Annotated in this window: 45 protein-coding genes (1 of these 45 running past the window's edge); 6 read left to right on the forward strand and 39 right to left on the reverse strand. The window is 41.9% G+C overall.

Annotated features, from left to right (window positions below):
• Positions 1-103: 103 nt before the first annotated feature.
• The gene (locus AB5217_RS10615) at positions 104-1,813 is read right to left on the reverse strand and encodes a DUF4270 domain-containing protein (RefSeq protein ID WP_032854787.1); all 1,710 of its coding nucleotides are present in this window, start codon (positions 1,811-1,813) and stop codon (positions 104-106) included.
• A 22-nt stretch (positions 1,814-1,835) separates the two neighbouring features.
• Entirely contained in the window at positions 1,836-2,669 is an 834-nt protein-coding gene (locus AB5217_RS10620) for a glycogen/starch synthase (protein ID WP_004304593.1), read from the reverse strand.
• Between the two features lie 142 nt (positions 2,670-2,811).
• On the opposite strand from AB5217_RS10620, the gene panC reads away from it, so the two are divergent.
• Complete coding sequence (gene panC / locus AB5217_RS10625) at positions 2,812-3,657, forward strand: pantoate--beta-alanine ligase (RefSeq protein WP_004301788.1); 846 nt, start codon at positions 2,812-2,814, stop codon at positions 3,655-3,657.
• Positions 3,658-3,675: 18 nt separating this feature from the next.
• Positions 3,676-4,029, forward strand: a complete 354-nt coding sequence (panD, locus tag AB5217_RS10630) for an aspartate 1-decarboxylase (RefSeq protein WP_004301789.1) — start codon at positions 3,676-3,678, stop codon at positions 4,027-4,029.
• A 146-nt stretch (positions 4,030-4,175) separates the two neighbouring features.
• Here panD and AB5217_RS10635 read toward each other — a convergent pair whose 3' ends face one another.
• The 23 genes from AB5217_RS10635 to AB5217_RS10745 form a co-directional block, all read right to left on the reverse strand.
• Positions 4,176-6,476 (reverse strand): bifunctional dihydroorotate dehydrogenase B NAD binding subunit/NADPH-dependent glutamate synthase, encoded by a 2,301-nt coding sequence (locus AB5217_RS10635; protein ID WP_032846183.1) that lies wholly within the window; start codon positions 6,474-6,476, stop codon positions 4,176-4,178.
• 158 nt (positions 6,477-6,634) lie between these two features.
• On the reverse strand, positions 6,635-7,909 hold the full coding sequence (gene serS, locus AB5217_RS10640) for a serine--tRNA ligase (protein WP_032846181.1): 1,275 nt from the start codon (positions 7,907-7,909) through the stop codon (positions 6,635-6,637).
• 269 nt (positions 7,910-8,178) lie between these two features.
• Complete coding sequence (rpmA, locus tag AB5217_RS10645; protein ID WP_004301792.1) at positions 8,179-8,442, reverse strand: 50S ribosomal protein L27; 264 nt, start codon at positions 8,440-8,442, stop codon at positions 8,179-8,181.
• Positions 8,443-8,463: 21 nt separating this feature from the next.
• Positions 8,464-8,781: a 50S ribosomal protein L21 gene (gene rplU, locus AB5217_RS10650; RefSeq protein WP_004316691.1), complete on the reverse strand. Its 318-nt coding sequence runs from the start codon at positions 8,779-8,781 to the stop codon at positions 8,464-8,466.
• 194 nt (positions 8,782-8,975) lie between these two features.
• Entirely contained in the window at positions 8,976-9,614 is a 639-nt protein-coding gene (locus tag AB5217_RS10655; RefSeq protein ID WP_004309869.1) for an HAD-IA family hydrolase, read from the reverse strand.
• Between the two features lie 38 nt (positions 9,615-9,652).
• The gene (locus AB5217_RS10660) at positions 9,653-10,537 is read right to left on the reverse strand and encodes a TraB/GumN family protein (RefSeq protein WP_004304599.1); all 885 of its coding nucleotides are present in this window, start codon (positions 10,535-10,537) and stop codon (positions 9,653-9,655) included.
• Positions 10,538-10,563: 26 nt separating this feature from the next.
• Entirely contained in the window at positions 10,564-11,136 is a 573-nt protein-coding gene (locus tag AB5217_RS10665) for a C40 family peptidase (RefSeq protein WP_004304600.1), read from the reverse strand.
• 31 nt (positions 11,137-11,167) lie between these two features.
• Positions 11,168-11,875, reverse strand: a complete 708-nt coding sequence (locus AB5217_RS10670) for an ABC transporter ATP-binding protein (RefSeq protein ID WP_032843113.1) — start codon at positions 11,873-11,875, stop codon at positions 11,168-11,170.
• Between the two features lie 38 nt (positions 11,876-11,913).
• A complete protein-coding gene (locus AB5217_RS10675) occupies positions 11,914-13,407 on the reverse strand; it encodes a DUF5687 family protein (RefSeq protein ID WP_004304601.1) in 1,494 nt (497 codons plus the stop codon).
• Positions 13,408-13,430: 23 nt separating this feature from the next.
• Positions 13,431-16,268 carry a M16 family metallopeptidase gene (locus tag AB5217_RS10680; RefSeq protein ID WP_004309865.1) on the reverse strand — a complete coding sequence of 946 codons (2,838 nt, stop codon included), beginning with the start codon at positions 16,266-16,268 and terminating at the stop codon, positions 13,431-13,433.
• 81 nt (positions 16,269-16,349) lie between these two features.
• Complete coding sequence (gene kdsA, locus AB5217_RS10685) at positions 16,350-17,150, reverse strand: 3-deoxy-8-phosphooctulonate synthase (RefSeq protein ID WP_008650894.1); 801 nt, start codon at positions 17,148-17,150, stop codon at positions 16,350-16,352.
• 75 nt (positions 17,151-17,225) lie between these two features.
• Positions 17,226-18,152 carry a diacylglycerol/lipid kinase family protein gene (locus tag AB5217_RS10690; protein WP_004301802.1) on the reverse strand — a complete coding sequence of 309 codons (927 nt, stop codon included), beginning with the start codon at positions 18,150-18,152 and terminating at the stop codon, positions 17,226-17,228.
• Positions 18,153-18,210: 58 nt separating this feature from the next.
• Positions 18,211-19,131 (reverse strand): tRNA (adenosine(37)-N6)-dimethylallyltransferase MiaA, encoded by a 921-nt coding sequence (gene miaA / locus AB5217_RS10695; protein ID WP_004309863.1) that lies wholly within the window; start codon positions 19,129-19,131, stop codon positions 18,211-18,213.
• A gap of 789 nt (positions 19,132-19,920) precedes the next feature.
• A complete protein-coding gene (locus AB5217_RS10700) occupies positions 19,921-22,572 on the reverse strand; it encodes a TonB-dependent receptor plug domain-containing protein (protein WP_004309862.1) in 2,652 nt (883 codons plus the stop codon).
• 23 nt (positions 22,573-22,595) lie between these two features.
• Positions 22,596-23,801 (reverse strand): hypothetical protein, encoded by a 1,206-nt coding sequence (locus tag AB5217_RS10705; protein ID WP_004309861.1) that lies wholly within the window; start codon positions 23,799-23,801, stop codon positions 22,596-22,598.
• A gap of 94 nt (positions 23,802-23,895) precedes the next feature.
• Positions 23,896-24,540, reverse strand: coding sequence for an ATP-binding cassette domain-containing protein (locus AB5217_RS10710; protein WP_004304608.1), 645 nt, complete (start codon positions 24,538-24,540; stop codon positions 23,896-23,898).
• 20 nt (positions 24,541-24,560) lie between these two features.
• Positions 24,561-26,108: a DUF4836 family protein gene (locus tag AB5217_RS10715; protein ID WP_032843168.1), complete on the reverse strand. Its 1,548-nt coding sequence runs from the start codon at positions 26,106-26,108 to the stop codon at positions 24,561-24,563.
• Positions 26,109-26,159: 51 nt separating this feature from the next.
• Complete coding sequence (locus AB5217_RS10720) at positions 26,160-26,858, reverse strand: 16S rRNA (uracil(1498)-N(3))-methyltransferase (protein ID WP_004309858.1); 699 nt, start codon at positions 26,856-26,858, stop codon at positions 26,160-26,162.
• 8 nt (positions 26,859-26,866) lie between these two features.
• Complete coding sequence (locus AB5217_RS10725; protein WP_004301811.1) at positions 26,867-27,460, reverse strand: bifunctional nuclease family protein; 594 nt, start codon at positions 27,458-27,460, stop codon at positions 26,867-26,869.
• Positions 27,461-27,473: 13 nt separating this feature from the next.
• Positions 27,474-28,724, reverse strand: coding sequence for a nucleoside permease (locus AB5217_RS10730; RefSeq protein WP_004301812.1), 1,251 nt, complete (start codon positions 28,722-28,724; stop codon positions 27,474-27,476).
• A gap of 408 nt (positions 28,725-29,132) precedes the next feature.
• Positions 29,133-30,311, reverse strand: a complete 1,179-nt coding sequence (locus AB5217_RS10735) for a class I SAM-dependent rRNA methyltransferase (protein WP_004304613.1) — start codon at positions 30,309-30,311, stop codon at positions 29,133-29,135.
• A 63-nt stretch (positions 30,312-30,374) separates the two neighbouring features.
• Positions 30,375-31,034, reverse strand: a complete 660-nt coding sequence (locus AB5217_RS10740) for a 3'-5' exonuclease (RefSeq protein WP_004301815.1) — start codon at positions 31,032-31,034, stop codon at positions 30,375-30,377.
• 2 nt (positions 31,035-31,036) lie between these two features.
• The gene (locus AB5217_RS10745; protein ID WP_004304614.1) at positions 31,037-31,702 is read right to left on the reverse strand and encodes a DUF5063 domain-containing protein; all 666 of its coding nucleotides are present in this window, start codon (positions 31,700-31,702) and stop codon (positions 31,037-31,039) included.
• 125 nt (positions 31,703-31,827) lie between these two features.
• Here AB5217_RS10745 and AB5217_RS10750 point away from each other — a divergent pair, with 125 nt between their 5' ends.
• The 3 genes from AB5217_RS10750 to trxB are packed head-to-tail and all read left to right on the forward strand — an operon-like array spanning position 31,828 to position 35,974.
• Positions 31,828-34,320 carry a DNA translocase FtsK gene (locus AB5217_RS10750; protein WP_004309853.1) on the forward strand — a complete coding sequence of 831 codons (2,493 nt, stop codon included), beginning with the start codon at positions 31,828-31,830 and terminating at the stop codon, positions 34,318-34,320.
• Between the two features lie 19 nt (positions 34,321-34,339).
• Positions 34,340-34,987: a LolA-like putative outer membrane lipoprotein chaperone gene (locus AB5217_RS10755; protein ID WP_004309851.1), complete on the forward strand. Its 648-nt coding sequence runs from the start codon at positions 34,340-34,342 to the stop codon at positions 34,985-34,987.
• 36 nt (positions 34,988-35,023) lie between these two features.
• Entirely contained in the window at positions 35,024-35,974 is a 951-nt protein-coding gene (gene trxB, locus AB5217_RS10760) for a thioredoxin-disulfide reductase (RefSeq protein WP_004309849.1), read from the forward strand.
• Between the two features lie 169 nt (positions 35,975-36,143).
• Here trxB and AB5217_RS10765 read toward each other — a convergent pair whose 3' ends face one another.
• The 14 genes from AB5217_RS10765 to AB5217_RS10830 all read right to left on the reverse strand — a co-directional run bounded on the left by AB5217_RS10765 (position 36,144) and on the right by AB5217_RS10830 (position 56,952).
• Positions 36,144-38,573 (reverse strand): beta-N-acetylhexosaminidase, encoded by a 2,430-nt coding sequence (locus AB5217_RS10765; protein ID WP_022199639.1) that lies wholly within the window; start codon positions 38,571-38,573, stop codon positions 36,144-36,146.
• A gap of 158 nt (positions 38,574-38,731) precedes the next feature.
• The gene (locus AB5217_RS10770) at positions 38,732-40,021 is read right to left on the reverse strand and encodes a thioredoxin domain-containing protein (RefSeq protein WP_008775498.1); all 1,290 of its coding nucleotides are present in this window, start codon (positions 40,019-40,021) and stop codon (positions 38,732-38,734) included.
• Positions 40,022-40,041: 20 nt separating this feature from the next.
• A complete protein-coding gene (locus AB5217_RS10775; RefSeq protein ID WP_008775499.1) occupies positions 40,042-41,217 on the reverse strand; it encodes a pepsin/retropepsin-like aspartic protease family protein in 1,176 nt (391 codons plus the stop codon).
• Entirely contained in the window at positions 41,204-42,346 is a 1,143-nt protein-coding gene (locus AB5217_RS10780; RefSeq protein WP_004309842.1) for an aspartyl protease family protein, read from the reverse strand. Before AB5217_RS10780 ends, AB5217_RS10775 begins: the two co-directional genes overlap by 14 nt.
• Positions 42,347-42,355: 9 nt before the next feature.
• On the reverse strand, positions 42,356-44,062 hold the full coding sequence (locus AB5217_RS10785; protein ID WP_004309840.1) for a S8 family serine peptidase: 1,707 nt from the start codon (positions 44,060-44,062) through the stop codon (positions 42,356-42,358).
• Positions 44,063-44,093: 31 nt separating this feature from the next.
• Positions 44,094-45,098, reverse strand: coding sequence for a TlpA family protein disulfide reductase (locus AB5217_RS10790; RefSeq protein ID WP_004309838.1), 1,005 nt, complete (start codon positions 45,096-45,098; stop codon positions 44,094-44,096).
• 101 nt (positions 45,099-45,199) lie between these two features.
• Entirely contained in the window at positions 45,200-46,273 is a 1,074-nt protein-coding gene (locus AB5217_RS10795; RefSeq protein ID WP_004309837.1) for a hypothetical protein, read from the reverse strand.
• 48 nt (positions 46,274-46,321) lie between these two features.
• A complete protein-coding gene (locus AB5217_RS10800; protein ID WP_004309836.1) occupies positions 46,322-47,890 on the reverse strand; it encodes a RagB/SusD family nutrient uptake outer membrane protein in 1,569 nt (522 codons plus the stop codon).
• Positions 47,891-47,909: 19 nt separating this feature from the next.
• Complete coding sequence (locus AB5217_RS10805) at positions 47,910-51,488, reverse strand: SusC/RagA family TonB-linked outer membrane protein (RefSeq protein ID WP_070782602.1); 3,579 nt, start codon at positions 51,486-51,488, stop codon at positions 47,910-47,912.
• A 25-nt stretch (positions 51,489-51,513) separates the two neighbouring features.
• Entirely contained in the window at positions 51,514-52,674 is a 1,161-nt protein-coding gene (locus AB5217_RS10810) for a FecR family protein (RefSeq protein WP_008775503.1), read from the reverse strand.
• Between the two features lie 67 nt (positions 52,675-52,741).
• On the reverse strand, positions 52,742-53,296 hold the full coding sequence (locus AB5217_RS10815; protein ID WP_004301831.1) for an RNA polymerase sigma factor: 555 nt from the start codon (positions 53,294-53,296) through the stop codon (positions 52,742-52,744).
• Positions 53,297-53,330: 34 nt separating this feature from the next.
• On the reverse strand, positions 53,331-54,032 hold the full coding sequence (locus tag AB5217_RS10820; protein ID WP_004301832.1) for a Crp/Fnr family transcriptional regulator: 702 nt from the start codon (positions 54,030-54,032) through the stop codon (positions 53,331-53,333).
• 116 nt (positions 54,033-54,148) lie between these two features.
• A complete protein-coding gene (locus tag AB5217_RS10825) occupies positions 54,149-56,338 on the reverse strand; it encodes a glutamine synthetase III (protein ID WP_004301833.1) in 2,190 nt (729 codons plus the stop codon).
• A gap of 140 nt (positions 56,339-56,478) precedes the next feature.
• A complete protein-coding gene (locus AB5217_RS10830) occupies positions 56,479-56,952 on the reverse strand; it encodes a hypothetical protein (RefSeq protein WP_004304628.1) in 474 nt (157 codons plus the stop codon).
• Positions 56,953-57,617: 665 nt separating this feature from the next.
• Between AB5217_RS10830 and AB5217_RS10835 the strand changes: the two genes are divergently transcribed.
• A protein-coding gene (locus AB5217_RS10835) for a DUF5686 family protein (RefSeq protein ID WP_032843129.1) crosses the window boundary here: on the forward strand, positions 57,618-57,671 show its start. The gene runs 2,154 nt beyond the window's last position; only the first 54 of its 2,208 coding nucleotides appear in the window; it begins with the start codon at positions 57,618-57,620; its stop codon lies beyond the right edge, outside the window.

Genomic DNA, 57,671 nt, shown 5'->3' on the forward strand with positions numbered 1-57,671 from the left:
TAACAAAGCCCGGGCTTGAGAAAGTCTGGGCTTTGCGCATAAAAAAGGCTGTGTCAGCGTTTTGACACAACCTCATTATTTTATAGATTATCTTACTTGTCTTTTATTTCGATTTTGTTCCGAAGTTTGTAGAGACAACTTCAAGTTTGAGTAAATACTCTGGATATAAAGGGTTGCCTTGAGCATCTTGTATGCTTCCTTTGCTACCCCCTTTCAAACGTGCATAGCCAGGTTTCAGGTCATGTTGTATGCTAATAACATTGCTCGAAGAACCATAATAGCTATTACTTGAGGAAGCATCTGTGGTTACAAGTACTGGAATAAGTATGAATTTGTTCCAATCACTATATTTTTCCCATTCTTCAATATTATGAACCTCTTTAGATTCTGTTTTGCCTTCGGAGTTAGTTATTTGGAGAGTTATCGTACCATTCTTGAGTTTCTTTTCTGCTTCTTCTCTTTCTCCATCCTCTAAACAATTATTTATCATTTGAGTGATATTGTTGAATGTATATTGGGTAAAGTTAGTTGTAGTAGGATTAAATAGAGATGAAGTTATACCATCGCTAAGTTGATTACCTTTGAAGAAACTATCTTTATATTTTTTACGTATTAATAAAACGTTATTAGGAGTAGACATGCCAAACTTCTTATCACTGGTTTCATTATAGATAGGAATCCCTAATTTTACCGCATTCAAAGTATCTCCTTGAAGCTTTTCTGCTATTTGACTAACAGGGAGAGTTAACTGAGTAAAGATTCCAGCTGGACTTTTTAAATAAGTCCATTCAGATTTATTGATGCAATTTTGAATAGCTACTTTATCATTCTCTAACTGGTTTGCTTGAATAACTTCACGAGTGGTAGCAAAGGTACGATATCCATAGTAAGTAGAGTCTTTATACTCTCCATTTTCTTCTGCTACTTTCTTTTGCAATTTAAGACCAGTAATTGTATCGACAGCATAGCATTTATACACTACGTTCATTTGAGCTTGATTTATGTAAAGTACCGTACCATCACCGTAATCACTTTTCACATAAATTCCCTTAAAAATCTTCCTAAACTCTTTATTGTCAAGATTGACACCTAACTCATTGGCTTTTTTTATAATCTCTTTACCAATTTCCTTGGCAGCTTCGTCTCTGAAAGAAACATGAACACTAGGGACATACGTACTAAGATTACGAATAGAGTCTTTTACTGAAAGATCGACTGCTGTATAAGCTTTCGTGCCTAATAAGCTATTAGGATCTGCGTGATCGTAGTAGTTTTCCGGATTAATATTTGTATAGTAGGCATGTTCAGTATCTAAGTTCTCGCTCAATTCATAGACACTCAAACGACAAGCTGTTAATGAATCTCCAAAGTAACTGCTATACCATAAATAAAGTTCGATAGTGTGGATGTTACCAATGATTTTATTGTTGTCATCACGTATGAATGTGACATCTTTATTATCTTCATTATCATCCCCTACCATTACGCGGGTAGCTTTCTTCTCTTCGTCCAAAGCAGTACCATCATATACTCCAGGGAATGTCATTCCTGACGGACAGTTGAGTTCTGCCAAGAAGCCTGCCTGATAAGTTCCAAATATTTCATCAGTGAACTTACCTACATACCCTATATTAGTCATTGCATAAATCTCACCGGCATGAACGGATTCGGTAGTTACATCAAATGTAGATAGCTTTCCATTGATATTTTGGTCGCTTCCCGGAAACATTCCCAATCCCAGTCCGGCAGTGTTGTCATCACAACCCCAAAAGGTGATTGCCAGTAAAACTATTAAGGCGTATTTTGTTTTCATGATCGTCGTATCTTGATTTTTTTTATTCTTCTTCGTTTGCAGTCGCATCCCATACCTGATCGTAGAACTCGTTGCAGGCATCTGCATAGTTTTCCGGGTTCTGGTAGTCAAGCACCAGTTTGCCAGATTGGCGGGCGTATTCAATAATAGACTCGTCTACTTTTTCGCTGTTTTGTATGACTCCATCCGAATAATCAACGGCGAGTTTGCACAGAGCAGCATAGTCTACCGGCTCTTTCAAATCACCTAAATCTTTTTTGGAAATACCTTTCAGCATCAATTTGGCTGCGAAATCGTCGCTAAGTGTACTCTTGAAATCATCTTCATAAACAGAGAATACCACTTTAGCGTCGCGAAAAGAAGGTTCGTCTTTATAGGCTTTCTTAATATAAAGAGGAGCTAAAGCTGTCATCCAGCCATGACAGTGAATGACATCAGGACACCAGCGAAGTTTTTTCACTGTTTCCAATACACCGCGTGCATAGAAAACGGCACGGCTATCGTTATCATCATATTCTATACCATTTTCATCCGTTGTCTGCATACGATTCTGGAAATAATCATCGTTATCGATGAAATATACCTGCATACGTGCGGATTGGATAGAAGCAACTTTTATAATCAAGGGGTGGTCAGTATCGTCGATAATCAGGTTCATACCAGAGAGGCGGATCACTTCGTGCAGTTGATTTCTGCGCTCATTGATATTTCCCCATTTAGGCATAAAGGTTCTGATTTCACGGCCTTTTTCTTGTATCGCCTGTGGAAGGTTTCTACCTATATTGGCCATTTCGGATTCTGAAACGTAAGGTGTAATCTCTTGAGTAATAAATAAAACTTTATTCGCCTTTGTCATAATAACAATAGTTCACTATAATATTCTGCAAAGATACGAAAAAAAAGACACATTAAATAAGATATTCTTTCTTTATGTGGCAAATATTAGTTTATTTTGCAGAGTTTTTGCAAACGAGTAAAACATAAACCAATTGACGAAAATGAAAGTAGTGCACACTATCAAGGACTTACAGGCAGAATTGACTGCCCTAAGAGCCCAAGGTAAAAAGGTGGGACTGGTTCCTACAATGGGTGCTTTACATGCGGGACATGCATCTCTGGTAAAGCGCAGCGTAAGTGAGAATGGTGTAACTGTTGTGAGTGTTTTTGTGAATCCCACACAGTTTAACGATAAAAATGACTTGGAGAAATATCCGCGTACATTGGATGCAGATTGCCGTTTGTTGGAAGAATGCGGGGCGGATTTCGCTTTTTCTCCTTCAGTTAGCGAAATGTATCCGGAACCGGATACCCGTCAATTTAGCTATGCACCATTGGATACGGTGATGGAAGGAGCTTTCCGTCCGGGACATTTTAACGGTGTTTGCCAAATTGTCAGCAAGCTGTTTGATGCTGTACAGCCGGATCGTGCATATTTCGGAGAGAAAGACTTCCAGCAGTTAGCGATTATTCGTGAGATGGTTCGACAATTGAAATATAACCTTGAAATTGTAGGTTGTTCAATTGTACGTGAGGAAGATGGACTGGCATTGAGTAGCCGGAACAAACGTTTATCTGCAGAAGAACGTGAAAATGCTTTAAATATTTCTCGCACCTTATTTAAAAGTCGTAACTTTGCAGCCACTCATACAGTGAGCGAGACGCAAAAGATGGTTGAAGATGCGATTGAAGCCGCTCCGGGTTTGCGTATGGAGTATTTTGAGATCGTAGACGGAAACACATTGCAGAAAATTAGCAATTGGGAAGATACTTCCTACGCAGTAGGATGCATCACAGTGTTCTGTGGAGAGGTCCGGCTGATCGATAACATTAAATATAAAGAATAACTAAAAAGACGAAACCTTATGATGATTGAAGTGTTGAAGTCGAAAATTCATTGTGCACGTGTCACGGAGGCAAATCTGAACTACATGGGTAGTATCACGATTGATGAAGACCTGTTGGATGCTGCAAACATGATTCCGGGAGAGAAAGTGTATATCGCTGATAATAACAACGGTGAACGCTTTGAAACCTACATTATCAAAGGTGAACGCGGTTCGGGCAAAATTTGTCTGAATGGTGCTGCTGCCCGCAAGGTGCAACCCGATGATATTGTGATAATCATGTCCTATGCATTGATGGATTTTGAGGAAGCCAAGTCGTTTAAACCGGCTGTAATTTTCCCTGATCCTGCTACGAATAAAGTGGTAAAGTAGAAAGTATCTTTAGATATTTGAAATGAGAAAAGCCCCGTTTACAGTTCGTAAACGGGGCTTTTCTTATTCTACTTTTTTATGCCGGGGGTGATCGATGTTCTACCCACGTGTGAGTTGGTTTTAGCCCGGGTGTTAATAAGCGGCAGTTAGTTGCCGGCGTTTGTTTTCAGTTGCTCATTCATAGCAGCGGCAGCTTTACGGCCATCACCCATCGCCAGAATTACGGTAGCTCCACCGCGAACGATGTCACCACCTGCGTAAATCATTGGGATAGAAGATTCCATGTTGTCATTTACTGCGATAGTTCCTTTTCGTCCTAATTCCAGTCCTTTGATAGAGCTTGGAACAATCGGGTTGGGAGATACCCCAACGCTGACAATGGCCAGGTCTATATCGATTGTTTCTGTCGCTCCCGGGATGGCTACAGGACTACGACGTCCGGAAGCATCCGGTTCGCCTAATTCCATCTTTTGCAGAATAACTTGTTTTACGCAACCTTGTTCATCAGCAATATATTCGATAGGATTATGCAGAGTGAGGAATTCAACTCCTTCTTCTTTGGCGTGTTTTACTTCTTCGATACGTGCAGGCATTTCTTCTTCCGAGCGACGATAGATAATAATAGCACGTTCAGCGCCAAGACGTTTTGCTGTACGGACAGAGTCCATAGCTGTGTTACCACCACCGATTACTGCCACATTCTTACCGAATGCTACCGGAGTGTCTGAATCTTCGCTGGCGGCATCCATCAAATTGACACGGGTGAGGTATTCATTTGAAGACATGATATTGATAGAGTTTTCTCCCGGGATATTCATAAAGTTTGGCAGTCCGGCACCGGAAGCCACGAATATTCCTTTGAAACCTTCCGCTTTCAAGTCTTCTACACCGATAGTTTTTCCTACAATACAGTCTTTGATGAAGTTAACGCCCATCTTACCGAGATTGTCGATTTCTACGTCTACAATCTTGTTTGGCAAACGGAATTCGGGGATACCGTATTTCAATACACCGCCAATTTCATGCAGCGCTTCAAATACAGTTACATCATATCCATATTTAGCCATATCTCCGGCAAATGCCAATCCTGCAGGTCCTGAACCGATAACAGCTATTTTGATGCCGTTTTTCTCTGCAATGACAGGTACGGAGATTTGTCCGCTTTCACGTTCGTAATCAGCTGCAAAACGTTCCAAATAACCGATAGCTACCGGCTTTTCATTCATTTTCAGATGAATACATTTTGATTCGCACTGTTTTTCTTGCGGACACACACGACCGCAAACTGCAGGGAGCGCACTTGTTTCTTTCAATGTTTTAGCAGCTTCGAGGAACTCACCGCGTTCGATATTCTTAATGAAGCGGGGAATATCAATACCTACCGGACAGCCTTCCATACATCCAGGATTAGCACAGTCGAGACAGCGTTTGGCTTCTGTAACAGCCTGTTCTGCTGTTAATCCTTGATTAACTTCCTCTTTACGGCTGTGTGAACGGTATTCAGCATCGAGTTCATTCATCTCTACACGAGGAATAGCCGTACGTTCTTTTGGCTTCATGGATTTGCGTAACTCCTGTCTCCAAGTAGCATTACGACTTTTTTCATCGATTTCTTTGGTTGCTTCACATTCCGATTCCAGCTTATGCATTTCTTCGCGTTCGATATTCTTGAACGCACCCATACGTTTCAGCATTTCGTCGAAATTCACTTGGTGACCGTCGAATTCCGGACCATCTACACAAACGAATTTAGTCTTTCCTCCTACAGTGATACGGCAAGCACCGCACATACCTGTTCCGTCCACCATGATAGTATTTAGCGAAACATCTGTCGGAATTTCATATTTTTTAGTCAGCAAGCAAACGAATTTCATCATGATGGCAGGGCCAATAGCGAAACATTTGTCTACTTTCTCACGTTTGATAACTTCTTCTACACCTGCTGTCACCAGACCTTTACGGCCGTAAGAACCGTCATCCGTCATGATAATTACTTCGTCAGAGCTTTCACGCATTTCTTTTTCCAGGATGATGAGATCTTTATTGCGTCCAGCCAATACAGTGATAACACGGTTACCGGCAGCCTTCAAAGCCTGTACGATAGGAAGCATCGGAGCCACACCTACACCACCACCAGCGCAGATTACTGTTCCGAATTTTTCTATATGGGTAGCTTGTCCGAGTGGGCCTACTACGTCAGTGATAGATTCGCCTTCATTCAGCTCGCAGAGACGGGTAGAAGAAAGCCCGACTTCCTGCACTACCAGAGTAATGGTACCCTTTTTCAGGTCGGAACCTGCGATAGTCAATGGCATACGTTCTCCTTTTTCGCCTACACGTACGATGACGAAGTGTCCGGCCTTACGAGATTTAGCAATTAAAGGAGCTTCAATTTCAAATTTGAATACTTTTTCAGAAAAGCGTTCCTTGCTAATGATTTTGTTCATTATCTAATTAATTTGTTGTTTTTATTACGTAACTGCTATCAGAATGATATAAATTTTGGCAAAGATACAGCTTATTTGCGAAATATAAAAGAAAAGCCACTCTTTTGATGAGTGGCTCTCTATATAAGGGTGCTTTTATTAGTCTGTCAGATCAAGTCTTAGTCTATCTTGTCGAAGCCGCAGTACGGAACCAACGCTTTCGGAATTCTAATGCCTTCCGGAGTCTGGTTGTTTTCGAGTAGGGCAGCAACGATACGTGGCAGTGCTAATGCTGAACCGTTTAGTGTGTGGCAGAGTTCGGTTTTCTTTTCTGCATTACGGTAACGGCATTTCAGACGATTGGCCTGATAGGTATCGAAATTGGATACGGAACTTACTTCCAACCAGCGTTTCTGTGCCTCTGAATATACTTCGAAGTCGAAACAAAGGGCAGCAGTGAAACTCATATCACCACCACAGAGGCGGAGGATACGATATGGAAGTTCCAGTTTTTGCAACAGACCTTCTACGTGGTCTAGCATTTCCTGATGAGATTGTTTGGAGTGTTCCGGTTTGTCAATGCGAACCAATTCTACTTTGGAGAATTCGTGCAGACGATTCAGTCCGCGCACATCTTTACCATAGGAACCAGCTTCACGACGGAAACATTGTGTATAGGCGCAATTCATTATTGGCAACTGTTTTTCTTCCAAAATTACATCACGGTAGATGTTGGTTACAGGTACTTCTGCTGTTGGAATCAGATATAAATCATCTACTTCACAATGATACATTTGTCCTTCTTTGTCAGGAAGCTGTCCTGTGCCATAGCCGGAAGCAGCGTTAACTACTGTCGGTGGCATGATTTCAGTATATCCGGATTTGCGTGCTTCGTCCAGGAAGAAGTTGATAAGAGCGCGTTGAAGTTGTGCGCCTTTACCTTTATATACAGGGAAACCTGCACCTGTGATTTTTACACCCAGATCGAAGTCTATTAAATCATATTTCTTAGCCAGTTCCCAGTGGGGGAGTGCATCTTTAGGAAGTTCAGTTTCCATACCTCCCATTTTTTCCACTACGTTATCTTCAGCGCCTACACCTTCGGGTACGCTGTCGTAAGGAATGTTGGGGATGGTGTAAAGTACATTCTGCATATCTGTTGCAGCCTGTGTCATAGCGGCGTCTAATTCTTTGTTACCTTCTTTTAGTTCGGCAACGCGTGCGCGTGCAGTCTCAGCTTCCTCTTTCTTGCCTTCTTTCATCAGTTGACCGATGGTGCGTGAAAGCGAGTTAACCTCTGCCAGATTCTTATCTAATTCATTTTGTGTGCTACGTCTCTTGTCGTTAAGAGCGATCACTTGATCGATCGTTTCCTTTGCATTTTTGAAATGCTTCTTTTCCAGTCCGCGGAGTACCGCCTCTGTGTTTTCTGTAATTTGTTTAATGGTAAGCATATCTATACTTTTTATGAACTTTCTTATTTAAGGCTACAAAGATAAAGAAAAAACGAATAATCAAGCAAATATATGTGTTATATATAATATATATGATGTGTCTATGATATATATAATACATGTATTGAGCTGTATAATAAACATATATGCAGTGAATGATACATACATGTCTCTTTTAGAGTGATATATAAAACTCTGGTTGTTAAAAAGAAAGGAGATGTAATCCAATGGATTACATCTCCTTCTCTTAAATATTTTCAGTTGTGCAATTATGCCTCAGTAGCAGGAACAACAGAAACATATCTTCTGTCTTCTTTGCCAACTTTGAAGCTAACTGTACCATCTACTAAAGCGAAAAGAGTGTGGTCTTTACCCATTCCGATGTTTTCACCCGGGTGGAATTCAGTACCTCTTTGACGAACGATGATGTTACCTGCTTTGCAAGCTTCGCCACCAAATATCTTAACGCCTAATCTTTTACTTTGTGATTCGCGGCCGTTCTTAGAACTACCGACACCTTTCTTATGTGCCATTTCTTCTTACTTTTTAATTGATTAAGCTACTACTTCTGTAATTGTTAATTCAGTGAACTGTTGACGGTGGCCGTTCAGTTTTCTGTGTCCTTTTCTTCTTTTCTTGTGGAAAACAAGAACTTTGTCGCCTTTAACCAAGTTTGAAACAACCTGGCAAACAACTTTAGCGCCTTCTACGGTAGGAGCACCTACTGTTACGTTTCCGTCTTTGTCTACCAAAAGAACTTTTTCAAATTCTACTGTTGAACCGTTTTCTGCACCTTCGATGTGGTGAACGAACAACTTTTGACCAGCTTCTGCTTTAAATTGCTGACCGTTAATCTCTACAATTGCGTACATCTTATATATAAATGTATAAGTTAGCTCCGGCGGGTGGTCTTTAATCACTTAAAGAACTCTTTATCGAACCCGTTGCGGAATAATCGGGCACAAAAGTACTATTTTTATTCGTTCCCGACAAATATTTCTTTTATTTTTTATAGGAGATAAAATGATTACGGCAAATAAATGAGCATTTTAGCTCTCATTGTAGCCTATTGGACTAATTCTCCTAAATTCTGCATAATGATTTTGTGTGGATAAACACGAAGTTCCTCTCCCGTTGTCATTCCGTTCAGCACACCTGCAAAATCGACTCCTGCATTCTGCGCTGTTTCGGCATCTACGGTGCTATCTCCAATATACAATGTCTCTTCGGGGCTACTTCCCAGATGTTCCAATGCAAATTTAACTCCTTCCGGCGAAGGTTTCGGTGCTTTTACATCTTCTCCTCCCACTACTATATCAAGAAAATCTTTAGGCAGAAATTCTTCCAGATAACTCAATATCCGGAAACGATACTTGGTAGAGATAATTCCGACGCGGGCACCCCGTTTCTTCAATTCTTTCAGTGTAGACAATGTGTCGGGAAAAAGACGGGTATTTACATTCATGTGTACATCAGCTTCCAGTCTGTACTCCTGCCGGAAGGCCTCCAGCTGTGCCGGGTTGGTAATTCCGGTAAGGATACTGAATGATTCTTCCAATGTTTTGCCGATTGTACGCTTGATAGCTTCATCAGTAACGGTTAAATACTGATGCCGGGTAAGCACAATTCTGAAACACTTAACGATACCACGCGACGAATCGGCTAGTGTGTAGTCGAAATCGAATAAATAGGTTTTGTAGTTCATTGGGGAAAACTTTTCCGCAAAAGTACTAAATACTTTTCTTATTTCACAGCTTCTACCGTGTATCCTTGTCTTTTTAGTAAGTTTAATAATCCTTTTTCTCCGGGGAGGTGCAGGGCGCCTACTGCAACAAAAGTCGGGGCAGCCTTCATGATTGCCGGTAGTTTTTCAGCCCATGCTTTATTACGGTTGTAAATTAGGACATCTTCTTCGCCGGGAAGTGCGTCACATTGATCGCCTTTACGTTCTTCACTGATTTTAAGCATGGTGTTCAGATCTTGGTTCATGTAGGCGTTTGTGAGCCTTTTCAGGTTTTCTACTTCAGTCTCTATATGGTTAAGAGTGCACATTAATAGTTGTGCTTGCCGTTGTAGTGAACTGCCATTGAAAAGCAGATTGAATTGGAATTCTGCAGTTTCCAGTCCGTCCACCTTTTTTCCGTTTTGGATGGCTTGGCTTTGAAAGAATGTGTCGAGTTGCTCTTGCGGGTTGAATTTCCCTATATGTTTTACGTAAGCCATCACCACTACATTATTTAATAAGAAGGCAGGTTTTAGCTTCGGAGCCATATTTAAATCTACCATCAGGTTTTCTTTGCAGAATTTATTAGCAGTCTCAAAGTCTTTCGGAGAAAGGAGAGAGTTTAGCGTGGTATCACTTTCAATCATCATTGCCTTTTGCATCTTTTCCATGGTGGCAGGCGATTGCATTTCCGACATTTTCATCTCTCCATATACTTGTTGAGTTTCATTCATAGCCTTTTTAAGTCCGGCAATGCTATCCATGATGCTGAACGGTGCTAGATGGTGAGTGCCTATGATGTAGGAAGGTTGGTTCAGTCCGTTGCCGGACACTTTCCATAAAAGCTGTGCATTGGCGCTGAATGCCACGCAAATAAATAGAACTGCTCCGATGAATGATTTCATAATTTTATATCATTAGAAGTTGATAATTAACGTATCCTGCCGCCGCTTATCCAGTGTTTGGTATAATAGTTCTCGTTCAAGTTGCTGACGATCACTCCTTTACTGGTGCTGGAATGAATAAACTTACCGTTTTTGAGGTAAATGCCTACATGAGCTACTTTATTTTTTGAACGACTGCTGGTGAAGAATACCAAGTCTCCTTCCCGGAGATTCCGTTTGGCGACTTTATTACTTTCTTTTTTTAGATCTTCCGTGTTACGCGGCACTTGGGTGCGGTATACCTTACGGTACACTTGATAAACTAATCCCGAACAGTCGGCTCCTCGTTTCGAATCACCTCCACCACGATAGGGAACCCCTATCCAGTCGGCTGCTTCCAGATAGAGCTTATGGTTATCCTCCATATTAATATCTACCCCCAACAATATAGAAGCTCGCGCCAATGCTTGATAATCCAGCCGGGGTGCGGAAGTGCGGCAGGAACTAAGGCTGGCAACCAGTCCTAATAAAAGGATGAATTGCAGGAAGTATCTTTTCTTTCTATTAGGTTTCTTTATACTAGACTTATGGGTATCAGACTTTTCTGTTATATATCTCATCATAATTATTTTATCATTCCCTATTTACCGTTTACTCTTCTTCTACATTAAAATAATCCTCCAGTTCTTTCTCTGCGGAGTTGTCCTCGTTGATAATATCCCGGATGATGACACCGTGTTCCAATAAAGCAATCCTCGGACATACATCTACGGTATGATTGAGATTGTGACTGGATATGATAACCGTAGCTTGATGCTCCTCATTATATTTCTTGAGCAGATGTTTGATGATAGACTGAGAACTTGGATCGAGAAAGTTGAATGGTTCGTCCAGTATCAGTAATTGCGGGTAATGAAGCATGGCAGAAATAATTCCGATCTTTTGCTTGTTACCTGCGGAGTAGTTACGGATTAGCTTCTTGTGCCCGATCACTTCTCCACTCATAAAACGTTCGAAAGGAATCAGACGTTCGTCCACTTCTTCTTTCTTTAGTCCGTACATCTTTCCGATGAAATAGAAATATTCTTCCGGAGTGAGATAATCAATCAGAAAACCATTGTCAATGAAAGCACCGGTAATGCTTTTCCAGTCTTCGCTTTGGCTGACATCAATATCATTAATAATCACCTTACCATCGTCTGCTTTTAACAGATCCAGCATGATTCGGAAGAGAGTTGTTTTACCGGCACCGTTGTTTCCCACCAATCCGAGCATATCGCCTTGATTGATTTCGTAGTGTTCTATGTCTACGGCAATCTTCTCACCGAAATTCTTTTTAAGTTTGTCAATGATAATCATGATCTTCAATGTTTATATGGTTAATGATTCATGAGCGTTTATTGGCGGCTGTCTCTGAAGCCTTCCATGTTTTCGTATCGCCGTTTCATGAAACGATGATATACATTTTTAATCCATAAAGGAGAAGTCAGGGTAAATCCGAGACCGACAACTAACAGAATAATGTAAGTGATTGTTTCACCTAAAAATGCATTTAATAGACTGTATAAGATGAGAGGCACACCGAAAGCAGCGAAATTAACCACCATCTGTATAGCGCTATTCGTTTGTCGGCTTGCCACTTTCTCGTTTAAGGGGACCGTCTGTTTGTTGTAGACAGCCAGTTGGAAAAAACAGAAATAAATAAAGCCGATGGTATAGAAAAACCAGGCGAAGGCGCCCAGTAAAGTGAGTTTATTCATGATGATGGCGGGAATCATGAGTATGAAAGGTATGATTTCGCCAATGCTGTATGTGTAATATTTGGCTTTCAGTAGACTCATAATTGATTCTTTACGAGACATCAGGCCATCAATGTAATTACCTTCGAATGACATAATCTGTGAAAGGATAATCATTCCGAATACGGCAAAGTTGTATACACAGATGAAAGAAGTCATGAAATTCCCGTCGTAGACACTGGAAAAGCTAAGTGCGACGGAGAAAGCCACCACTACAATTGCGATATTGCGTAATGCACCTTTGCAGCGGCGGTTGCGTAAAAGCATTTTCAGTTCCAGCCTCATATATTCGCCAACTTCCCCGTAGCGTTCGAAGAATTTATATTCGGAGACATGTTTAATCTGACTATCTTCTACTTTTGCCAGCTCTGCATAGATAAGTCCGGACATGATCTTGCGGTTAATCAACCATAAAATGGCAATCACAAGTATGGTGCCGAGAAAATAGAGAATGTTGCCCTGTATGTATCCGTCTCCCAGATCCATGAAGAAATAGAAGAGAGGACTATCTTCGGGAATAAAAAGAAGGCAACCTATTCCACCGTAGAAAGCAATAGGTAATAGAATCCACCAAATACGTTCGTTGATAAGAGTGCGGCAAAGCAAGTACCAGTAATTATTGGCAATAATCAATAGCAAGATACCGATAAGATAGGTGATGACACCGGGGATACCGAAAAACTTGGTAATAGTGATGAAGGAAAAAGGGACAAACAGAAACAACCAGAACAGGTTGAACAGGCTTAGTCCCGAGCGGATTAGTAAAAAGTCGATGACACGAATTCGTTTAACCGGCAGCAGGAGGTAAGGTTTTACCTCCTGCGTCGGTGTTTTTTGAAACGGAACACGCAACAGAAAGTCCAGTGCCAGGATAAAGATCAGAACCACTGCGTTCATCACATGATATGGTTCCCGGTTGGGAACCATATCAGAAAATCCGAACGCGAACGTCGTACCGAAGAATATCAGGTAACCAGCCCAGAATGCGCCCATGACATAACCGAGTATTTTAGCAACTTTGTTCTTTTCATACATCGGATGCCGTTTGGCGGCAAGCCTTCCATGTTTGCGTAATTCGTTGAATATCATCATTCGGTAGATATACTAGAGAATTTTTATTTGTTTTCTTCCGGCACGGTCATGATGACTTGAATTTCGTTGTTCTGTTTCAGCAATTTGGCGAGGAAGTCTTGCACTTCTTTCGCTGTAATGCTGTTGACCAACTTTTCATAGTCTTTTGTATTATCTACACCCGTGTAGAGGTATTCGTCCATATTATTAAGCCAGTAGCCGTTTTCTTTCTGGGCGTCTTTATACTTCTTCAGCATATATTCTTTGATCTTCTGCATGTGTTCGGCAGACGGACCTTCTTTTGCCATTTTGTGAAGTTGTTCTACAACAACAGCAGACAATTTATCTTTCTTGGCAGGGTCAGTTTGGAATACAATCTGAAGAACAAGTTCCTCTTTCGGGTATTTACCAAGACTTCCGTTACAGCTTACACCGTATGTACCTCCTTCTTTTTCACGGATTTCAGCAGTGTAAACCAAATCCAGAGCCTGATCTAAGAAGCTAAGCAGGACATTGTTGCGCAAGTCATATTTGCAAGTGCCGCTATAAAGGAACATGATGGTAGCCATCGGAGTTTCCTGTGCTTTCGCAAATACATTTTTGATCTCTCCCTTGCGGATGTCCATCTTGTTATCTTTGAAAGTCTCTTTACGGTTGATAGATGGCAGACCTCCCAGATATTTGGCGATTAACGGTTTCATTGTAGCCAAGTCTACGTTTCCTACCAGGAAGAAAGTGAAATCACTTGCATCTTTGTAGCGGTCTTTGTACATTTCAAGAATACGGTCATAGTTGATCTGGTCTACCATGTTTTCTTTCATTCTGATAGCGCGTGGATGGTGACCGTATAGTACGCTTGTAATAGTGTCACTGAAAGCAGTCATCGGGTTAGCGTCTGCATTTTGAAGTTCAGCTTTCAAACGGTTCTTGTAAGATTCGAATGCTTCGTTATCCTTACGCGGAGATGTGAAAGTCAGATAAGTAAGCTGCATCATTGTCTCAAAGTCTTTCGGAGCACAGCTACCGGAAACAGTTTCCGTAGTGTTGCCGATACCCGCACCTACGTTTGCACGTTTGCCAGCCAAAGCTTTACCCAGATCTACTTTGCTGAAATTACCGATTCCACCTACTAGAGCTACTCCGTTTAATTGAGAGATATTGATAATTTCTTCGTTCGGGAATACGCTGGTACCACCGAAGCTTACACCTTTCATTACAATCTGGTCAGCCTTGAAATCAGTTGGTTTCACATATACGGTTACGCCGTTGGAAAGTACCAACTTAGTTGTACCATAGATTTCGCCAGCTTTTTCAGAAACAATCTTACCGCCTTTAATATCTTCAGAGATCAGCGGTTCGTTAGAAACTTTATCTTCATAAGGTTTCAGATCGAATGACTTCATTTGTTTCAATAAAGCAGCAATTTCTTCTTTAGTAGGGTATTTTGCTCCTTCTTTTTCCGGACCGGCCAGCAAAACCACCTGATTGTTGTCAGTGATTAGTTGTTGCATCACCTGATTGACAGCTTCTACAGGGATATTCGGAGCCAGTTTGTTTACCAGTGTATATTCAACTTCAATTCCCGGAATCGGTTCTTTTTCAAGGAAATTGTTAACGTATTCGTTGACGTAAGAACCACTTTTAGTCTTTTCACGTTCGTTGTAAGCAGATTCTACGGCTTGCAAATAGTTGGCGCGTGCGCGTTCATATTCTGAAGCGGTAAATCCGAAGCGGCGTGCACGTTCCGCTTCTTCCAAAACAGTTTTCATTGCTAAATCGATACCGTCTATTTTGCTGCTTGCATCAAGTGCGAGTGCTTCTTTAGTCTTGGCAAGGAAATAGTTTCCATATTCTGCGCTTGCACTAGTGAAAGGAGGATTAGCGGTTTGACGGAGTTCGTTCAAACGGTTGTTCAGCATATTCATAGCCATGCTGACCATATACTGAGTAGCATAATAAGCAATGGTGTTTTTCAAAGAATCCGGTGTAGCGTCTTGTTTGAAGAAGATGTTCACATAAGGATTCTTCACTTCCTTGTCTGTACCGATATAGATAAGCGGTTCCTGATTATCTGCCACTGGATAGTAGATACGTTCGGCCGGGTTTACCGGAGCTTTTACATCTGCAAATACCTTTTTCAGTTTAGCTTCAATTTCATCTACATTGATATCACCTACAATAACGATTCCTTGTAAGTCCGGACGATACCATTTCGCATAATAATCGCGGATATCCTGATAAGGGAAGTTGTTGATAACATCAATACTTCCGATAGGCATACAGTCTGAATATTTAGAATCCGGATACAGAGTCGACTGTGCATCAGTCATGATGCGAAGCATACCACTGTTGCGGCTTCTCCATTCTTCGCGGATAACACCACGCTCTTTGTCAATTTCCTTGTCGGCAAGGTTGATAGCGTTCGACCAGTCGTGAAGGATCAGCAGACAAGAGTCTACCACGTTTATATTTTCAGTTGGTACGTTGCTGATGTTGTACACCGTCTGGTCGACACTGGTATATGCATTCAGGTTCGTGCCGAATTTGATACCTTTTGTTTCACACCAGGGCACGATGCCAAGTCCGGTTTCATCACCTGGGAAGTGCTTTGTTCCGTTGAAAGCCATGTGCTCCAGAAAGTGTGCCAGACCACGTTGTTGTGGTTCCTCAAGAATGGAACCTACTTTCTGGGCGATGTAGAATTCAACTCGTTTTTCGGGAAGGGCGTTGTGGCGAATGTAATAGGTAAGCCCGTTGTCTAGTTTACCGATACGAACATTCTTGTCCACAGGTAACTCTTGCATGGGTTGTGCAAGTGCGAGCTGGAAATTGCAGCATATAAAAAGGACTGCAATAAATAATCCACGTAATAAATGTTTCATGTTCTATTTAGTTTAAATAAATATTTCTGTGTTATTTGTCGTTGTGCTTGGTTGTAAATCACAAATAGACAGGGAAAAGAGTTATTTTATAGCTTCCCGTATCCTGACTAGCTTAGTTAACAGTCCTTCCAGAAGGTCTAACTTTAACATATTGGCACCATCGCTTTTGGCTACGGCAGGGTTTTCATGTGTTTCGATGAATATTCCGTCGGCACCTACGGCGATACCTGCTTTGGCGACAGTCTCTATCAACTGCGGCATTCCTCCTGTTACCCCACTGGTTTGGTTGGGTTGCTGCAAGGAGTGAGTGACATCCAGAATCACCGGATAGCCAAATGACTGCATTTCGGGGATACCACGGTAGTCTACAACAAGATCTTGATAGCCGAAAGTTGTTCCACGTTCGGTAAGCATCACATTCTTGTTTCCGGCTTCCACCACTTTGTCGGCAGCAAACTGCATTGCCTGCGGTGAAAGGAACTGTCCTTTCTTGATGTTAATCGTTTTTCCGGTTTTGGCTGCGGCAACCAACAAGTCGGTCTGGCGACAAAGAAAAGCCGGGATTTGAAGTATGTCCACGTATTCGGCTGCCATTGCAGCTTCATCTGCGGTATGGATATCGGTTACGGTGGGGACTCCGAAAGTCTCATGTACCTTTCTCAATACTTTGAGTGCTTTCTCATCGCCAATGCCGGTAAACGAATCCAGACGTGAGCGGTTTGCCTTACGGTAAGAACCTTTGAATACATAAGGTATTTGCAGTGCTTCGGTGATCTTTACTACTCGTTCGGCAATGCGCATTGCCATTTCTTCACCTTCTATCACACACGGACCGGCCAACAGGAAAAAGTTGCCGGTGGGGTTGTTCTTAAGTTCTATCATTTTATTATTTACCAATTACAAATTATCAATTAGATTGTGAGTATATGTCTCTCTCCTTGGGGGGAGTGATCCTGATTAGTTGGGGATGATAAGCGTTGTCTTTTCCGGGAGCACGCCTACTTCTAAAGGAAAATGTTTAGGCAACAAACGCCCGTCCAAATCCACCGCTGCATTCTGTGCCCGGAGTACCTTTACTTTTCTCGTCCGGTAGCTTTTCACCACTTTGTGATTCAGGATTCTTCCCTGAATCAGCATCCATAGTCCGGAAATAATTTGCAGGAATTCCGGGCGGTAGATTACAGATACATCCAGCCATCCGTTGTATGGAACGGCACTGGGAGTTTGTCCCCATCCCCAGGCACTGCCTATACATACGGTCATGATGCGTCCACGGATATGTTCATCATTGATGCGGAGATGCATTCTGTAGAGCTTCCGTTCGAAAATGAGGGAGAACAGGGCAGCAACGTATGAAAGGAACTTCACCCCCCAGAAACGTTTGGTCTGATCGGTGATTTTAACGATTCGTGCTCCCAGTCCGATATTAACGGCATTGAGGAAATAGCGACGCTGGTGTTCGTTTCCGTCGTAGAAGTTGCAGTAGCCTACATCTATTTTCTTCAACCGATGATTGATGATACAGTCGACAGCCGGCTTGTATTCGGTGCTAAGTCCCCAATATTTGGCGAAGTCATTTCCGATACCGTTCGGAATCATGCCGAGGGCGATGTTCTCTTTGTCTTCGGCATCGGATAGCATAATGCCATTGATGGCATCGTTCAATGCCCCATCACCTCCCACAATGACAATCGTGCGATAACCATTGTTGGCCAAAATTTTAGCGAGACGCTCTACCGAACCGAAACCTTCGGATTGTACATAGTCATAGTCTACACCTTTACTGTCCATGTACTCCTTAATTTCTTTCCAGCGCTTCTTTACCTTTCGGGTACCAGCTTTTGGGTTGTAAATCACTCCCCATTTCTTCGGTTCTACACTCATATTTGTTTATCTATCCTATTGTGTATTAAAAATCGCACTATAATAACTGCCAAAGATACTAATTCCCTTGCAGTTTCTCTTTTACAAAAGCTATCTTTTCTTCCATTGGCAGCTCTGCATTCATCCAATGGATCGTAAATCCTCTTCTTTCCATGCCGCGGAACCAGGTCATTTGTCGCTTGGCAAACTGATGGATGGCTATCTCCAAACCATTGAACATTTCTTCATAAGTCAGTTTGCCTATGACGTATAATGTCAGGTATTTGTATTCCAGTCCATAGTAGATGAGATCGTCCGGTGTAATTCCCTGTTCGATCAATCGTCTTACCTCGTCCACCATTCCTTCATCCAATCGTTGTTTCAATCGGTGGGTGATCTTTTCACGGCGCAGTTCCCGGTCAATGTCCACTCCGATGATGAGACTGTTCAGTTCCGGAAATTCTCTTTCGGGAACCGGATGGGCTGCATAATACTCTTCAATTTCTATCGCACGTATCGCCCGTTTTACGGTATCCACATCGGTAGAGTTATGCAAAACCTTGTATTGACTTAGCATTTCCGTCAACTCTTCCAGCGAATGATTTGCCAAACGGTTGCGTAATTCCTGATTTTCCGGTACGGGCATCAGTTTATATCCTTTCAACACGGATTCCAGATACATACCTGTCCCTCCACATAAAACGGGAAGACAGCCTTTTTGTTTGATGCTTTCGTAAGAATTCAAGAAATCACGTTGATATTCAAACACATTGTATTTATATCCGGGGTCTGCGATGTCAATCAGATGATAGGGGATTGTACGTCCGTTTACGGTATAGTCGGCCAAATCTTTTCCTGTACCGAGATCCATTCCTCTATATATCTGACGGGAATCGGCACTGATAATTTCTGTGTTGAGTTCATAGGCCAAGGCAGCGGCAAAGGGAGTTTTACCCGAGGCTGTAGGTCCGAGTATGGCGATTAAATCATAGTCCGGCATAGCTTCATTCTTTTATATCTGCAAAATTACGAAATATTTTTAACCTGTTTGGTATTCAATCGCTTTTTTATCAAGATTAATAAGGGGGATAGGGAAGGTTAATTTGTATTTTAACCTCTAATTGGTGGTATTCAATCTAATAATAATGAAGTGTATGAGAATACCGCCATCTGATATTATCTACTATGATATTTGTGTTGTTTTTATTGTCAATCTGTCATGATAGTAGCTAATCTTTTGATTTTTAGTGGAATATGGCTGATGATAGGAGCTGACAATAGGCTGACAATAAAGGTCTTGTTTTTTTATTGTCAGCTTTGTTTTTGCTGATTAAATAGTGTAACTATTTGATAAACAGTTGTTTATCTCCTTTTTTATCATGATGCTATTTTTGTGATAACTTCTGTATATCTGTATGTTTTTACGTTATATTACCACTAAGGTTGTGTTGAAAAATCAGGTGTGATAACTCTAGTATGCTGATAGAATAACACGGAGATACGGGTAAAGTAGCTTAAAGATACTGGCATTGTTCAGCTAGAGTGCCTTTATTGTTCTGCTAGAGTACCGTTCTTGTTAGTTCTCCACGGCCGTGGTAGCTTCTTCCCACAGTCGTGGTAGCTTCTTCTCACGGCCGTGGGAAGATCTCACCACGGCCGTGGTGAATGAATGATATCGGTAGCTTAACAGATGTATACCTGCTTGATAGAATAAAGATAAAGGTGCCTTAATAGAGTTGTGCTTACTTGCGTAAGTCTATAAACCTAGCATTCAAAATCATTTCCACATTTATCTGTTGTTTATTGTCTGTATGATTCGGCATACCTTTCCGTTTTTATCCACACCTTCTATGGTTATATCTTCCGGTGCAGTGCTGTCCGGAGTATAGTATTCGATAGTTGCTTTTCCATTGGCATCCAGTTGAAGGGTAGGATTCCAATAGATCGTACTTCGTAAATCCGAGCGTTGGTCATTCTTTTTTTCGGGCGTATCATAAGTCGGATGGTAGAATTCGACCGAGTCGCTGTACCCTAGTGGAGTGCACGTGATAATACCTTGTGCCGGTCTTGCCGGGATATCTTTGCCGTCTTTCAGCGTAATAACGATAGCACCTGCCGAACCGCGGGAACCTAAGATCGCTGCATCGGCACCGCGAAGAAGGCTCAAGCTCGACATATCACTGGTTTGTATCATGGTCAAGATGTCGTTATCGTCTTCATACACCACGTCGTCAACAACAATGACAGGTTGCTCGGGATTGTTGCGGATATGTATTTCATTTCCGTTTGTCACGCTAATGCCCGGAAGTCTGGTAACTGCATCAAAAGCTGTTTGCGCACCGAATCCTTCCAGTCTGTCCCCTTCGATCGTGTAGGTGTTGATACCTCCTGTGTAAATACTTTCTGAACTGGCCTTTTTACGACTTCCAGTGACTACCACTTCTTTCAGATTGTACACTCTCATTCCACCTTTCATGTAATATTGGTCGCGGGTGTTGAGCAAATAATCTTCCATAAACGTTGCTGTTCCATCATGGAAAGGAGACTTGTGCGAAGTTGCCGGGTATTGAGGAGTGTCAATCACGATGTCCACTCCGGCAAATCCTCTTTTGGTACGTGCCTGAACAAGGAAAGTCGTGCTATCTCTGAAAGATGTGTTCACGATAAACTCTCCTTTTTCGTCTGTGGTGGTAGTGGCGATGATGTTCTGTTTGGGAGCCAGAATACAAATAGGTCCTTTCTTAACGTTACCTCCAAAGAAACCTTTGATACGTCCGCTGATAGTTTGCCCCTTTTCCATATAGTTGGTGAGGTTCATTGAAGGTGCAGTCAGTACATTCTGGATATGGTGTCTGCGCCATCCGTGCGTCATCATCAGGAAGTCTACCGTGCGGAGAGTCCGGAGGTCTTGCTGCAAAAAATAATATCCGGGATTTTCTACATATCCTTTTAAGTCGGAGGTCAATAGAAAATTCGATACGATATTGTCAGCAAGCGAATCCGGGCGGATACTCTTTCTGTCGGTAATGCTGATGGAAAAACTACCTTCTACCGGAGTACCGTTATCGTCTTTTGCTGAAATTTGCAGGGATACCTTTTCTCTTTTTCCGTATGTCGGCTTATCTGCAAGAATTTGCCATTGATGCGGATTCCGGTCGGGTATGAAAACCAGGCATTCGCTAAGTGCGTTGCCCTGTTGGTCGATCAGCATGAAATGGGTGATGCCTGCGTTGAATAAACTGTCGTTCATTCTTCCAAAAGTCCTGTCGATACTGACTGGCTGCAGGATGACCAGCTTTCCACGAGTGTGCGCAATCAAGAATAACTTTTGAGGCCATTCGGTAGCTTCTGTTTTCTGGATTTCGTAACGGATTTCCTTTTTATAATGTGTCATGGAAAGTGTGATTCCTTTTTCTTCTACAGCTGGGAGGTCGAATCGTTTACTGATACCGTCACCGGATTTGGCAATCACATAGTAAGAGTTTCCCACAGTCGGATTCAGTGTGAAAACTCCCATGCCGTCATGCTCCGAGCGGAAAGCTGTCAATGTGTCTCCGTTGGCATCGAACAGGAATCCTTCTATTTCTGTAGAAAAGCCATCCGATCCTTGAGCCTTGAAAGCTATATTCTGATGAGCAACGGTCAGGAGAGCACCTCCTTCCGGGAAGAACTTAACATCAAAGTCTTTTGTAAACGAAGGCAGATAGAAAGTCTTTTTATAAATATATTGGGGATCATCGAACTCTACTTCAATGTGGCGTGTGGCAATAGGCTTCAAATCCGGCAGGGAAATAGAAATCAACCCATTCTCGTCTGTCTTTCTTTTACCTTTATCTTTAATCTTTCCGTTTTCAATGTAGCGGTAGCGGATGGCAGTATTTCCGAAAGCCTCTTGGGTATTGCTGGTAAATCTTACCTTGGCTGTATAATGTGATTCGTCTTCTTGCTGATACTCAATATTTGAAACAATCGTATTATCAATCGAATTACCGATTTTCAGATTGCGTGAATAAAAGAATTCCGGTTCCTGATTAAGCATCCAGTTGCTATATCCCCGCAAATAATAATCACCTGCAGGGAGAGTGGGAGGGAGGGTGAAAGCATTATGAAAACCCAATGAATCTCTACGGATCTTTTTCCGTTCTACAATAGAGTCGGAACGGTTGACAAGCTCTGTAATGATGAAGTTGCTTTGTGTATTATCTTGATGTGTAACAGAGTTTACCAGATATCCCTTGAACCATATTTTTTCTCCTGCCCCATAAAAGGGCTTGTCCAGATGTAAGTAGAGTTTCTCCTGTGGGACTTTTTCCAGTAGATTAAAATACGCAATAATTGTATCTTGTACGTTTTGCCCTGACAATGGGGCAAAACAGAACAGTATTCCGAAAAAGAAAGCTATTAAGCCTCTATGGATAGAAAATGTAGTTTTGTTTTTCATACGTTATGTGTTTGATTCTACATCTATGATTTGTGCATCCAGATCGAAAGCACTTTCTTTTTTACTGCCAGTATGTTAATCACCGATACAACGATAAATAATAGAATACCCATACTGATTGCTGCCCATAATGATCCGGTTTCCAGCTGTGGAAATAGGATGCGGATACTGTCTATGTAATAACTGCGCAACCAGGAGACTAATCCGATGGATAATACAAGCACAATAACGTTCAATCCTACCGTGAGCAACTGATAAGGCAATGCTACCTTGTTGGGACTGTATCCGATTAGTAATAGACTTTCCAGCTTGGTTGTATTCTTTTGTAAAAGCAGGAAGATGCTCAACATCAGTATATAGAATGAAAGGATACTGATAAATAAACCCACTCCCAATACAATACCTACGATAAGACGGAGGAAATAAGTTGTTTTTCCGGCATCCAGCTTACCATCTTCCGTTTCATATCCTTTCTTCTGAAAATAACTGGCGATGGCGGAATCTGCCGGATTGCTAACCTCGATAATCAATCGTGCCGGTTGGGCTTCTGCATTCGGTGCGAAATTCTCATTAGCCCATTTCATAAAGGACTGGGGAACAAGAATCGTATTCAGACGATTGGAGAAACCGACAATGTTTCCTTTGTACTGTTCCACCCGTCCGTTGCCACGCATCATAATGTCCATTTGAATCAGACTCATTAACCCTTCCGATAGTTTGGGGAGGCTGCGGCTTTGCGCAAAACCGAAGTTATAAAGGTTCAGATAGTTGCGCGGAATGATAATGGGTATGGTATGTGTGTGTTCATCGAAATGCCATTTATCGAGTTTGATGTCGACAAACTCATCGGGAACAGACTCAAAAAACATATCTGTGGAAAGATGAATACCGGCTTCCTTCATTCCCAATCCTGCTGAAACTTTGAATTGAGAAGGAGTGAAAGCTCCTATTGTTTTGGTAAACGGTTGCTTTTTCAGATCCGCAATTTCTTCGGCAGAGAATGTATTACTCTTTCCTGCAAAAGAACCGAGAGCACTGATTTTCTTTGTAGCTATGATGAAATCCTTTTTCATAAAGCTGTCTCCTTCGGTGAATACCGGAATGACATCTTTATAAAACTGTACGCTAAGCAATACAATCATCATGCCGAATAGGTTGGCTAAAAAGAAACCGGCTAATTGACCGATACTGATATGTTGGCGGAGAAGCTTCCAGACAAGAGTTGGCATTTTATTTACGATTTTACAATTTACGATTTACGATTTGAAATGATGCTGTGAAAAGAGGTTGTTTATTACCTGCTACCTGTTATTAACCAGCTTACTACAGTTGAAGTGTATGGTTGTAAGGCAACTCGATATGTTTACCGATGGAAGTGGCGATCACTCCGGCTCCTTGTGCCTTTGCTTCGGCGATGATAAGTTCACCCATGATGCGGCTGTTATCATCGTCCAGGTGGCTGATCGGTTCATCCAGAAATAAAAAGTCGAACGGCTGGCAGAGCGCCCGGATAAAGGCGACGCGCTGTTGCTGTCCGAAAGATAGCTTGCCGGCTTTCACATTTATTTTATCTGCGATCCCCAGTTGTTCGAAGAACGATAAGATTTCTTTTTTCTTTTTGCATCCGGTGAGGTTATTCTTCAATTGCACATTTTCAAGAGCGCTAAGTTCGGTGAAGATGCGTAAATCTTGAAAAAGCATACTTAGTGAATGCTTTCGCAGGTCGACCCATTGCTTCACGGAGTATGCTTTGATATTGGTTTCATCGAAATTAATAATCCCCTGATAGTCGTTGCGGTAGCCATAGATATAGCTGCACAACGAAGATTTGCCGGTGCCGGAAGCAGCTTCAATCAGATACATTTCTCCTTTCCGGAAGAAAAGATCCTGATGCCATACGTCCGAAGTCACCGAATTACGGTCAGCAAACACTTGGGGAAGTGTTTGCTGTAAGTGAATACTATTCATACCGTTGGTTTATACATTTATTACATGCCGGCAAATTGCTTGGCAAAGTCTACAATTTGTTTGAGGGCATTTACATCTTTGTCTTTCAGGCAGAGGTCGATCTCGCTGACTTTCCCTTCCGAACTCATGGACAGGTAAGAAACCTTGTTGGCCAGTTCGATATATGTCTTAGCTTCCTGTCCTCCGAAACCTGCTACCATTTTAACGATAGGCAGATCGAGGATTGCTTCGGCATTGATTGCTATAAATAGGCTCTTTCCCTTCATATCCGATGCATAAGGAGCATCTTTGACTGATTTGTCGGCAGCTTTACCTACGTTTTTGTAGAGTAACTCATCATTGGTTGCATACATTTGTTTATCCTTGATGCCGAAGAATATATTCATGCCTCTTGTCTTGTAGACATATTCGTCTTTGCCAAGTTGCATGATATCTTCCCCTCTCTTCAATCCCAATGATTCCTTGTTCTTGTAAATCATTTCAAGAGCATTGCCGTTCTTCACGTCAGCGTACATCATGAAAGTGGGAGCACTGCTCATCGTTACGTTGATTAATCCTGCAGAAATATCACCATTGAACGAGCTGAACAACTCTTTTACTTCGTCTGCCTTAGCGATAGATACTGTGTTGCGGAATTCCTTGTTTTCGCTCAACAGGTTATACAGTTCGCCTCCTTTTACACCTACGTTGAAGAACATCAGGGTAGAAGCCGGGAAGTATTTAACGAAAGTATTGTTCGCTTTTCCAACAGATTCCATTTGTTTTTTTAGGAGAGCTTTCACTGCTTCGTTTTCAGTATAGTTTTCTGTTTTGAGGGCAATCTTTCCTTTTTCAAAGTTCAGTCCTCCTATCAGAGTGATGTCTTCCGCTTTCACTTCAGTAGGTAATCCCATGGTTATCTGATCGCGGTAGGTTGAAGGAATAGCTGTCATGGAAGCAAAGAAGTTAATATCACTTTTCTGTTTCTCCATTTTCTGGAAAGCTCCTGATTTCACGATACTATTGCTTGCTGTCTGTTTCAACAAATTAGTAATGGCTTCTTTGGCTTTATCAGTTTGAGTTGTTCCGCTGACATTGACTACCAATATAGTAGAACTATTGAAAACAAGCAAACCGCTGTTCATCGTTGTAAAACTGTAACCGTCAGCTTCGCCTACCGGTTGGCAGATCTGTTCTTTTGCCATCACGTCGAGTGAAGCATGCAACTTATCTTCATTGTTCACTTTACCTACAACAGTAGGATAAGGGAAAGAAGATGAAGAGAACACATAGAATGGAGATTCAACATCGATTCCCGATTCGCCCGGATTCTTCATAACCTTTTCCAGTTGTTGGAATGTGGCCGCATTCATTCCGCTTTTCAGTGCTTCCAGTACTTTTTGTTTAGCAGCTTCATTCTCTTTATCATCCAATCCCGCTTTGCTTGCGAGGGATTTAAGGTTGATAGAGGCAACTACCGAAGCGTCAGCCGGTATCACATTTGTATATTCCGATGTTTTGGAACATGCTGCCAGAAAAACAATCAGTACTGCCAGTACCGAGAGTCGTGAAATCGTTTTCTTTGCCATACTTATGTTATTTAAAAGTTGTATAATCATTGATTCAGACATTTACTGCTGTTATTGATTTTGCAGATTCAGCGTGTGGCAGGCCACCAATGCCGCTGTTTCTGTACGGAGCCGTGATTTGCCGAGACTAATCGGTACGAATCCCCGTTCGATGGCCTTCTTCACTTCTTCTTCACTGAAATCTCCCTCGGGACCTATCAGAACAAGGGCGTCTTCTCCTGGTTTCAGAACATTCTTCAATAGAGGTTTCTCCCCTTCATAACAGTGGGCGATAAACTTCTGTCCTTTAAACTCCTGCCTGATGAACTGATCGAACTCAATCATTTCGTTCAATTTTGGCAGTCGTGCCTTGAGAGATTGTTTGATGGCTGATACCAGAATCTTTTCAATCCGTTCGGTCTTGATGACTTTACGTTCCGAGAAACGGCAGTTGAGGAAAGTCAGTTCGTCAAAACCTATTTCGGTAGCTTTCTCTGCAAACCATTCGTTACGGTCCATATTCTTCGTCGGTGCCATGGCAATGTGTAAATGGCACGGCCATAACGGTTCCTGAAAAATGGTTTCTTTGATGTTTACGAAACAACGTTTGTTGGTTGCAACAGTAATTTCAGCTTTGTAGAAGTTACCCTTACCATCGGTAAGCGTGATTTCGTCTCCGATACTTAGCCGCAGAACACGGATACAGTGTTGTGCTTCCTCTTCGGGAAGCTCGTTGCTTTTCTGTATATCTGGAGTATAAAATACGTGCATAATATTACTTACTGATTTTTATTTCTTGAATTGATTTGATCGCGTATCTGCGCGGCTAACTCGTAATTCTCATCTTTAATAGCCTGTTCCAGTGCTTCTTCAAGCGTTCTGGAAGTAGCACCGGGCAAATCATGTTCTTCTTCAGCCACTTCGTCGTTGTCCGTTTCTTCAGAACGGGTTCTTTCTTCTGACGACATGTGAAGACATTCCTGTTCAAGAATAGATTCATAAATAAGAATCGGGCAGTCGGCACGCACTGCCAGGGCAACTGCGTCTGAAGTCCGTGCGTCGATACGTATAATCTCTTCGTCTTTTTTGAGGTAAATATAGGAGTAGAAAATACCATCCTTTGCTTTGTAAATTAATACACGTATCAGGCTGGCTCCCAGTATAGTAAGACTTGTTATAAATAAATCATGTGTCAACGGACGGGGAGTTTTCACTCCTTTCAGATATAAAGCGGTAGCCTGGGCTTCCGCTGGACCGATGATGATAGGCAGTTGCCTTTCACCGTCCACTTCGCCCAATAGCATAGCAAACGCGCCTACTTGCGCCTGGCTGTTCGTGATATTTATAACTTGTAATTCTACCTTTTTGTCCATCGTTCTCTTTTACTTAATTTGTTTTACTCTCCTGCTGGTGTTTGTACTTGAATACCAAGGCAAACAGAATGCCGATTACCAGCGCATAAGCGGCAAAGATCAGCCAAATGTTCATCCATTCGCGACTCACCAGTCTGCCGTCGGCATATACAGAGAATGCATCAACTACCGCACCGCTGGCATATCCGCCCATGATGGCTCCCAATCCGTTAGTCATCATAAAGAACAAGCCCTGTGCACTGGCACGGATAGAAGATTTGGCTTCTTGTTCAACAAACAACGAACCGGAAATGTTGAAGAAATCAAAGGCCATACCATAAACAATCATGGAAAGGATCAGCATCCATAGTCCTGATCCCGGATCTCCAAAACCGAACAGGCCGAACCGGAACACCCAAGCGAACATACTGATTAGCATGACTTGTTTGATTCCGAAATGACGCAGGAAGAAAGGTATGGCAAGAATAAACAATGTTTCGGACATCTGTGAAATGGATAACAGGATGACTGAATGTTTCACTCCGAAAGAATCTGCATATTCAGGGATGCTGGCAAAACTGCCTAGGAAAAGGTCGCCGTAAGTATTCGTAATCTGCAATGCTGCACCTAGAAGCATGGAGAAAAGGAAGAAAATAGCCATTTTCTTTTTCTTGAATAACACCAGCGCATCCAGTCCGAAAGCGGAGAGCCATGATTTGTTTTCAGATTTAGCCGGTCGACAGGCCGGGAGCGTAAATGAATAAAGTCCGAGTAGCAATGCGGAAGCACCTCCTACATAAAGTTGTGCACTTGAATTCTTGAATCCGGTAAGGTCGACAGCCCACATGGCACAAATAAAACCGATTGTTCCCCATACGCGGATAGGAGGGAAGTCTTTAATCAGGTCACATTTGTATTGCTCCAGTGCATTGTACGATACCGTGTTGGCGAGGGATAAAGTGGGCATATATACCAACAGGTTGAGTAACATGGCCCAATACATCTGGTCGTATCCCGTTGCGGTGGAAGCGTAGAAGAGACATCCTGCTCCTGCAATATGGCAAAGTCCGTATAAACGTTCTGCATTAAACCATTTATCGGCAATAATACCGATAATACCCGGCATTACCAAAGAGGCAATCCCCATGGTGGCGAAAATGGCTCCGATTTGTCCTCCTTCAAAATGAAGTTCTCTTCCCATATAACCACCTAATGATATTAACCATGACCCCCATACAAAGAATTGCAGGAAGTTCATAATAATCAAACGAACTTTTATACTCATGACTTTTTTAATTTGTGTTTCTCTTCACATTCATAAACCTTGCAAATATAATATTTTCGTTGAATAGGTGGATAAGTAATTTGATAAAAAGGGGATAAAAATGGCATAAATGCGAAGAAAAGATGAGATTTGGGTGTGAAAAAACAAATGAAGGGGGTATAAAAAAAAGAAGGCTATCTATCCCAGACAGCCAATCTTTGTTAACCTTAAATCTAATACCATGAAAAACACAATGCAAAGATATAGGGTTTATGTTATACAACATAATGTTTTCTCGAAAATATTCTATTTGTTAACTCTAATTAACTTTGAATCTTCCGTTTTTCTGTTACTGCCCTCTCTAATCAGCCATACTTCCGGAGAAATGTCTGATATCCGAATGGAAACTTGGTTCCGGCACCTTGCCGGTTATTCTACGTAGAGTACCAATCCTTTCAGATATTCTCCTTCGGGATGATAGATGTTTACCGGATGGTCGGCCGGTTGAGTCAGCTGGTGTAGAATGCGTACGCTACGCCCTGACATGGCTGCTGCGGTAAATACGGCAGTACGGAAATTGTCTTTGCTTACCACTTGCGAACAAGAGAAAGTAAACAGGATACCGCCTGGTTTGATTTTCTCGAATGCTTTGGCGTTCAGTTTACGGTAACCTTGCAAAGCATTCCGCAGTGCATCTTTATGTTTGGCGAATGCGGGCGGATCAAGGATGATTAAATCATACTGGTCGCCCATGCGGTCGAGATATTTGAAAGCGTCCTCGGCAAACGCCTCGTGGCGGGAATCACCGGGGAAGTTTAATTCCACGTTTTTGTTAGTCAGATCAATCGCTTTGGCTGAACTGTCGACAGAGTGCACGAGTTTCGCACCTCCGCGCATGGCGTAGAATGAGAATCCGCCGGTGTAGCAGAACATATTCAGTACCGAACGGTCTTTGGCGTAACGTTCCAGCAAAGAACGGTTTTCACGCTGATCTACAAAGAATCCGGTCTTCTGACCTTTCAGCCAGTCCACATGGAACTTCAAGCCATATTCTTGTGCGATATTATCACTGCTTCCTCCTTTCAGAAAACCGTTTTCGGGGAAAAGGTCTGCCTTAAAAGGAAGAGTTGTTTCTGATTTATAATAGATATTTTCGATCTTGTCACCCATTACTTCGGATAAAGCTTCGGCAATTGTCATGCGGTCTACATGCATTCCCGCAGAGTGTGCCTGCATAACAGCGGTTTTGGCATAAACGTCAATCACCAGTCCGGGGAGATTGTCTCCTTCACCGTGAACGAGACGGTAAGTGTTGTTGGTCGGATTAGTGGCGATGCCGATACTGCGGCGCATATCGTATGCAATTTCCAGTTTGCGTTTCCAAAAATCGTGATCGATAGGTTCCTGGCGGAAAGACAGTACGCGCACAGCAATACTTCCGATCTGGAAATGTCCTTCGGCAATAAATTCTTTTTTTGAGGTGTACACTTCTACAACTTCACCTTCATCGGGCTCTCCGTCAAAACGAGCGATAGCACCGGAAAAAATCCAGGGGTGGAATCTCTTAAGAGAATCTTCTTTACCAGGTTTGAGATATACTTTATGCATAATGTAGTCTTTCCTCAACCCTCTCCCAAGGGGGAGGGCTTCAGATCGTTTTATTATTGGTTATTAATCACTTATTTTATTACTTATCACTTCTTCCGCGGGAGAGACAGTAGCTGTCAGCGGAGAAACCTCCCAATCTCCCGTCTGTTTCAGTTCTTGCAACAGATTGTAGATATTGAGGCATGCCCATGCATCGGTAGCAGCGTATTGTTTCTGTCCGTCACTTAATACATCAGCTTCCCAGTTGGACAAGCGTTGTGATTTGGATATTTTTTCTTTGAATAAGATGGCGTAAATCTTTTGCAGACTTTTGTCCTGTATTCCGAATTGACGCACATAGTCCTGTAATTCGATACAGCTTTGTTGGGTGAAAGGTGCACGTTTGTGCAGCATCATAAAGTCGTCTTTCAGTGAAAGTCCCACTTTGATTACAGCCGGATTTTCTAACAAGTCAACCAATGGCTGAGTCAATCCCGTCATATTGAGCCGGAATAAGAAACAGCATTCTTCGGAAGAAATCTGGAGAAGTGCTACTTTGTGCGATTGTCCTTTGGTAAAGGAAGGGCGAGTTTCGCTGTCGATACCTATCACTGGTCTGGATTGGAGGTAAGCTACAGCTTTTTCCGTTTCAGCTTCCGACTGGATAACATAAATACGTCCCGGAAAGACTGTTTTCGGGAGTTCTTTTAGTTCATCTTTATCTATGGTTCTTCTTACAATCATTTTTATTTTAATTCATCATCGTGGCAATGGCAACCGTCTTCGTGACAGTGGCAATCATCATCGTGGCAATGACAGCCATCTTCTTCACAACAATCGTTGTCGTCGCTTGGTTCGTAAAATCCTTCTTCATTACCTACTTCCTCTTCTTCTTCCTCCTGGTTGTATTTCACGTCATGAAGGGCGCGAAGTGTGTTTACCAGTTTCTGTCCCCACAGTGTACCGAAGTTTTCCTGGCAGATGGCCAATGAATCATTCATTGTTTCGTTCAGTCCCAGTTGGAAGACAAATATGAAATCTTTAATATCCTGATAAATGTCGGCCAGGTCTTCCGATATAGACTTCTTGATAGGTTGGTCGCTATACACCATATCTTGCACGAATACGTCCAGATAATCATCCTTGTCAGCCATCAATCCGGAAAGGTTGATACGCAGAATTTCGTAAATCTCTTCTGTGACATACGTTTCAAGTGCTTCGTCCCCGATAGTCTCACATTTGGGCAGCATAGATGCTTTGAGATAGAGTAGGGGAAGTATTTTTAATGATGTATCAACGAAAGTGCTACGCTTCATGCGTTCGGCACGTTCGAGAAATGCACAAAATTCGGCAGCTACCGTTACGAACTCAATTACGTTTTTATCAAATATCGTTTGGCTTTCTTTTTCCATGATCTATATTGATTTGAAACGCAAAGGTAAGAAAAAGGATTGAATGAGCGTAGTGCTCGTTATTTTTTTATTATTTTTGCAGCTTAGAATCTCATTCCAGTTTTATAAAAAAGAATTAAAGACTCATGGCAAAGAAGAAATTAGATAAGGAGGCGGAACGTACTCCCTCTTCCCCCAGTAAAATTTTGGCTGTATTTAAGAATGAAACCATTCATTTTGTAATCGGATTGATGCTGGTCATCTTTTCCGTTTACCTGTTGTTGGCTTTTTCTTCCTTCTTCTTCACGGGGGCTGCCGATCAAAGTATTATTGATAGTGGCAGTTCGGCAGATTTGGCAGCTGTTAATAATCAAGTGAAGAATTATGCAGGTTCACGCGGAGCGCAGTTGGCCAGTTATCTGATTAATGACTGTTTCGGCGTTTCCTCTTTCTTCATACTTGTTTTCCTGGCAGTGGCAGGATTGAAGTTAATGCGTGTACGTGTTGTACGTCTGTGGAAGTGGTTTATCGGCTGCACACTCTTGCTGGTCTGGTTCTCCGTATTCTTCGGATTTGCCTTTATGGATCATTATCAGGATTCCTTCATTTATTTGGGAGGTATGCACGGATATAATGTCAGTCGTTGGCTGATTTCGCAAGTTGGAGTACCCGGTGTGTGGATGATCCTGTTGATAACGGCTATCTGTTTCTTCATATATATAAGTGCACGTACCGTCATCTGGTTGCGTAAACTCTTCGCATTGAGTTTCCTGAAACGCGAAAAGAAAGAAGAAAAGGAGAATGTTCCGGAAGGAGAAGGAGATCCGGAATTTACGACCTCCCAACCGCAAGAAGTGGAGTTCAATTTGAAACGGACGTATAAACAGACACCTCCTCCGGCACCAGTGATGGATATTCAGGCTGAAGAACCTGAAGACGACTTTCCTATTAATAAACCGGAAAAGGAAGATACTTCCGTATCTGACGAAAGTGAAGGAGTGACTATGGTATTTGAACCGACTGTTTCCAATCCTGTTCCTATTGTGCAGGAAGACTCTTTGGAAGAGGCGGAACCCGGATTTGAGGTGGAACCGGCAGCTTCGGAAGAAGAATACCAAGGACCTGAACTCGAACCGTATAATCCTACTAAGGACTTGGAAAACTACCGTTTCCCGACTATCGATTTGATGAAGCATTTTGAAAATGATGATCCGACGATTGACATGGACGAGCAGAATGCAAATAAAGACCGCATCATCAATACATTGCGCAGCTTCGGAATCGAAATCAGTACGATTAAAGCAACTGTGGGACCTACGGTAACTCTATATGAAATTACTCCGGAACAGGGAGTACGTATTTCTAAAATCCGTGGTTTGGAAGATGATATCGCATTGAGCCTTTCCGCTGATGGTATCCGTATTATTGCTCCGATACCGGGTAAAGGAACCATCGGTATTGAAGTACCGAACAAGAATCCGAAGATTGTTTCCGGACAGAGTGTGATCGGAAGCAAGAAATTCCAGGAATCCAAATATGACTTGCCTATTGTATTGGGTAAGACGATCACGAACGAAGTCTTTATGTTCGACCTTTGCAAGATGCCGCACGTATTGGTGGCAGGTGCAACCGGTCAGGGTAAATCAGTCGGTTTGAATGCCATTATCACTTCCTTATTATATAAGAAGCATCCGGCAGAATTGAAGTTTGTACTGGTCGACCCGAAGAAAGTAGAATTCAGCATCTATTCGGTGATTGAAAATCACTTCCTTGCCAAACTTCCTGATGGAGGCGAACCGATTATTACGGACGTAACGAAAGTAGTGCAAACCCTGAACTCGGTTTGTGTGGAGATGGATACCCGTTATGACCTTTTGAAGATGGCACATGTGCGTAATATCAAAGAATATAACGAGAAATTTATCAACCGCCGCCTGAATCCGGAAAAGGGACATAAGTTTATGCCGTATATCGTAGTGGTGATTGACGAGTTCGGAGATTTGATTATGACCGCCGGTAAGGAAGTGGAACTTCCGATTGCCCGTATTGCACAGTTGGCGCGTGCTGTCGGCATCCACATGATTATCGCTACACAGCGTCCGACTACTAATATTATTACAGGTACGATCAAAGCCAACTTCCCGGCACGTATCGCATTCCGTGTATCTGCCATGATGGACTCCCGTACTATTCTCGACCGTCCGGGTGCTAACCGTTTGATTGGTAAGGGGGATATGCTCTTCTTGCAGGGAGCCGATCCGGTGCGTGTGCAGTGTGCCTTTATCGATACGCCGGAAGTGGAGGAAATTACGAAGTTTATTGCCCGTCAGCAAAGTTATCCTACTCCGTTCTTCCTGCCAGAGTTCGTGAGCGAAGATGGTGGTAGTGAAGTAGGAGATATTGATATGGGACGGCTTGATCCGTTGTTCGAAGATGCAGCCCGACTGGTAGTGATCCATCAGCAAGGTTCCACTTCGTTAATTCAGCGTAAATTCGCTATCGGTTACAACCGTGCCGGACGTATTATGGACCAACTCGAAAAAGCGGGAATCGTAGGCCCTACCCAGGGAAGCAAGGCACGCGATGTCTTGTGCATGGATGATAATGATCTTGAAATGCGATTGAACAATTTACAGTAACCGTTCGTTTATTAATCAAATGAGAAAATACATTTTTAGTGTTTTAATAGCTTTACTGTCTTTGCCTGTGATTGCCCAACAACAGCAGTCGCAGGCTAAAGTCATTCTTGATAAGACGGCAGAGGCGTTTCGTAAAGCAGGTGGTGTAAAGGCCGATTTTACTGTAAAGGCTGTGACGAACGGTCTGGTAGAAGGTGTTGAAAATGGAACGATTCAGTTGAAAGGAGAGAAATTCGTACTGAAAACGTCGGATATCATCACTTGGTTTGATGGAAAAACGCAGTGGAGTTATATGACAAAGAATGATGAAGTGAACGTCAGCAATCCGACACAGGAAGAGTTGCAGCAGATTAATCCGTATACATTTCTATATATGTATCAGAAAGGATTCTCTTATAAGTTGGGAGCAACTAAGATGTATCGTGGAAAAGCTGTTTGGGAAGTCGTTTTGACTGCCAGAGATAAGAAACAGGAGTTGGAACGTATCACTCTTTTTGTGACGAAGGATACTTATGAACCTTTGTATATTTTGCTTCAACAGCGTGGTCAACAGACACGTAATGAGATAACCATTACAAGTTATCAGACAAAGCAGAATTATGCGGATCAGGTTTTTACGTTTGATAAAAAGCAATATCCCAATGCGGAAGTGATAGATTTGAGATAATATACGTTTATAACAAAACGAAAAAGATAAATTAAAATGGCAGAAATAGAAAAAGTAAAATGCCTGATTATAGGTTCAGGACCTGCCGGATATACGGCAGCGATTTATGCAGGACGTGCAAATTTATGTCCGGTACTTTATGAAGGATTGCAACCGGGTGGCCAGTTGACTACTACTACGGATGTGGAGAACTTCCCCGGTTATCCGGAAGGAATCAGTGGTCCGCAGTTGATGGAAGACTTGCGTGCACAAGCAAGCCGTTTCGGAACAGACATTCGTTTCGGTATTGCTACGGCGGCCGATTTGAGCAAAGCTCCTTATAAAATAACAATCGACGGTGATAAGGTTATTGAAACAGAATCATTGATTATTGCTACCGGAGCTACTGCTAAATATCTGGGACTGGAGGATGAGAAGAAATATGCCGGAATGGGGGTAAGTGCTTGCGCTACTTGTGACGGATTTTTCTATCGTAAGAAAGTTGTAGCTGTAGTCGGTGGCGGTGATACAGCGTGTGAAGAAGCTGTTTATCTTGCCGGACTTGCATCCAAAGTATATCTGATTGTCCGCAAACCTTTCCTGCGCGCATCGAAGATTATGCAGGAACGAGTAATGAACCACGAGAAAATAGAAGTTCTTTTTGAACACAACGCAGTTGGTTTGTTTGGCGACAATGGGGTAGAAGGTGTAAATCTGGTGAAACGTTGGGGCGAACCGGATGAAGAACGTTACAGCTTGCCTATCGACGGTTTCTTCCTGGCTATCGGACATCAACCGAATACTGAAATATTTAAAGAATATGTTGATACGGACGAAGTGGGTTATATCATCACGGAAGGTGATAGTCCTCGTACAAAAGTTCCCGGAGTTTTTGCGGCAGGAGATGTTGCCGATCCGCATTATCGTCAGGCTATTACGGCTGCGGGAAGTGGTTGCAAAGCTGCTTTGGAAGCAGAACGTTATCTTTCTGCCAAAGGACTCATTTAATCCGGTTTATATCCGACCATAGGAGGGTATTAAAACCCTTATGAATATGAAAATCACCCACGCTAGAGTTTAATCTGTAGCGTGGGTGATTTTGTTGAGAGGGGAGTCTTGCTCCCCTTTATTTTATAAACTCAAAGCTTTTCGAACAATATTTGTCGATTGTCTTTGGTTAATACGCTTCTATTTCATCTATCCATAATTCGGCAGGAATGATTTCCGGCCCGTTATTCTTTTCAAAGTTGACACCATTACGCAGTGTGCCGCCATTCTTGATTTTGACTTTCAGGAATGTAGCCTGTGCCGGTTCAAATTCAATGGAATCGGTGAATGCAATTCTTCCTGTTTCCGGATAATCGTGTTTCAAAGCTTTTTCGGCTATCCGTGTGTATTGCTTGCCGTCTGCTGATACTTCTACAGCAACTCCTTCTGCAGGAAGAATTCTCATGGCAGGATTGAATAAAGAACCGAAAATAACTTTGCTGACTTGTGTCGGTTTATCCAGATGAACGATAAATTCCAAGTCCTTACCCTCCACGATGCCAAAACTACACCACGGAGTATAAGAAGCATTATTGCCTCGTTTGCCGTTGGTCAGTCCAAAGGTGGTTTTGTCAGCTCCTAATACATCGTTTTCATCGAATATATCGCCTGTCCATCCCATCGTATAATTAACCGTATAGGACTTTCCTGTCAATAAATTGCCATACAGTGGCTTGTGAGCTACTTTGCCCAACATCTTTCCGTCTTTGAAAGCAGCGGCTTTCAGGTCGATATTACCTTCAAGAACGAAAGGCTTTTCATATAAGATGGACACTTTGGACGGTTCGCTGCCGTCCGTTGTATACCGGATTTCCGCATTCGGGTAGAAACTTTCCAGCAATACCATTAAAGGGCCGTTTTCATCTGCGTGCGTATTTATATTTACGTCATAGAAGTTGAGACAAGGTTGGGTGTTCATAACTTTCAAACGTTCAAATTCAGTCACCATCCGTTCGCAGAAATTCTTCCAGTCTTTGTTTGCGTTTTGTGTCCAGGCCGTTTCGGCGATAGCCATTGCACGTGGGAAAGCTTGGTAGTCTGTACGTTCTGAAGTCTGCATATATTCTCTCCAAATATTACCTTGTATTCCGATGATATGCTTCTTGGCAAGCTCGTCAGCGTCGTCCGGAACAGGGTTATAGCTATATGTTTTCTTCAAGGTATTGTATCCGCCAATAGTAGTCGGAGCAATTTCCGGCTCTTCCTGATAGTAGTCCAGATATACATAAGGATTCGGAGTCATGATGGCATTATGCCCTGCTTTGGCTGCGTTCATACCGCCTTCTACACCGCGCCATGACATAACAGTCGCATTGGGAGCCAGACCACCTTCGAGAATTTCATCCCAGCCAATGATGTTTTTGCCTTTGCTATTCAGGTATTTCTCCATACGGGTAACGAAATAGCTCTGCAACTTATCTTCTTTGCTGTGCTTTATTCCGTCTATCTTACTGGGAGTTGTATCATCTTTCAACCCTAACTGGCGGATTAACTGCTGGCAGAAAGCACTGTTCTTCCACGCTGTCTTGGGACATTCATCGCCACCGATGTGAATGTATTCGCTGGGGAATAATTCTATAACTTCATCCATCACTCCTTCAAAGAATTTGAAAGTCGTTTCACTCGGACAGAATACCTGTTCGAATACTCCCCAGGTAGGAGATACTTTGTAAGTCTGTGTAGAGTCGCATGACAATTCCGGATAGGCGGCAAGTGCAGCCAATGCATGTCCCGGCATTTCTATTTCGGGAACAACATTGATGTATTTACTTGCAGCATAAGCCACTACATCTTTGATTTGCTCCTGTGTATAATAACCTCCATGTTCTTTTCCGTCGAATACTTGCGGATAGTTTACATAGTAATAGTCTACTAATGTCTTTTCACGTTTGGAACCGATTCCCGTCAATTTGGGATATTTCTTGATCTCGATTCTCCATCCCTGATCGTCTGTCAAATGCCAGTGGAAGACATTCATCTTGTTCATAGCCAGTAAGTCGATAAACTTGTAAATGTAGTCAATCGGTACATAATGGCGGCAAACATCCAACATGAGTCCGCGATGAACAAAACGGGGTGAATCTTCAATTTCTACGGCAGGAACCGACCAGTCAGCTTTCTTATCCAACTGCTTTCCGTAAATTGCCGGAGGGAGTAACTGATAAAGAGTCTGCACTCCATAAAAGAATCCGTTTGGCTGGGAAGCGGTGAGTGTAATGAGACTGGGAGTGACCGATAATTTATAACCTTCTTTCGGCATACCTTCCTGTACAACAAAAGAGATCGCCGTTTTTCCATCTGCACTTTCAGCTTCTTTCAAGGAGATTCCTGCTGTCAGTTTTAGTTGTTCGGCCAGGCTGTCGGCAATGCTTTTTACTTCCGGAGCATCCGAGGGAACTACGAGGCAGACTTTGTTGTTTAGTTCAAAGCGTCCTTCCTGTGGAAGAATCTGGTTGGGTTTGGGAACGATGTTGTACTCGTTCGCCGCTTCTTTTGTCTTCTGGCAACTGGGGGTAATCATTAGCAAGGACAAAAGAAGAAGAGAAATACTTTTCTTCATGGTCAAAATGTGTGTTAAGTTATAAATAGATTTGACAGGGCAAATGTACTTGTTTATATGATAAGTTCCAATAATATGGAAATAAAAAAAGCCGGAATGATGTCCGGCTTTTAGCTAAAGTTTCAGATTAATGTAGTTATATAATTAAGAGAGAGTTTTTATTTCAGTAGTTGCTCTTCGATGATTTGTACGTACTTCTCCGGAGTAGCTCCGACTTCAATAATCGGTTTGCCGCCTGCAGGTATGAAGAATAAGGTAGGCAATGCCTGTACACCGAAGTGATTGCATAAATCCTTTTCTTTGTCCGCATTAACCTTGTAGAATACAACTTTACCTTTATACTTTTCAGCCAGCTTTTCCATTTCCGGAAGTAAGCGCATGCAAGGTCCACACCAAGTTGCCCAGAAATCAATTATAACCGGTTTCTCGCCATTATAAACGAAATCGTTCCCTTTTCTGTAGTCGAAGATGTGTTCGAGGAAGAATTGGCGGGTAATCGGATTCAGTTTACCGTCTTCAACTTTAGTTTCCGTTACTTTAGCTTCCGCTTCCGGTATAGGAACCATGTCAAACGGCTGGAAATAAATTTTCTGATGAATATAGTCAATGGATATGATTCCGTAGTCCAGTATCTTTTTGCCTAATACGGAGCGTTTCAGGTATGGATTCTTCACTGCCATGGCATCCTCAATCTTTGTTTTTACAAACATGGTTTCAGGTAAGATGAGGCTTTCCTCTTCTTGAGTCGCTTCTTTATATCCATTGGAAACTTTTTGGTTGGTTCCTTTGGTATATTGTGTGCTCCATGTATTGAAATCTTTTTCGGTAAGATTCACTAATCCTTCGCTCCATGTATCCAGAACAAGAGAAACGGGTTTTCCCTGAATGGATATTGGACATACGATTCCTAATCCTGTAATTAGCTCAAAGTTCTCCCGGTAGTTTAATTTCATGTAAGAAGGACGATAGGGCTGCGTAATTGTGAGTTTTTTCCGCTGCATATCAATAGTCAGAACGGAAGTGCGGAAAATAGCACCGCTTAATACACCCATCACTCCCAGCTTGCGCAGATATGGTTCGTCTTCCAGAGTGAAAGCAGGCAGATCGTTGTTAAACGTGTTGTTGCCAATAGCAACTGTTGCCATTTCATATACTTTTCCAACAGGTACTTGTTTGAATACAAAATCCTGATAAGCACTAAAAGTACCGTTCTTCCCCGTGTCGATGCGTAACTTCTTGAGAGCCTCAGGAAGCAGGGCGTTATGTCCTGACAGATCGAGGACGAAGTCTGCCACTTCGCCATTAATGGCGGCTTCTACGATAATCTTTCCATCAATGGTTTTGAATGGAATGACCTCTGTCATACTGTTCTGTGTCTGTGCACTGATTCCTCCGGCAATACAAAATGCAAGTAGACAGAGATACATCTTTGTTATTATTCGCTTCATATCTTTTTTCTGTTTAAAGTTTATTTCTCTTTCCTGATTTCAATCTTTTTCTCTTGATTGTCTTTCTTGACAATAATATAACCGGTATCACCGCGGATGGCGTTCATGATATCTTCCACAGCCATTTGGCTCATGGGACAATCGTCCAAAGAAGTACCGTTGATGTTAATCACCTGGTCGCCGAAAGCAACTTTATCTTTCATGCTGTCCCAGATCGTTGTAATTTCGAATCTGTCATTGCGTGGCAGAATACTCACGTTCCAGAGAGCGGGAGCACCGCCCATGTCGGTTTTTCCTTCTTCAAACGGGAAAAAGTAGAATCGTCTGCGCATATAATCGATAATTACTTTACCGTATTCCAGTAAATCCACCCCGATGATGCTTCCATTCATCACTGTGGTCGTACTACCCACGTTCGTGAATTCTTTCCCCATGATGTTGATAGGAGGAACAGTCACCTTCTTTATATCCACCGGCTTGCCTAGACCTGTTATTCCGGCAGCTACGATACCATATCCATGGTTAGTAACTTTCGAAATGTCAGACAGCCTTTCATAATCTTCTGTAGAATAAAGCAGAAAGCCTCCCGCACCTGTATCGAACAGAACCTTGAAGTCATTGTCCCCTAAGCGGACATTGACAATGGAGTGATGATCCGTCTCATCCAACAGCGGAATCCCATCCGTTACTTTTAGTCCTTCGGGACGATACGGATAATTGATAACCATTATTTTAGAACGGGAATCGAATGTGACTACCGACTGTGCGAAAGCGTCTCCTCCAAGAATACCGACAACCCCTAGTCCGGTGAAGAATGGATTCTTAGGCAGTACCATCGTCTTCAACTGCTTGATTTTATAGTTTTCCCCGATAGAAACATTCTGTACGTGCGCTTCCTGATAATTGGAGCCTTGTGCATTCACATCGGAGATACGCATATATCCTGCGGCAGTAGCTTTCATTTCCGTTGCGGCATCATACATCGTTCCGGTTCTTCCTCCCGTATCGACGATATATTTCACTTTTATACCGTTAACAGTGACGGGGATAATGATTTTCTCTTGTATAAACTCATAAGGAATGGTGTCGCAAACCTTATTCCGGATTTGCGCTGCCATTCTTTGTCCGCAGTTTAGAAATAATAGCAGCCATAAGCCGGTCAGTATTCCTATACTTTTCATATTATTCTTTTTCATAGATAATATCCTTTACTCCGGAAGCTGTCTCAATCGTCAGTTTCGTCTTCTTTTTCTCTTTCAATTCCGGTATTCCGTTCAGAATACTTTCGCAGAAGTCATATTTCTTAGCAGGTTTGCCATTGATTTTAACTACCTTGTCTCCGACTGCTATCTTACCTTTCGTACTGCTCCATACGGTAGATACAAACAAATCTCCGTCTTTGACCGTTAAGTCAAAATTGTTACCTTGATTGTTTATTTCATTGTCCGGTTGAAATGCTTCGAAATAGAATCTTCCGCGTGGATAGTCGATGGTCACTTTACCGTATTGCAACAGTTTGACACCCAATAATGTGTAAGGGTGATTGTTGGTGCTGGTTGTTACGTTACGGAATTTGGTGGCTCCGACTGATAGCAATGGAATACGAACCCTGTAAGAAGAAGCTTTGTCCGCCTGACCGGATACTCCGATACTCCCTTCTCCATACCCTTCGGAAACCACTTCCATAGAGGCTTCCGGTTTGATTTTTTCAAAATCACTTTCGATAAGTGATAACAGGCTGGGACTACCAGTATCAAATAATACATTTATATTGCTGACCGGAGCTATCTGTACGCTGACGATCGGCATACCGCCCCCTTTGGTGAAATTCAACATCTTTCGTAAAGACACTGTCGATGGCTTTTCAGCAGAGGTAACTATAATATTTTTGGCTTGTGAATCAATAGTGACAATGGTGTTGGCGAATAAATCACTGCCGATGATGCCATCTACTCCAAAACATTCCCAGCCTTTTACTTCATCAATGACCAGTGACGGAGCATTTTTGAAATTAATAACATGGTCGGGGGTAGTCAGGTTCTCTATCCGGGTAGTCTTGTAATAGCTTTCCACGTTATTCACATCCGTTACTTTAGTCGAGTCGGTGGCTGCCATTTGCAGTGCCTGGCAGGCTTGAGTCGTGAGTGCCGTACGTCCTCCCGTATCAAATATGAAAGGACGTGCCGTGCCGTTCACTTTCATTTCGATAATCATCTTTTCACCTACCATCCGGTAAGGTATGGTTGCCTTATATTGTTGGGCGAATACAGGAACCGCCATGCAAAAGGCGACGACGGTTCCTATCATACGAGTCGTATACTTCATAAGCTAATTTTATTTGCTGACTTTTTCTGCTTCCAAAATTGCCTGATAAGCGTTTACAATACCTCCGGAAATACACAAATCATCGAAAAGGAACAAGTCTTGTGAAGGACTGTCGTTTACGCGGATTCCTTTTTCCACTTCCACCCCTTTGCGTGAAGTGACACTCTTCAGTAGTATGTCACGGATTTGCGAGCCGGTTAATTTAGGAAAATATGATTTCACTAAGGCAGCTACACCGGCTACAGTAGCCGAAGCCATTCCTTCTCCAGTTCCTTTTTGATAAGTGTCACCCATATAAGATGAATAAATGTCTGTTCCCGGAGCATAAATATCGAGAGCAGTTGCACCGTAATTGGTGTTCAATACCGGATTTCCATTCTTGTCTGAAGAAGCAACCACCATAAAATTGGTAAGTTCTCCGTCTTTTCTCATCTTCCGGTTAGGGAAAAACTCGTCTTTATCCATGTCTGCTGACAGATCCCAGACCGGAACTATTACCAATGCTCCTTTCTTTTCAGCTTCTTTCAGTGCATCTGCTACCCATTGTCTCTGTTCTTCCGGGTATAATGAATTTTGTTCCGGCAATAAAATAACATCCGCTCCATGGTTTACTGCATACTGGATAGCCAGTGCCATATCTTTTAAATAAGGTTCTCCTTCTCCCGGGTGGATGCGTAAAGTCATGATTTCTGCATTGTCTGCAATACCGTTACTTCCGATACCGTTGTCACGTTTAGCTGCGATAACGCCGGCCTTCATTACGCCTGTTGCCGCATCAGATGTCAACAGTACATTATTGCCGTAATGCGTGTCGTTAATATCCAGAGGATTATCACCTACAATTTCTTTCCGGTTATCAGTTCCGTATTTCTTTAAAGCATCTTCATAGGAAGTTTTAGCTGTTTCCACACTTTTTTTCCCCATTCTTTGGTATACGAGATCCCATTTGTCCGTTTGGTAAATGCTGAATGAATAAGCGGTAAAAACAAAAGCAATTTCAGAAAGGCTGTCTCTTTCTGCCTTAGGATCATAGCAGCTCTGGAAATCATCGACAGTTAGCTCTTTTCCGGGGAAACGCTTTTTCATGTCCTTATCAAACTTCTCAATATATTCTTCAATGACATAAGAGAGTTGCAGTCCACCGTATGAACCACCGATTCTGGATTCAGGCATTACTTTATAACGATAGTAATTGTATTCTTCCAAATTTTCCGGTGCGGGTACTTCCTGACGTTTTCCGTTAATGATTTTATAATATTTCTTTCCGTCAAAGATATAATCTGCATATTTATCTTTCAGACGGAAAAATTCACGTTCTCCTTCGCGTGTCAGAGATTCCATGACCTGACCGTCTTTGCCACCGATGAAATTCCAACCATTGATGTCGTCTATCCAACCATTCTTGTCATCGTCTTTCTGGTTTAGTTTTTCTTTGGGATTCACCCAGATAGCCTGTTTCAGATCTTCGTGTTCTACGTCCATTCCTGTTCCGATCAATGCAACAACCGGTCTTTTCTTTGCTTTCTTTTTGTTGGCATTCAAGTAATCATAAGCTTTGTTTACTTCAGCTCCGTATACACTGTCCTGGTCGAAAGAACAGTTAAACCAGTCCAGTTCGGATTGTTTTTTTTGTGTTTCTGCCTGCTGTTTGACTAACTGGGCTGATACTGTCATGCTGATAAAACAGCATACGATTGGAAATATAAGTTTCTTCATTGTCGAAAGAGTTATAATTTATATAGTTTGTTTATTGTCTTATTTTTAAAATGGCTTCTCGTACTTGTTCCCCTCGGACATTACGTGCAGCGAGTTTACCTTCTTTGTCAATGACAACAAGGAAAGGGATGGAGTAGAAACCGTAAGCAGTCTGAATAGCACTTGGAGTCTTGCTGTTTTTGGGAAATCCTGTTTTATCCCATAGCATCACCCACGGCAGTTTTTCTTCATCCAGCATTTTTCTCCATTTTGCTTCGCTGTCATCCAACGAAACACTGATGAATTCTAAATCATCTGCTTTCAGATCATTGTATATTGTCAGCATACTGCGCATCTCTTTGCGGCAAGGGCCACACCAGGAAGCACAGAAATCCAGTACGACAATTTTTCCACGGAAGTCCTTTAAACCTATGCTCTTTCCATTGTTGTCAATGAACGTAAAACCAGGACATTCTGCACCGATAATCTGGTGGGAGAGGACTTCTACTTTGTTGATTAACCATTTGGCAGACAACGAATTCCTATCTTGTTCCGGTATCATATCCAATAACATTTTGTTGGATGGGTAATCATTCACATCTGCCAGATAAGCTAATGCGGATGCCATGGCAGATGTCAGCTTCTCTTTGGCAGAAGTCGGGATTGTTGCTTTATCCGGATCTCTTTCGGTCGGCATATAGTTTTGTAAAGTCAGAAACGGATCAATGCCGGTGAATGAAAGTGAACTTTGTTCGGGATTCTTTTCATCGAAAAAACCATGAATGGTTACAGGTCTGTTTTCGAGGTATATGTTTTGCTCCGTATTCCCAATATATAGTGTATATACATCGGATATAATGTCTTTTTTTTCGGTTTCGAATACTCCATTTTGGTTAATAGGACAACTTAAAATGAGGTTCCCATTCAAATCCTTAACTTGCAAAGTGGTTGGTTTGAGTAGTCTCAACTTTCCTTTGAATTGAAGTCCGCTGTCGCTCCATAGAGGAGTGGTGCTGCATAAGAGCAATAATATCAATGAGAGTCTTATTAATTTCATGATTTGGAGTTTATAATATATGGTAAATTCTAAATATCTTTATTCTTATTTTATCTATCCTTTAATGAAATGACTAACTTAATCGTTATGGAAGAGTTTCTTTACCAATCTCCCCAGTCTCCCCAAGGATCATCATCATCGCCATCTCCTTCATCAGTTTTCGGTAGTTCCGGATAAGGTTTAATATCCCAATCTTCCGGTCCTTTGGCGATAGCTTCCAAATCAATATTATATTTTTTTAGATAGTTTGTCACAAAATCGAACTTAGTGCTTAGAAATGGATAGGTTGCCGAAGGAAACATTACTTCCCGTTCTTCTTTGGTATGACGCATGGCTATTTGCAGATAGCCGATAAATGTTTCTTTGGCTGTTGGAGGATTATCGGAATCGGGTTTAGAATGTTTACCTGATAATGAATTTACATTACCAGGATAGCCTCTTTTAAGATAATAATTAGGATCGGCTTTACTTTCGATGTCTTCACTTCTGACAATCGGAGTTAAATGGTCAAATCCTGCATCAAATTCATCTTCGGGTATGATAATATTTCCGTTGGCGATAGCTGTATTTATAACTTCATCAATTATTTTGAAGCGGCGTATGGTAAAACTATCCTTATTGCCGGCAATAGGAGTTTTCCATCCTGTGATTGGGTCATCGTAAGTACTGTGGGCTTTATCTCCCCAGAAACAAGTTATCCAGCAGTCGGTTTGGCCGTCATCATGCTCGGGCAGTGCAACATAATATTCCAGTACTCCCGGTATAATGGAAGTAAATACAGAATAATTGTATACCATATACCAGTACATGGGAAATACTCTATCCGTAACTTCCCGGTTGAGGTAAGGAAAAATGTGGTTCTTCATAAAAGTAATATAAAATGCTCCCATTTCGTCATTGAGACAATTCTCGAAGACTCTTGATGAACTACCGACTCCACCATTAGTCCAATTTTTATTGAGATCTTTTTCTGTGATATCTTTATATATTATTTTCACTCCGAAGTCTTGGTAGATTTTCATAACATCATTGTCCCATGAATTATTTCCCTGCGGAAACTCAAATCCTCCGGCAAGTGCAAGTGGATCTGGTGTCGGGTTGATAATATCTTCATTATAACAGGACGAGAATGTGAGACAGAATAGTAATATCCATACATTATATATTGGCTTCATGATTCTCTGTTGTTTAAAATTGACGATCATTATTTCTTATATTTATAGTTATTTTGTAACAGGAACTCCAGTCCGTTCCGGTCCGAACGGATTTTGTTCCAATAATAAGTTTCTTTGCAACACTTCTGTAGGAATAGGTAATACGTATGAAGGATCGTTTTTTGTTAGTGTATAAACTTTGCCTTCCCATTTGTGCTGTATGGAAGGCATACCATATCGACGTAAGTCGAACCAGCGTTGTCCTTCGTAGCAAAGTTCTTTTCTGCGTTCTTCACGTATTTGGGTGATCAAAGCATCTCCGCTCAATCCGGAAAAAGACGGTGCGTTTCCTCTATCATATCGTTTCTCCAGCAATGTATTCATAGCGGTGATGGCATCTCCTTCGGCTTGGCTCATGGCAGCGGCTTCTGCATAGTTTAGATAAGCTTCTGCTATTCGGAAGGAGAGTGCAAAATAATCACTGCTTCCGGAAGTGGGGACAGAACGTAGTGTCTTATATTTGCCATAGGGGAGATAAGTATCATAAAATGTGCTGTTCTCCGGAACCGCCTCGTTATATTGCATTTCCCTAGTAATATAACGGTCTTTGCGTAAGTCACCTTCTGAGAAACTGTTGATTAACCCGTCTGCTGCTTTGAACATTCTTCTGGTCTTTTCTTCATCGCTGTTTTCATCTTTCTTATCGATATAACCTTCGTATTCACCTGTCAAGTCTCTGATAGTTCCATAACTCCAGATGACTTCCGGCGAATCATATGTATTGAATGTGTAATAAGGTTCTTTTATACCTGCTTCCGGTGCAGGAATAGTATTCAGATCGCGTAGTGAGAAGTTCCAATCTTTGATAACTTTCTCCGCATACGTTTTAGCTTCTTCCCAATTTTCCATATATAGAGCTACACGTGATTTTAATAATTGTACCATAGGTAAACTGACAAGGTAGTTCGGTTCATATTGTTGTGTGGCGGAGAGAGTTAGGAATAAACGTTCTGCTTCGTTTAGGTCGGTAACAATCTGTCGGTATACTTCTTCTACCGTGTTCCGTCTCATCAATATATTGTCATCATCTCTCATTTTACTGTCCAGCTTGAGAGGAACTCCCAATGATTCTTTGTTATAATTATAGGGAAGTCCGTACTGATTGACTAACATATAATAATAAAAAGCCCGTAGGGCATAGGATTGTGCCTTAATATAATTCTTTTCAATTTCTGTACCGGATACTTCGTCAATATAGTCAAGTGTGGCATTAGCTCCTAAAATATATTCATAAAGGTTCTCCCAAGTATTGACTGTTTGTTGTCCCAATTTTTCTCGTATTTCGAACATATTGGGTTGCCAGCTATACAGTATCTCAAATATTTCCATATCTGCTTTGTCGTTTTCTGGGAATTCGTAACCTTCCACCTGATTCTGCTCGACATCATCTGCGAGTATTTCCTGATAGTTGAGAAATTTGGTATCCTTTTGTTGGGGATAGGCTTCTCCGATAAGCATCTCTTGCAATGCATTAGCGTCTTTAGGTATATATTGGCTCTGTGACTTTGGCTCTAAGAAATCTCCGCAAGCGGTGAGGCCGGTCAGTGTAATTGTATAAATTAAATATTTAAGTTTCATATCTCTCTTTGTTTATTGTTTAAAATCCTATATTAAGTCCCAATGAGAAAGAACGTGGCATGATGCTGTTTTCTAATTCCGGATCAAAACCATTAAAACGTTTGCTGGCTATTACAAATACATTGTCCATATTAAAGTTAATAGACAGGTTTTTAGCATGTATCTTGTCGCACCATTCTTTTTTCATCTGCCAGGATAATCCAATGTTACGGCAACGCAGGAATGAAGCGCTGACTACCATAGCATCTGATTTTTCCCACATATAAATGGGTGATTCTGCGGTCTCCGTGTTAGGCAAAGTCCAAGTGATCCCTAATGGCCATATCGGCAACCCGGGGATATTTGTGTAAGCTTCGTCTCCTGTTTTTTGCCAGCGATTCAATAAATCGCGGTTTATATTCTTGGTTGGATCGGGCATCATATTATGTTCTCCTCGGAAATCATTGTAAGGTGACGTCAAACGCTTTTTGCTACCTAACAAAAGGGAAAAGCTGGTATTTAGTGACAAAGATTTGTAGCGGAAACTCAAACCGAGACCTCCGGTGAAATACGGCTCTTTTTCTCCGGAATATACAAGGTAAGTGGTCGGGTCGATGCCTTTACTTTTTTCTTCTTCCGGGACTTCAACATAGTTGAACATCGGTTTGCCGTTACTTCCATCAAGACCGGCAAAGGAATATGACCAGAATCCGCTTAACGGATATCCTTCTTTTAATATCTGGGTGTTGCTTCCGGTCAAGTACATCCCCGTGGTTCTGTCAATCGTGGTTTCTCCGCCTTTGTTCCAGTTTTTAGAGGCATTCAGGTTAATATTCAGGCTGAAATCACGTTTCTGAACAGGTGTGAATGATAACGTGTATTCAATTCCCCGATTGTAAATAATTCCGCCGTTACGTTTCATGTCGTTAATTCCATATTCGAATGGTAAATCTACGGTGATTACCGCATTGGAACGTCGGGTGTAGTATTCCAGATTCATATAAAACATATGAAACAGTTCCAGGTCCACACCGAAATTCCAGTTTTTGGTACGTTCCCAGGAGAGATACGGATTGGGGATCTGGCTAATAGTGGAGTAATATCGATTATATCCTGCTTGTACTCCGTTCTGACTTAAGATTAGTTCAGGACTTTCACGTGTCAAAGCGTTTCCCTGAATACCAAATGTTCCTCTGAAATTGAGTGTTGTGATCCATTTCAGATGCTTTTGGAAGAAAGCTTCTTCCGATGCTCTCCAGGAAAAACCGAATGAATAAGTCGGGTCGATACGGTGATTGATATCCTGTCCGAAAACGTTGGAAGCATCATTTCGTACATTGGCATTGACTACATAGCGATTCTTGAATGAGTATGCAAAAGTAGCGAAGAACGAAAGGAAGTTGTTGGTATTGTTTGTTCTTTTCCAACCTCTGTCATAAAGTTCTTTTAATATTCCCCAGCCTGTTGGACTTCCGCCCGGTGATACTACTTGGCTTGGTATGGTAGGCGCTACAATACGTTCACCTCTGTCCGGTACATATCCCCAAACTGTATTGGCTGTTCCTTTAGCTGTAGACGAGCGAAGTTCCATACCCAATAGCGCATTCAATCGGTTATTAGGATTGAATGCTTTGCTGAATTGTAGCTTGTTCTGGATATTGTAAGAATACTGGTTATTGTCGTTTGTGTACAATCTACCTCCGAATGGAAGCTGTGCAGCTTTAAAATCGGCACTGGTGGGAGTAACAGAATTAAAATCGTAACCACGATACAGGTTGGCAATGTGGTACGTGTGTTCGGTAGCCCAGCTTTCATTTGTACTGTTATTAGTCGAATAACCGCCTGTAAATTGATAAGTTAACCAGTCAAGGACATGCCAGTTGACATCTAAGGAAGCGGACATGAAGTTGGAGCGTGCTTTTGAACCGCTGTTGTCCCGTTCATTGATAAAATTGTATGAAAGGGTTTCTTTATTTCCTGTTTTATAATAGTATCCGTTTTCTTGCATATAATAAGCATCCGGGTCGATGATACGGTTTGTATTGGTAGCATAACCCATTGGATTGATATCGTCGAAAAAGCCGTTAGTAGTAGAAACGCTACCGTTTAAAGTCATACTGATAGTCAGTTTTTCTATCGGACGTAACATCAGAGCGATGCGACCTGTCATACGTTCGTTATCATTGCCTATTTCCTGACCTTCGCTGTTGTTATATCCCATAGATGCCGAATAACTAAACTTGTTCGTTCCACCGGAAACACTAACGTTGTGACTATGGCTGAACGAACGGCGTGTCAGGCGTTTGAACCAGTCAGTATTGCGGGTTTCCATGTCGTTGTAAAGTTTTCTATATTCGATATCAGAAATGTCATGTTCCTGCAACATCCGTAATATACCTTCATAGGTGTTAGGATCCTTATAAGGCATTGTTGCGTAAGTGATTCCTGCATCGAACGCCTCTTGTGAGAAACGGATGCGTTCTTGAGAGTTCATAAAGTTGAACATTCCATAATTAGGGCGTTGCCCGATGTTAAAGTTGGCGGAATAGTTCACAGTCAATCTGTCAGTGGTATTCTTTTTGGTTGTGATTTCGATTACACCGTTAGATGCTTTTGAACCATAGATAGCAGTGGCGGAAGCATCTTTCAAAATTGTGATGTTTTCGATGTCAGCGGGGTTTAGCCATGAAATCTGGTTGCCGATGATATCCTTTAAACTTTTAGTCATCAGTTCGCCGCTATCTAGTGTTACTTGGAAATCTTCCTGAATAATACCGTCTACTACCCACAATGGATCACGATTTCCTTGTAGCGTACTGGTACCTCGAATCTGGATCTTAGGCGCCGTACCTACACGACTACTTGAGTTAGTAACCACCATACCTGCTACACGTCCTTGTAACATTTGGTCGATAGTAGTGTAGGAAGGTATTATAATGTCTTTCGCTTTTATCGTAGTAATGGAACCAACAAGGTCGCGGCGTTGAATATTCTGATAACCGGTAACCACCACTTCGTCAATTTCCGTACTGGAACTGGTCAGAGTGACATTGATTGTTTTCTTACCTGTATATTTCAACGTTTTCTTTTCCATTCCGATAAAAGAAAAAGTTAGAATCAATCCCTCTTGTGCCGGAATATTAAAAGTATAATGTCCGTCCAATCCGGCGATGGCTCCATGTTTGGAGCCTCGAATCGTAACAGTGGCACCGGGTAATGCTTCGCCACTGGCATCTCGAATCCAACCACTGATTGTAACTTTCTGGCTTTGCTTTTTCTTTATAACAATTGCGCTACCAGAGATTTCGTAAGTCAGGTTAGTGCCTTCCAGACATTCATCCAGAATTTCAGTAATTGTCTTATCTTTTGCCTTGATGGTGATATCGGTCACATTAGCAATGTCTTCCGTTCCATACATAAAGACAAATTTCGTACGATTCTGCAGATACCAGAGTGCTGCTTCCAGCGTTTCTCCTCTCAAGTCGATGGAGATTCTCTGATTGTCCTGTGCTTGAATCATGAGTGAAGAAAGGGAGAATATCCATAAAAGACAGAACTTCACAAAGTTTCTGCTTGCATAAGATACCACCCACGGCAGGGATTTTACTCGTTTTTTCATAATGCGTTAGTTATATTATGTATTATTACTGTTTGTAGGAAATGTGCAGGATGCCCTCCCGTTGTTTGATATTGACCAGATTTAATTCTGTAATCATGTCGATAATCGGGTTCATGTTGGCGTAGCGGTTAAGGTAAGCTCCGATACGCACCTGTTTGGCTGCTTCGTCTTCAAAAGAATATTGGAATCCATACCATTTGGACAGGTATGACATCACATTCTCAAGAGGGACATTTAAAAAGATAAATGATCCGGATTCCCAAGATGTATACAAATCAGTGTTTACGTTGGCGACGGTATTTGTACCGGTATTTTTATTATATGTATAGTGCTGGTTGGGAACTAATTCGAATTCTTCATTTCTACTGTTGATTCTTACTGTTCCACTGATTAAGGTCGTACTTTCCGTATCTTCATCAGCGTAGGCTCTTACGTTGAACGACGTTCCCGTCACCCGGATAGATGTATGCGATGTTTTTACGATAAACGGATGCTCCTTGTCCGGGGCAACATCAAAATAAGCCTCCCCTTCAATTTGCACAATACGTTCTTTACTACTGAAACAAACCGGATAAGTCAGCCGGGTTTCCGCATTGAGATGTACCCTTGTGCCGTCGGAAAGCGTGATAAGGCATTCCATCCCCTGCAATGTGCGTAGTGTGTTTTGGATTTCTTTTACTTGCGGTTTGTTGGCGGGAATCTGATAGTTAATCCCTTTCGAATCGATCACAAATGCTCTGACCGCATTCTCCGGAAGATTATTGTCGGAAAGATTGAAAGATTTGCCGTCACTCAAGATCAGTTCCCCGCCAAGGGTTCCCGGAGTGATGTCGCTAATCGTTTCTTCGGATATCCAATGATAGATAAAGTAAGAAGCAGGTACTAATAACAATAAGATGAGAGCTGCATATTTCAGACTCTTTTTCCACGAAAAAACAGTACCCGATTGATTGCCTCCTAATAACGGATAGACTTTCTCCCACGCTTTTTGTGAAGAGAAGCTTTTTATTAACCGGCTGTTTTCTTCATACGTTTCCTTATTTAATATCCGGTCGGCTATCTTTTGATGTTCCGGGTTTTCATCCAACCATGCACGATAGTTCTTTTCCTCTTCGGGGGTAGACGAATGAGTAAATAAGGAAGCTAAGATTTTTGCAATTTTAAATTTTTCTTTAAATGAATTCATCGTTTTTTCGATTTGTTATATAAGTAAAACAATCCAATCGAAAAAACGGGGTAATCAAAAAGTTACTTTATTTGCATAAAAATAGTAATAAGGTGTAATTTATGCCTTTGAGACTTTCGCGAAGTTTGCGATAGGCGAATTTCTTTAACGTATGGACAGTGCCTTCTGAAATTTGCAATTTGTCAGCAATCTCATGGTTTTTTAACCCTTTCATAGAATATAAGATGATATTTCGCATTTGGGTAGGCAATTCTTCTACCGCTTTGCGAACCATGTGGAATGTTTCCTGTTCGATAATGGCAGCTTCGAAGCCACTATCGAACTCTTCCTGTCCAGAAAAATAGGGAATATCTAATTGCTCATGTTTTAAGTGATTCAGACATTTATTTCGGGTGACGGTATAAAGGAAGCTTTTTACTTTCAAAATGTCGTCAAAATCTTCTTTCCGTTCCCAATAAGCTAACAATACATCTTGTGCGATGTCTTTGCAAACTTCTTTGTCTTCAATATAGTGGGATGCGAACACGCAAAGAATAGGATAGTAGTCATCAAATAGCTTTTTGAAAGCCTGTTTGTTGCCACGTTTTATGTCTGCAATTATATTTTCTATATGTATGTTCACTATTTAGGGTGGAACGATTGGTGCAGAAACTCTCTTACCCAATCTTGCTTATTTTCTTCAGCTTTTCTTCTTCGATGATTTTGATTTTTCTTCCGTCGATAGTAATCAGTCTTTCCGTAGCGAATTGCGACAAGGTACGGATAGCGTTCGAAGTAGTCATATTGGAAAGATTTGCCAGATCTTCACGTGAAAGATAAATGCTCAACGTAGAACCGTCTTCTTCCAGTCCATAACTTTCTTTCAGGAAGATGAGTGATTCGGCCAAGCGTCCGCGAATATGTTTTTGTGTCAGATTAACGGTACGTTCGTCAGAGATACCCAAGTCAATGGAAAGTTGGCGGATAAAGAACATGGCCAAGTCATTATTTTGGGCAACCAGCGTAGTGATGGCACTCATAGGAATCAGGCAAACAACGGAAGGTTCGAAAGCTGCTGCGGCAGTTACAAAATCTTGTTTGGCAAAATAAGCACGATATGCAAAGTATTCGCGTGGTTTAATCATGCGGATAATTTGACTTCTACCCCCCACACCATCTTTGAAGATTTTCACTTTTCCACTGATGAGACACATCAGATGATGTGGCGTTTCTCCTTCACAGTAGATGGTTTCATTCTTTTTGTAGGTTTGTATCGTATAATTATTCATCAGAAACTCCTTTTGCTCATTGTTTAGAGGAGCTAACATATCGGATAATGGTTCCGAAATATCGATGTCTGACATATTCATTTTTACCATGAGTGCTACAAAACTGTGTTATACAGCACAAAAGTAAAAAGAAAAAATGAGAAAATGAACGAATCTATAAAAAGATTGCACAAAAGTGGGAGCTTTCGTGCAATCTTGCAGACATTTTATTTGGTAAACAACAGTTCTCTATATTTAGGCAACGGCCATATTTCGTCATCCACTTCCATCTCCAGGTGGTCGATGTGGTCGCGGATTTGGTCAAGATACGGGCGTACTTTTTCTTCGTATGCGAATGCCCTTTCTTTGTAGTTTTCCATGTGGTTGGCTACTTTTCTTGCTTCGGTCATGTCGCGCACGAGTACTTTGATAGAAGTGACCCGGTGTGAAATCTCACGAATCAGTTCTTTACGGTCGGCACTTAATACTTCATATTCTTCAGCCGGGAATATTTCTTTCAGTCCGCGAAGATTTTCGAGCAAACGGTTCTGATAGGCAACGGCAGTTGGTACGATGTGATTGATGGCGAGGTCGCCCAATACACGGCCTTCGATTTGCACCTTCATGGTGTATTTCTCCAGTTCCACTTCCAGACGGCTGTTCAATTCGGTCTCGTTGAAGATACGTTCGCCGATAAGTACTGATTTGGATTGGTTATCAATATAGTGCATCAGGGCTTCCGGTACGTGGCAGATATTAGTCAGTCCGCGGCGTGCAGCTTCTTGTTTCCATTCTTCGGAATAACCGTCCCCTTCGAAACGAATCGGCTCGGAGGCGATAATTGTTTCTTTCAGCAGGCGGAAGATAGCTTCGTCTTTGCCAACTCCTTCTTCCATCAGCTTTTCTACCGATGCCCGGAATTCGTTCAGCTGGTTTGCCATGGCCGCATTGATTGCAATCATAGAGGCAGCACAGTTGGAAGAAGAACCTGCGGCGCGGAATTCGAAACGGTTTCCGGTGAATGCGAAAGGAGAAGTACGGTTGCGGTCGGTGGTATCCAGTAAAATTTCGGGGATACGTCCGATGCCTAACTTCAGTGTGGTTTTTTCTTCCGGCGTCATTTTCTCATTTCCTACCTGGCGGACAATTTCGTCGAGAGTAGACGAGAGTTGTGAACCCAGAAAGCAAGAGAGGATGGCGGGAGGAGCTTCATTGGCTCCCAAACGATAGCTGTTGCTGGCGCTCATGATGGAGGCACGCAATAAATCCTGGTTTTTATAAACCATCATTAAGGCGTTTACCAGAAATGTGAGGAATAGCATATTGCCTTTCGGATTCTTTCCGGGAGCGAACAGATTGATACCGGTATCTGTGCAGAGTGACCAGTTGTTGTGCTTGCCCGAACCGTTTACTCCGCTATATGGCTTTTCGTGCAGGAGTACATTAAAATGATGCTTCCTGGCGATACGCTTCATCAAATCCATGACGAGCTGGTTGTGATCGTTGGCAAGGTTACAGTTTTCGAAAATAGGGGCCAACTCAAATTGGTTGGGAGCTACTTCGTTATGACGGGTTTTGGCAGGAATACCGAGTTTGTGACACTCGATTTCGAGTTCTTTCATAAATGCAGTGACACGTGGAGGGATAGAGCCGAAATAATGATCCTCCAACTGTTGGTCTTTGGCAGAAGAGTGCCCCATCAGTGTCCGTCCTGTCAGGCAGAGGTCGGGGCGTGCATTATATAAGGAGGAGTCTACAAGGAAATATTCCTGTTCCCATCCTAAATTGGTATATACGCGTGTGATGTTCTTGTCGAATAGCTGACAGACTTCCGTTGCTGCTTTATCTACAGCGGCAAGTGCTTTCAACAATGGAGTTTTGTAATCCAACGCTTCACCTGTATAAGAAATGAAGATAGTGGGGATACAAAGAGTGGTATCTACTACGAATGCCGGTGAAGAAACATCCCAGGCTGTATATCCTCGTGCTTCGAAAGTGTTGCGGATGCCGCCGTTAGGGAAAGAAGAAGCATCCGGCTCTTGCTGGATCAGTAGTTTTCCGGAGAAGCGTTCAATCACTCCGCCATCTTCGCCGAATTCGATAAAGCCGTCATGCTTTTCGGCTGTTCCGTCTGTCAGAGGCTGGAACCAGTGTGTGTAGTGAGTGACGTTGAGTGACTTAGCCCAACTTTTCATACCGTTAGCAATTAAATCTGCTATTTCACGGCTGATAGGCGTACCTTTTTCGATAGCGTCGGTTACAGCTTTGTAAGCTTCTTTGGGAAGATACTCCTGCATCTTCTTGCGGTCGAACACGTGGCTACCATAATAATCAGAGAGTTTGTTGGAAGGGGCAATAACTTCCAGAGGTTTCCGGTTGGAAAGCTCTTGTAAGGCAAAAAAACGCATTTTTGACATAAATGGTCTATTTTTTTATCGGTTGATGGCGCAAAATTATATGTTTTTTCTGAAAGTACCCCTATTTTAGAGGGGGGTATTTTGAAAAATAATGTGTTTTTCTAAAAGTACCCCCTCTGTTGATTCTCCAACTTCTATTCTTATTGTTGCTGTTCGTTGATTTCTTTAGCCATCTGTTTAACCAAACTTTCCACTTGGATATAATGGTTGTGATAGTTCTTGAATAACAGTTTGAACACTGGGCTGTTCACAGCCATTTGGGTAAGAAATTGTAGGTGTTTACCCATAGAGGTGTTCATCTGCATACGCTCTTTTTTGCTCAAGTTGTCTTGTAGGGAGTAAACACCGCATGAAATTTGGATTTCTGCAATGCCTTCATCCCAAGGATGGGTGTTGAGGTGAGTCAATGCTGCCAGGATTTTTTTCAGGTCTTTCAGCAGAATGTTTAAAAGTTCGAATTCGGTGCGGTTTATGGAGCAGGAATCCGGGTTCAGGAGGAAAGCGAATTTAAGGTAGAAATCCTTTAATTCTTCTTTAGGAATAACAAATGAATCTTTGGAAGCCTTTATCATGCCTCCCACCGCTGGTTGAACGGTAACTTGTTTTGTTTCCATAATATAATTATGAATAAGGTGGTAGGCGAAGATTTTCTATGAAATAAGAGCGGTTCCGCCTTTCCCGTTACTCTTCACCAACCAGGCAGTGGGTGCATTAACACTCCACACGGGGGTACGAAACCGCCATATGAAGCATCAGGACAGGCATAAAAATGCCTGCCACGAAACGAGGCAGGTTCCCTGCCTGGTTGATATGAAGAGTATCGCAAAGATACGACAATTTTCTTCTTTGTCAAGAATAAAGTGATAAATAAAAAGATAGAAGGGTTGATTTAGTCATTAATATGTTTTCAGGGGGCTCTTATATTTACAGATATTGGAACTTTGTATTTTTCCCATTATTGTTGAAATCCCCTTCATATTATAACTTCTTCCATACAGGTTTTATTAATTCCTCTTTCAACCTATCACCGCTCTGTAAGTGCGATGAATAAAGAGTTTTAGAAAGGTGGTGATAGGTTGAAAGAGGATTTTCGTTTTTTATATATGAAGAGAATAGCAGAATATGCAGAGCTTCCTGCATTTATTTCGAGACAACCGCGCCAAAGATTTAGTTCATCTCCATGTTATTTTGAATAATGTGAAGGTTTTCTTCTGATAACTCTTTTTAGTGTCCAACTTCTCTTGCTTTTCGATATTCTTTTTTATATTTGCCTACGTTAATGAAGGAGATACGACGATTGAGAGATAAAATATTGATAGGATGCATATTGTGT

Source organism: Bacteroides sp. MSSM.1001136sp1_RTP21357st2_D2_RTP21359_211015, from assembly GCF_040913205.1.
GTDB classification, from domain to species: domain Bacteria; phylum Bacteroidota; class Bacteroidia; order Bacteroidales; family Bacteroidaceae; genus Bacteroides; species Bacteroides ovatus.

Coding starts and splice junctions, on each gene's coding strand:
- AB5217_RS10615 (WP_032854787.1), bottom strand. CDS start 1,813: ATGAAAACAAAATACGCCTTAATAGTTTTACTGGCAATCACCTTTTGG.
- AB5217_RS10620 (WP_004304593.1), bottom strand. CDS start 2,669: ATGACAAAGGCGAATAAAGTTTTATTTATTACTCAAGAGATTACACCT.
- panC (WP_004301788.1), top strand. CDS start 2,812: ATGAAAGTAGTGCACACTATCAAGGACTTACAGGCAGAATTGACTGCC.
- panD (WP_004301789.1), top strand. CDS start 3,676: ATGATGATTGAAGTGTTGAAGTCGAAAATTCATTGTGCACGTGTCACG.
- AB5217_RS10635 (WP_032846183.1), bottom strand. CDS start 6,476: ATGAACAAAATCATTAGCAAGGAACGCTTTTCTGAAAAAGTATTCAAA.
- serS (WP_032846181.1), bottom strand. CDS start 7,909: ATGCTTACCATTAAACAAATTACAGAAAACACAGAGGCGGTACTCCGC.
- rpmA (WP_004301792.1), bottom strand. CDS start 8,442: ATGGCACATAAGAAAGGTGTCGGTAGTTCTAAGAACGGCCGCGAATCA.
- rplU (WP_004316691.1), bottom strand. CDS start 8,781: ATGTACGCAATTGTAGAGATTAACGGTCAGCAATTTAAAGCAGAAGCT.
- AB5217_RS10655 (WP_004309869.1), bottom strand. CDS start 9,614: ATGAACTACAAAACCTATTTATTCGATTTCGACTACACACTAGCCGAT.
- AB5217_RS10660 (WP_004304599.1), bottom strand. CDS start 10,537: ATGAAATCATTCATCGGAGCAGTTCTATTTATTTGCGTGGCATTCAGC.
- AB5217_RS10665 (WP_004304600.1), bottom strand. CDS start 11,136: ATGAGATATATAACAGAAAAGTCTGATACCCATAAGTCTAGTATAAAG.
- AB5217_RS10670 (WP_032843113.1), bottom strand. CDS start 11,875: ATGATTATCATTGACAAACTTAAAAAGAATTTCGGTGAGAAGATTGCC.
- AB5217_RS10675 (WP_004304601.1), bottom strand. CDS start 13,407: ATGATGATATTCAACGAATTACGCAAACATGGAAGGCTTGCCGCCAAA.
- AB5217_RS10680 (WP_004309865.1), bottom strand. CDS start 16,268: ATGAAACATTTATTACGTGGATTATTTATTGCAGTCCTTTTTATATGC.
- kdsA (WP_008650894.1), bottom strand. CDS start 17,150: ATGATAGAACTTAAGAACAACCCCACCGGCAACTTTTTCCTGTTGGCC.
- AB5217_RS10690 (WP_004301802.1), bottom strand. CDS start 18,152: ATGAGTGTAGAACCGAAGAAATGGGGAGTGATTTACAACCCAAAAGCT.
- miaA (WP_004309863.1), bottom strand. CDS start 19,131: ATGCCGGACTATGATTTAATCGCCATACTCGGACCTACAGCCTCGGGT.
- AB5217_RS10700 (WP_004309862.1), bottom strand. CDS start 22,572: ATGAAAAACAAAACTACATTTTCTATCCATAGAGGCTTAATAGCTTTC.
- AB5217_RS10705 (WP_004309861.1), bottom strand. CDS start 23,801: ATGCCAACTCTTGTCTGGAAGCTTCTCCGCCAACATATCAGTATCGGT.
- AB5217_RS10710 (WP_004304608.1), bottom strand. CDS start 24,540: ATGAATAGTATTCACTTACAGCAAACACTTCCCCAAGTGTTTGCTGAC.
- AB5217_RS10715 (WP_032843168.1), bottom strand. CDS start 26,108: ATGGCAAAGAAAACGATTTCACGACTCTCGGTACTGGCAGTACTGATT.
- AB5217_RS10720 (WP_004309858.1), bottom strand. CDS start 26,858: ATGCACGTATTTTATACTCCAGATATACAGAAAAGCAACGAGCTTCCC.
- AB5217_RS10725 (WP_004301811.1), bottom strand. CDS start 27,460: ATGGACAAAAAGGTAGAATTACAAGTTATAAATATCACGAACAGCCAG.
- AB5217_RS10730 (WP_004301812.1), bottom strand. CDS start 28,724: ATGAGTATAAAAGTTCGTTTGATTATTATGAACTTCCTGCAATTCTTT.
- AB5217_RS10735 (WP_004304613.1), bottom strand. CDS start 30,311: ATGCATAAAGTATATCTCAAACCTGGTAAAGAAGATTCTCTTAAGAGA.
- AB5217_RS10740 (WP_004301815.1), bottom strand. CDS start 31,034: ATGATTGTAAGAAGAACCATAGATAAAGATGAACTAAAAGAACTCCCG.
- AB5217_RS10745 (WP_004304614.1), bottom strand. CDS start 31,702: ATGGAAAAAGAAAGCCAAACGATATTTGATAAAAACGTAATTGAGTTC.
- AB5217_RS10750 (WP_004309853.1), top strand. CDS start 31,828: ATGGCAAAGAAGAAATTAGATAAGGAGGCGGAACGTACTCCCTCTTCC.
- AB5217_RS10755 (WP_004309851.1), top strand. CDS start 34,340: ATGAGAAAATACATTTTTAGTGTTTTAATAGCTTTACTGTCTTTGCCT.
- trxB (WP_004309849.1), top strand. CDS start 35,024: ATGGCAGAAATAGAAAAAGTAAAATGCCTGATTATAGGTTCAGGACCT.
- AB5217_RS10765 (WP_022199639.1), bottom strand. CDS start 38,573: ATGAAGAAAAGTATTTCTCTTCTTCTTTTGTCCTTGCTAATGATTACC.
- AB5217_RS10770 (WP_008775498.1), bottom strand. CDS start 40,021: ATGAAGCGAATAATAACAAAGATGTATCTCTGTCTACTTGCATTTTGT.
- AB5217_RS10775 (WP_008775499.1), bottom strand. CDS start 41,217: ATGAAAAAGAATAATATGAAAAGTATAGGAATACTGACCGGCTTATGG.
- AB5217_RS10780 (WP_004309842.1), bottom strand. CDS start 42,346: ATGAAGTATACGACTCGTATGATAGGAACCGTCGTCGCCTTTTGCATG.
- AB5217_RS10785 (WP_004309840.1), bottom strand. CDS start 44,062: ATGAAGAAACTTATATTTCCAATCGTATGCTGTTTTATCAGCATGACA.
- AB5217_RS10790 (WP_004309838.1), bottom strand. CDS start 45,098: ATGAAATTAATAAGACTCTCATTGATATTATTGCTCTTATGCAGCACC.
- AB5217_RS10795 (WP_004309837.1), bottom strand. CDS start 46,273: ATGAAGCCAATATATAATGTATGGATATTACTATTCTGTCTCACATTC.
- AB5217_RS10800 (WP_004309836.1), bottom strand. CDS start 47,890: ATGAAACTTAAATATTTAATTTATACAATTACACTGACCGGCCTCACC.
- AB5217_RS10805 (WP_070782602.1), bottom strand. CDS start 51,488: ATGAAAAAACGAGTAAAATCCCTGCCGTGGGTGGTATCTTATGCAAGC.
- AB5217_RS10810 (WP_008775503.1), bottom strand. CDS start 52,674: ATGAATTCATTTAAAGAAAAATTTAAAATTGCAAAAATCTTAGCTTCC.
- AB5217_RS10820 (WP_004301832.1), bottom strand. CDS start 54,032: ATGGTAAAAATGAATATGTCAGACATCGATATTTCGGAACCATTATCC.
- AB5217_RS10825 (WP_004301833.1), bottom strand. CDS start 56,338: ATGTCAAAAATGCGTTTTTTTGCCTTACAAGAGCTTTCCAACCGGAAA.
- AB5217_RS10830 (WP_004304628.1), bottom strand. CDS start 56,952: ATGGAAACAAAACAAGTTACCGTTCAACCAGCGGTGGGAGGCATGATA.